This window comes from Reyranella sp., assembly GCF_017305915.1.
Taxonomy (GTDB): domain Bacteria; phylum Pseudomonadota; class Alphaproteobacteria; order Reyranellales; family Reyranellaceae; genus Reyranella.
In genome coordinates this window covers 1-56,545 of sequence record NZ_JAFKJN010000013.1, presented here as the reverse complement: position 1 = coordinate 56,545, position 56,545 = coordinate 1, and the positions used below count along the sequence as shown (strand labels likewise).

General features: G+C 68.3%; 54 protein-coding genes (1 of these 54 cut by a window edge). 35 read left to right on the top strand and 19 right to left on the bottom strand.

The genetic code is table 11. From position 1 onward, the window contains the following. The 3 genes in view from J0J01_RS11605 to J0J01_RS11595 are tightly spaced (each overlapping or abutting the next) and all read left to right on the top strand, a layout consistent with a single transcriptional unit that may run on beyond the window. On the top strand, nt 1–447 hold the 3' portion of the coding sequence (locus J0J01_RS11605) for a gamma carbonic anhydrase family protein (RefSeq protein WP_296380666.1). The gene continues 78 nt to the left of window position 1, outside the view; 447 of the gene's 525 nt are visible here — the last part of the coding sequence; the start codon falls outside the window, past its left edge; the stop codon is at nt 445–447. Further along, nucleotides 447–1,187: a VOC family protein gene (locus tag J0J01_RS11600; protein ID WP_296380665.1), complete on the top strand. Its 741-nt coding sequence runs from the start codon at nt 447–449 to the stop codon at nt 1,185–1,187. Before J0J01_RS11605 ends, J0J01_RS11600 begins: the two co-directional genes overlap by 1 nt. Next, a complete protein-coding gene (locus J0J01_RS11595; protein WP_296380663.1) occupies nt 1,184–2,182 on the top strand; it encodes a 3',5'-cyclic-nucleotide phosphodiesterase in 999 nt (332 codons plus the stop codon). Before J0J01_RS11600 ends, J0J01_RS11595 begins: the two co-directional genes overlap by 4 nt. On the opposite strand, the gene J0J01_RS11590 is transcribed toward J0J01_RS11595, so the two are convergent. Then, complete coding sequence (locus J0J01_RS11590; protein WP_296380661.1) at nt 2,145–2,831, bottom strand: HAD family phosphatase; 687 nt, start codon at nt 2,829–2,831, stop codon at nt 2,145–2,147. The two genes, J0J01_RS11595 and J0J01_RS11590, sit on opposite strands and share 38 nt — an antisense overlap. Further along, the gene (locus J0J01_RS11585) at nt 2,828–3,223 is read right to left on the bottom strand and encodes an NUDIX domain-containing protein (protein ID WP_296380660.1); all 396 of its coding nucleotides are present in this window, start codon (nt 3,221–3,223) and stop codon (nt 2,828–2,830) included. Before J0J01_RS11585 ends, J0J01_RS11590 begins: the two co-directional genes overlap by 4 nt. 73 nt (nt 3,224–3,296) lie before the next feature. Between J0J01_RS11585 and J0J01_RS11580 the strand changes: the two genes are divergently transcribed. From J0J01_RS11580 to J0J01_RS11565, 4 genes are read left to right on the top strand one after another with little or no spacing between them, the layout of a single operon-like run. After that, entirely contained in the window at nt 3,297–4,040 is a 744-nt protein-coding gene (locus J0J01_RS11580; protein ID WP_296380658.1) for a DUF2272 domain-containing protein, read from the top strand. Between the two features lie 8 nt (nt 4,041–4,048). Then, nucleotides 4,049–5,647 (top strand): choline dehydrogenase, encoded by a 1,599-nt coding sequence (locus J0J01_RS11575; protein WP_296380657.1) that lies wholly within the window; start codon nt 4,049–4,051, stop codon nt 5,645–5,647. Beyond that, nucleotides 5,644–6,183: a helix-turn-helix transcriptional regulator gene (locus tag J0J01_RS11570; RefSeq protein WP_296380655.1), complete on the top strand. Its 540-nt coding sequence runs from the start codon at nt 5,644–5,646 to the stop codon at nt 6,181–6,183. Before J0J01_RS11575 ends, J0J01_RS11570 begins: the two co-directional genes overlap by 4 nt. Before the next feature lie 51 nt (nt 6,184–6,234). After that, nucleotides 6,235–7,374, top strand: a complete 1,140-nt coding sequence (locus J0J01_RS11565) for an MFS transporter (RefSeq protein WP_296380653.1) — start codon at nt 6,235–6,237, stop codon at nt 7,372–7,374. 147 nt (nt 7,375–7,521) lie between these two features. Here the strand turns inward: J0J01_RS11565 and J0J01_RS11560 are convergent, their stop codons facing one another. Beyond that, on the bottom strand, nt 7,522–8,196 hold the full coding sequence (locus J0J01_RS11560; protein WP_296380649.1) for a DUF2272 domain-containing protein: 675 nt from the start codon (nt 8,194–8,196) through the stop codon (nt 7,522–7,524). A gap of 402 nt (nt 8,197–8,598) precedes the next feature. Here J0J01_RS11560 and J0J01_RS11555 point away from each other — a divergent pair, with 402 nt between their 5' ends. From J0J01_RS11555 to J0J01_RS11530, 6 genes are read left to right on the top strand one after another with little or no spacing between them, the layout of a single operon-like run. Beyond that, nucleotides 8,599–9,132, top strand: a complete 534-nt coding sequence (locus tag J0J01_RS11555; RefSeq protein WP_296380647.1) for a GNAT family N-acetyltransferase — start codon at nt 8,599–8,601, stop codon at nt 9,130–9,132. A 25-nt stretch (nt 9,133–9,157) separates the two neighbouring features. Then, nucleotides 9,158–10,879, top strand: a complete 1,722-nt coding sequence (locus J0J01_RS11550; RefSeq protein WP_296380646.1) for a long-chain fatty acid--CoA ligase — start codon at nt 9,158–9,160, stop codon at nt 10,877–10,879. 6 nt (nt 10,880–10,885) lie between these two features. Beyond that, nucleotides 10,886–11,548, top strand: a complete 663-nt coding sequence (locus tag J0J01_RS11545; RefSeq protein WP_296380645.1) for a leucine-rich repeat domain-containing protein — start codon at nt 10,886–10,888, stop codon at nt 11,546–11,548. Nucleotides 11,549–11,555: 7 nt separating this feature from the next. Then, nucleotides 11,556–12,140 (top strand): hypothetical protein, encoded by a 585-nt coding sequence (locus J0J01_RS11540; protein ID WP_296380643.1) that lies wholly within the window; start codon nt 11,556–11,558, stop codon nt 12,138–12,140. A 14-nt stretch (nt 12,141–12,154) separates the two neighbouring features. Beyond that, on the top strand, nt 12,155–13,753 hold the full coding sequence (gene ggt, locus J0J01_RS11535; RefSeq protein ID WP_296380641.1) for a gamma-glutamyltransferase: 1,599 nt from the start codon (nt 12,155–12,157) through the stop codon (nt 13,751–13,753). 3 nt (nt 13,754–13,756) lie between these two features. Continuing rightward, the gene (locus tag J0J01_RS11530; protein ID WP_296380640.1) at nt 13,757–14,797 is read left to right on the top strand and encodes a hypothetical protein; all 1,041 of its coding nucleotides are present in this window, start codon (nt 13,757–13,759) and stop codon (nt 14,795–14,797) included. Here the strand turns inward: J0J01_RS11530 and J0J01_RS11525 are convergent. Then, on the bottom strand, nt 14,794–15,186 hold the full coding sequence (locus J0J01_RS11525) for a GFA family protein (RefSeq protein WP_296380638.1): 393 nt from the start codon (nt 15,184–15,186) through the stop codon (nt 14,794–14,796). The two genes, J0J01_RS11530 and J0J01_RS11525, sit on opposite strands and share 4 nt — an antisense overlap. 15 nt (nt 15,187–15,201) lie before the next feature. Beyond that, a complete protein-coding gene (locus tag J0J01_RS11520) occupies nt 15,202–15,573 on the bottom strand; it encodes a VOC family protein (protein WP_296380636.1) in 372 nt (123 codons plus the stop codon). A gap of 91 nt (nt 15,574–15,664) precedes the next feature. Here J0J01_RS11520 and J0J01_RS11515 point away from each other — a divergent pair, with 91 nt between their 5' ends. From J0J01_RS11515 to J0J01_RS11505, 3 genes are read left to right on the top strand one after another with little or no spacing between them, the layout of a single operon-like run. Further along, on the top strand, nt 15,665–16,204 hold the full coding sequence (locus tag J0J01_RS11515) for an ABATE domain-containing protein (protein ID WP_296380634.1): 540 nt from the start codon (nt 15,665–15,667) through the stop codon (nt 16,202–16,204). A 42-nt stretch (nt 16,205–16,246) separates the two neighbouring features. Beyond that, a complete protein-coding gene (locus tag J0J01_RS11510) occupies nt 16,247–16,897 on the top strand; it encodes an isoprenylcysteine carboxylmethyltransferase family protein (protein ID WP_296380632.1) in 651 nt (216 codons plus the stop codon). Nucleotides 16,898–16,929: 32 nt separating this feature from the next. Beyond that, on the top strand, nt 16,930–18,285 hold the full coding sequence (locus J0J01_RS11505; RefSeq protein ID WP_296380630.1) for a hypothetical protein: 1,356 nt from the start codon (nt 16,930–16,932) through the stop codon (nt 18,283–18,285). Here the strand turns inward: J0J01_RS11505 and J0J01_RS11500 are convergent. Further along, complete coding sequence (locus tag J0J01_RS11500; protein ID WP_296380628.1) at nt 18,282–18,578, bottom strand: SCP2 sterol-binding domain-containing protein; 297 nt, start codon at nt 18,576–18,578, stop codon at nt 18,282–18,284. The two genes, J0J01_RS11505 and J0J01_RS11500, sit on opposite strands and share 4 nt — an antisense overlap. Before the next feature lie 98 nt (nt 18,579–18,676). On the opposite strand from J0J01_RS11500, the gene J0J01_RS11495 reads away from it, so the two are divergent. From J0J01_RS11495 to J0J01_RS11450, 10 genes are all read left to right on the top strand, one after another. Continuing rightward, complete coding sequence (locus J0J01_RS11495; protein WP_296380625.1) at nt 18,677–19,540, top strand: SDR family oxidoreductase; 864 nt, start codon at nt 18,677–18,679, stop codon at nt 19,538–19,540. Between the two features lie 3 nt (nt 19,541–19,543). Then, complete coding sequence (locus J0J01_RS11490; protein WP_296380623.1) at nt 19,544–21,160, top strand: carboxyl transferase domain-containing protein; 1,617 nt, start codon at nt 19,544–19,546, stop codon at nt 21,158–21,160. 3 nt (nt 21,161–21,163) lie between these two features. Further along, entirely contained in the window at nt 21,164–22,324 is a 1,161-nt protein-coding gene (locus tag J0J01_RS11485; protein WP_296380621.1) for an acyl-CoA dehydrogenase family protein, read from the top strand. Between the two features lies 1 nt (nt 22,325). Continuing rightward, nucleotides 22,326–23,486, top strand: coding sequence for an acyl-CoA dehydrogenase family protein (locus J0J01_RS11480; protein ID WP_296380619.1), 1,161 nt, complete (start codon nt 22,326–22,328; stop codon nt 23,484–23,486). Nucleotides 23,487–23,646: 160 nt separating this feature from the next. Beyond that, entirely contained in the window at nt 23,647–24,465 is an 819-nt protein-coding gene (locus J0J01_RS11475; RefSeq protein ID WP_296380617.1) for an enoyl-CoA hydratase-related protein, read from the top strand. A 2-nt stretch (nt 24,466–24,467) separates the two neighbouring features. Further along, nucleotides 24,468–24,926, top strand: coding sequence for a cupin domain-containing protein (locus tag J0J01_RS11470; protein WP_296380615.1), 459 nt, complete (start codon nt 24,468–24,470; stop codon nt 24,924–24,926). After that, nucleotides 24,923–26,788, top strand: coding sequence for an acetyl-CoA carboxylase biotin carboxylase subunit (locus J0J01_RS11465; RefSeq protein WP_296380613.1), 1,866 nt, complete (start codon nt 24,923–24,925; stop codon nt 26,786–26,788). Before J0J01_RS11470 ends, J0J01_RS11465 begins: the two co-directional genes overlap by 4 nt. Then, complete coding sequence (locus J0J01_RS11460) at nt 26,772–27,542, top strand: ABC transporter ATP-binding protein (RefSeq protein ID WP_296380611.1); 771 nt, start codon at nt 26,772–26,774, stop codon at nt 27,540–27,542. The genes J0J01_RS11465 and J0J01_RS11460 overlap by 17 nt, the downstream gene beginning before the upstream one ends. Continuing rightward, complete coding sequence (locus J0J01_RS11455) at nt 27,535–28,323, top strand: ABC transporter permease (protein ID WP_296380609.1); 789 nt, start codon at nt 27,535–27,537, stop codon at nt 28,321–28,323. Before J0J01_RS11460 ends, J0J01_RS11455 begins: the two co-directional genes overlap by 8 nt. Before the next feature lie 20 nt (nt 28,324–28,343). Then, a complete protein-coding gene (locus tag J0J01_RS11450; RefSeq protein WP_296380607.1) occupies nt 28,344–29,315 on the top strand; it encodes a tripartite tricarboxylate transporter substrate-binding protein in 972 nt (323 codons plus the stop codon). Between the two features lie 123 nt (nt 29,316–29,438). On the opposite strand, the gene J0J01_RS11445 is transcribed toward J0J01_RS11450, so the two are convergent. Beyond that, a complete protein-coding gene (locus J0J01_RS11445) occupies nt 29,439–30,884 on the bottom strand; it encodes an amidase (protein WP_296380605.1) in 1,446 nt (481 codons plus the stop codon). A gap of 81 nt (nt 30,885–30,965) precedes the next feature. Here J0J01_RS11445 and J0J01_RS11440 point away from each other — a divergent pair, with 81 nt between their 5' ends. Genes J0J01_RS11440 through J0J01_RS11430 form a run of 3 tightly spaced genes read left to right on the top strand, consistent with a single transcriptional unit; the run spans nt 30,966 to nt 33,864 of the window. Then, nucleotides 30,966–31,817 carry an NAD(P)-dependent oxidoreductase gene (locus J0J01_RS11440; RefSeq protein ID WP_296380604.1) on the top strand — a complete coding sequence of 284 codons (852 nt, stop codon included), beginning with the start codon at nt 30,966–30,968 and terminating at the stop codon, nt 31,815–31,817. 4 nt (nt 31,818–31,821) lie between these two features. Then, a complete protein-coding gene (locus tag J0J01_RS11435) occupies nt 31,822–32,541 on the top strand; it encodes an alpha/beta fold hydrolase (RefSeq protein WP_296380602.1) in 720 nt (239 codons plus the stop codon). Nucleotides 32,542–32,580: 39 nt separating this feature from the next. Then, nucleotides 32,581–33,864, top strand: coding sequence for a cystathionine gamma-synthase family protein (locus J0J01_RS11430; protein WP_296380601.1), 1,284 nt, complete (start codon nt 32,581–32,583; stop codon nt 33,862–33,864). 85 nt (nt 33,865–33,949) lie between these two features. On the opposite strand, the gene J0J01_RS11425 is transcribed toward J0J01_RS11430, so the two are convergent. Further along, nucleotides 33,950–34,804, bottom strand: a complete 855-nt coding sequence (locus J0J01_RS11425; protein WP_296380599.1) for a CmcJ/NvfI family oxidoreductase — start codon at nt 34,802–34,804, stop codon at nt 33,950–33,952. A gap of 92 nt (nt 34,805–34,896) precedes the next feature. Beyond that, on the bottom strand, nt 34,897–36,072 hold the full coding sequence (locus J0J01_RS11420) for an iron-containing alcohol dehydrogenase (protein ID WP_296380597.1): 1,176 nt from the start codon (nt 36,070–36,072) through the stop codon (nt 34,897–34,899). Nucleotides 36,073–36,129: 57 nt separating this feature from the next. On the opposite strand from J0J01_RS11420, the gene J0J01_RS11415 reads away from it, so the two are divergent. Beyond that, nucleotides 36,130–37,323 carry a CaiB/BaiF CoA-transferase family protein gene (locus tag J0J01_RS11415; RefSeq protein WP_296380595.1) on the top strand — a complete coding sequence of 398 codons (1,194 nt, stop codon included), beginning with the start codon at nt 36,130–36,132 and terminating at the stop codon, nt 37,321–37,323. After that, nucleotides 37,323–38,177 carry an SDR family oxidoreductase gene (locus J0J01_RS11410; RefSeq protein WP_296380593.1) on the top strand — a complete coding sequence of 285 codons (855 nt, stop codon included), beginning with the start codon at nt 37,323–37,325 and terminating at the stop codon, nt 38,175–38,177. Before J0J01_RS11415 ends, J0J01_RS11410 begins: the two co-directional genes overlap by 1 nt. A 19-nt stretch (nt 38,178–38,196) precedes the next feature. Here J0J01_RS11410 and J0J01_RS11405 read toward each other — a convergent pair whose 3' ends face one another. The 5 genes from J0J01_RS11405 to J0J01_RS11385 are packed head-to-tail and all read right to left on the bottom strand — an operon-like array spanning nt 38,197 to nt 45,661. Beyond that, the gene (locus J0J01_RS11405) at nt 38,197–39,840 is read right to left on the bottom strand and encodes a hypothetical protein (protein WP_296380591.1); all 1,644 of its coding nucleotides are present in this window, start codon (nt 39,838–39,840) and stop codon (nt 38,197–38,199) included. Further along, the gene (locus J0J01_RS11400) at nt 39,837–40,616 is read right to left on the bottom strand and encodes a PP2C family serine/threonine-protein phosphatase (protein WP_296380589.1); all 780 of its coding nucleotides are present in this window, start codon (nt 40,614–40,616) and stop codon (nt 39,837–39,839) included. The genes J0J01_RS11405 and J0J01_RS11400 overlap by 4 nt, the downstream gene beginning before the upstream one ends. Continuing rightward, nucleotides 40,616–41,266, bottom strand: a complete 651-nt coding sequence (locus J0J01_RS11395) for a VWA domain-containing protein (protein WP_296380587.1) — start codon at nt 41,264–41,266, stop codon at nt 40,616–40,618. Before J0J01_RS11395 ends, J0J01_RS11400 begins: the two co-directional genes overlap by 1 nt. 47 nt (nt 41,267–41,313) lie before the next feature. Then, the gene (locus tag J0J01_RS11390; protein WP_296380585.1) at nt 41,314–42,483 is read right to left on the bottom strand and encodes an efflux RND transporter periplasmic adaptor subunit; all 1,170 of its coding nucleotides are present in this window, start codon (nt 42,481–42,483) and stop codon (nt 41,314–41,316) included. Then, entirely contained in the window at nt 42,473–45,661 is a 3,189-nt protein-coding gene (locus J0J01_RS11385) for an efflux RND transporter permease subunit (RefSeq protein WP_296380583.1), read from the bottom strand. Before J0J01_RS11385 ends, J0J01_RS11390 begins: the two co-directional genes overlap by 11 nt. A gap of 168 nt (nt 45,662–45,829) precedes the next feature. Between J0J01_RS11385 and J0J01_RS11380 the strand changes: the two genes are divergently transcribed. Both J0J01_RS11380 and J0J01_RS11375 read left to right on the top strand, forming a co-directional pair. After that, complete coding sequence (locus J0J01_RS11380) at nt 45,830–47,425, top strand: GMC family oxidoreductase N-terminal domain-containing protein (RefSeq protein ID WP_296380581.1); 1,596 nt, start codon at nt 45,830–45,832, stop codon at nt 47,423–47,425. A 77-nt stretch (nt 47,426–47,502) separates the two neighbouring features. Further along, on the top strand, nt 47,503–48,342 hold the full coding sequence (locus tag J0J01_RS11375) for an FkbM family methyltransferase (protein WP_296380578.1): 840 nt from the start codon (nt 47,503–47,505) through the stop codon (nt 48,340–48,342). Here the strand turns inward: J0J01_RS11375 and J0J01_RS11370 are convergent. Beyond that, nucleotides 48,266–49,537, bottom strand: a complete 1,272-nt coding sequence (locus J0J01_RS11370; RefSeq protein ID WP_296380577.1) for a glycosyltransferase — start codon at nt 49,535–49,537, stop codon at nt 48,266–48,268. The two genes, J0J01_RS11375 and J0J01_RS11370, sit on opposite strands and share 77 nt — an antisense overlap. Nucleotides 49,538–49,735: 198 nt before the next feature. Here J0J01_RS11370 and J0J01_RS11365 point away from each other — a divergent pair, with 198 nt between their 5' ends. Both J0J01_RS11365 and J0J01_RS11360 read left to right on the top strand, forming a co-directional pair. Beyond that, nucleotides 49,736–51,178 carry a DegT/DnrJ/EryC1/StrS family aminotransferase gene (locus J0J01_RS11365; protein WP_296380575.1) on the top strand — a complete coding sequence of 481 codons (1,443 nt, stop codon included), beginning with the start codon at nt 49,736–49,738 and terminating at the stop codon, nt 51,176–51,178. 31 nt (nt 51,179–51,209) lie between these two features. After that, nucleotides 51,210–52,502 (top strand): hypothetical protein, encoded by a 1,293-nt coding sequence (locus J0J01_RS11360; RefSeq protein WP_296380573.1) that lies wholly within the window; start codon nt 51,210–51,212, stop codon nt 52,500–52,502. A gap of 273 nt (nt 52,503–52,775) precedes the next feature. Here J0J01_RS11360 and J0J01_RS11355 read toward each other — a convergent pair whose 3' ends face one another. The 4 genes from J0J01_RS11355 to J0J01_RS11340 all read right to left on the bottom strand — a co-directional run bounded on the left by J0J01_RS11355 (nt 52,776) and on the right by J0J01_RS11340 (nt 56,266). Next, nucleotides 52,776–53,939, bottom strand: a complete 1,164-nt coding sequence (locus tag J0J01_RS11355) for a cobalamin-independent methionine synthase II family protein (protein WP_296380571.1) — start codon at nt 53,937–53,939, stop codon at nt 52,776–52,778. Nucleotides 53,940–54,001: 62 nt separating this feature from the next. After that, complete coding sequence (locus J0J01_RS11350; protein WP_296380569.1) at nt 54,002–54,421, bottom strand: acyl-CoA thioesterase; 420 nt, start codon at nt 54,419–54,421, stop codon at nt 54,002–54,004. A 1-nt stretch (nt 54,422) separates the two neighbouring features. Beyond that, complete coding sequence (locus tag J0J01_RS11345; protein WP_296380567.1) at nt 54,423–54,836, bottom strand: hotdog fold thioesterase; 414 nt, start codon at nt 54,834–54,836, stop codon at nt 54,423–54,425. Beyond that, a complete protein-coding gene (locus J0J01_RS11340; protein ID WP_296380563.1) occupies nt 54,833–56,266 on the bottom strand; it encodes an indolepyruvate oxidoreductase subunit beta family protein in 1,434 nt (477 codons plus the stop codon). Before J0J01_RS11340 ends, J0J01_RS11345 begins: the two co-directional genes overlap by 4 nt. Nucleotides 56,267–56,545: the final 279 nt, after the last annotated feature.

Here is a 56,545-nt window from a genome sequence, read left to right as displayed (position 1 = left end):
GGCGACGTGACGCTCGGCGAGCGGGTCAGCGTCCTGTTCGGCGCCGTGATTCGCGGCGACAACGATCCGGTCACCATCGGCGACGACAGCAACGTCCAGGACAACTGCGTGCTGCACAGCGACCCCGGCCTGCCGCTCACGATCGGCAAGGGCGTGACCATCGGCCACCAGGCGATGCTGCATGGCTGCACGGTCGGCGACGGCTCGATGATCGGCATCGCCGCGGTGGTGCTGAACGCCACGGTCATCGGCAACCAGTGCCTGGTCGGCGCCGGCGCCGTCGTCACCGAGCGCAAGAGCTTCCCCGACCGCTCGGTGATCTTCGGCTCGCCGGCCAAGGTGGCGCGCGAGGCGACCCCGGACAACGTCGAGCGCATCAAGGGGGACACGCTGAGCTACGTGCATCGCGGCGCCTTCTACAAGGCGAACCTCAAGCGGATTGGCTAGTGATCGACGCGCTCGACCACCTGACGCTGCGCGCCTCGTTTCGCGAGGGCGCGGTCGGCGCGTATGAAGCGCTGCTCGGTCGGCAGGCCGTCGACGGGCGGATCCGGGTCGGCAATGTCGGGCTGACGATCGAGGACCACGCCTCGACGGCGCAGCTTTCGTCGATGGTGTTCGCGACGGCGTCGCTGGAGAAGGCCGCACGCCTGCTCGAGCGGCGCGCGCTACCGGGCGAGCGCAAAGGCGATCGGCTCGTGCTGTCTCCTGAGGCGACGCATGGCGTGCCGATCGCGCTGATCGAGCGGACGGAAGCGCCCGCGCCCTCGCCCTTGCTGAGGAGCAGCGAGGCGGCGGCGATCGACTCGCTCGACCATGTCGTCATCCGCTCGCCGAACCCCGAGCGGGCGATCGCGCTCTATGCCGGCCGCCTCGGCCTCGACCTCCGGCTCGACCGCAGCAATCCCGACTGGGGCTCGCGGCTCCTGTTCTTCCGCTGCGGCGACCTCGTGGTCGAGATCGCGCACGATCTCAAGGCGGGCGTGTCGGACGCGCCCGATCGGCTCTGGGGCCTGTCATGGCGCGCGCCCGACATCGCCAAAGCCAACGAGCGACTGAAGACGGCGGGCGTCGAGGTCTCCGCCCCGCGCGCCGGTCGCCGGCCGGGCACGCATGTCTTCACGGTGCAAAGCCACACCGCCAATGTACCGACCATCGTCATCGGCGGACTGGAGCATTGGTCATGACAGCACGAACCTTCCTTGCCGCCGCGCTCGCGGTCGGCCTGTCGATCGCGGGCCCGGCGCGGGCCGCCGACGGCTTCGACGTCGTGGCGCTGGGCGCCCTCGGCGGCATCCAGGACGGCAACCTCAGCGCCTGGTTGATCCATCCGCACGACGACACGCGTGCCGTGACCTTCGACGCCGGCACGCTGGTCAACGGCCTGCGGGCGGCCGAGGAAAAGGGCACCCTCGATTCGCTCAAGGTGCCGACCGATACGCCTCTCAGCCGCGCCGGCTACGTCCTCACCGACCGCATCAAGGGCTATCTCGTCAGCCACGCCCATCTCGACCATGTCGCGGGGCTGGTGATCGCCTCGCCCGACGACGGCAAGAAGCCGATCTACGTGCTGCCCTCGGTCGGCGCGGCGCTGGCCGAGACCTACTTCAACTGGACCGCCTGGCCGAACTTCACCGATCGCGGCAAGGCCCCGCAGCTCAAGAAGTACCCGATCGTCGAGCTCGCGCCCGGCGCCGCCCTACCGCTGCAGGACACCAAGATGACGGTGACTGCCTTCCCGCTCGCCCATGGCGGCGTCGAATCGACGGCGTTCCTGGTCGAATGCGACGGCGACGCGATCCTGTATTTCGGCGACACCGGCCCCGACCCGGTCGAGAAGACCACGAAGATGCACGAGGTCTGGAAGGCCGTCGCCGACAAGGCCAGGCAGCGCAAGCTGAAGGCAATCCTGATCGAATCGTCCTACACCAGCGACCGGCCCGACGCGCAGCTGTTCGGCCATCTCACGCCGAAATGGATCATGCAGTCGCTGCACGAGCTCGACGCGCTCGCCGGCGGCAACAGCGTCCTCAAGGACCTGCCGGTGGTGATCACCCACATCAAGTACGCGCTGACCCGCGAGCAGCCGCAGGCGAAGATGCGCGACGAGCTCACCGCCGCCAACGACCTCGGCGTGCGCTTCCTCATCCCCCAGCAGGGAATGCGCTGGCACTTCCGATGAGCAGGCGCCGGACCTCGTGCAGGTCCGGCATGACATGCAGGCAGAGCGCGCAGATCTCGTCGGTCGCCGGCAGGAGATCGGGCACCATCACCGTCATCATCCCGGCAGACGACGCCGAGCGCACGCCATGGTGCGAATCCTCGACCGCGAGGCAGTCCTGCGGCGCGACGCCGAGCAACTCGGCGGCCTTGAGGAACGGATCGGGATGCGGCTTGTGGTGCTCGTAGTCACCTTGCGCAGCGATGCCGTGGAACCGGTCGGCGAGCCCATGCTTGTGCAGATGGCGCTCGACGGTCGGCCGCACCGAGCTGGTCGCGACCGCCCGCGGCAAGCCGAGCTCGTCGAGCAGGTCGAGCAGCTCGCGGACACCTGGCTTCAGGATTTCCTGCGTCTCCGTCAGCTCACCGAAAATGCGGCGCGAGATTTCCCACAGCTTGTCGACGGGAACGTCCGGCCCGTAATGCGCGACGACCTGCGCCCGCACCACCGGCGACGGTGAACCGACGGTACTGCGGAAGAATTCGGAGGTCATGGGAATGCCGACCTCGCGCGCGGCGCCGAGTGCCGATTTCTCGTAAAGCGTCTCGGTGTCGAACAGCACGCCGTCCATGTCGAACACGACGGCGGCAACGCGGCGCGGCAGGCTCATGCGTTGCTCGCCAGCCCGGCGAACAGCGGGCGGTAGGACTCGAGCGCCAGGCCGGGCATCCGGACGGCGGCGTCGAGATCGACCCAGGCGAGCTCGCTGTGCTCGTCGTCGAGGATGCGCGGCTCGCCCTGCCACGCCGTGACCGCGAACGGGTGATAGGTGACGTTCGGCGCATGCGGGTCCGGCAGTGTCGCGAGAGCGCGGTAGCGCATCGGCACGACGCCGATCTCCTCGCCCAGCTCGCGATGCAAGGCGCGATCGAGGTCCTCGCCCTGCTCCACGTGTCCGCCGGGAAAGCTCCAGAGACCCGGATAGCTGCGGCGCTCGGCGCTGCGCTTCACGAGAAGCACGCGGCGCTCGCGCAGCATGACGGCATTGACGATGTCGGGCACGCTCCCCTCCTCGGCGCGAAGTGTGCCGACTATCGCGCTCGCCGCAAGCCTCGCATTGTCGTAGAAGCCCGGCATGCGCCGCCTCGTTCCGACGTTGCTGATGCTGTTCGCGGCCGCCTGCGCGCCCAAGCCAGCGCCGAAGACTGCAGCCTCCCTGAGGCCGCTGGGTCCCTGCCCCACCTCGACGTGGACGCCCGAGGCACCGCCGCCGACCGCGTCGGCCAAGATCTCGATGGTGCTGCTGGCGGTGCAGGAATGGGCGCGCTACGGCAAGCAGGTCATCGCCTACCCGGCCGACGGCAAGCCGCGCACCGAGCAGCTCGGCATCAAGGAGCGCGAGGCGCCCGAGCGCATCAACGACTACTGGAAGAGCGTCGACCGGCCCAACCTGAGCGGCCTCGACAGCGAAGTGCCGTGGTCGGCCGCCTTCATCTCCTGGGACATCGAGAGCGCCGGCGTCTCCCGCGACCTGTTCTGCCCCAGTGCGCGCCACACCATCTATGTCGAGCGCATGGCCGAGCGCGCCCGCCGCGCGGGCGCCGCCTTCATCCCGCTGCACCTCGCCGAGCGGGCGCCGCAGGTCGGCGACCTGATCTGCGCCTCGCGCGACAATGGCGACACCACCCTGGAAAACCTGAATCGCGGACCGGGACATTGCGACATCGTGGTCGAGGTCCGGTCGGGCGAAGTCCACGCCATTGGCGGAAACGTGGGCGACTCCGTCACGCGCAGCGTATTTCCACTGGACGCGTCGGGCTTTTTGTCGCCCATATCCGCCCGGCGGTTCTTCACCGTGATCGAGAACAGACTGCCCTAGGACAGCATATGCGGCTTTACGACTCCTACGACTACGTCATCATCGGCGCCGGCTCGGCGGGCAGCACCATCGCCAACCGCCTGGCCGAGGATTATGTGCTGCGCATCCTGATCCTCGAGGCCGGCCCGGCCGACAGCTCGATGCTGCTCAAAATGCCGGCGGGCTTCGCCAGCCTCGGCGAGACGTCGCCCTACAACTGGCGCTACGAGACCGTGCCGCAGGTCCATTGCAACAACCGCCGCATGTACTGGCCGCGCGGCAAGACGCTGGGCGGCTCGTCGTCGATCAATGCCATGCTCTACGTGCGTGGCCACGCCTCCGACTACGACCACTGGCGCCAGCTCGGCAATTCGGGCTGGAGCTACGAGGACGTGCTGCCCTTCTTCAAGAAGGCCGAGAGCAACGAGCGCGGCAGCGATGCCTATCACGGCAGCGGCGGCCCGCTGAACGTCGCCGACCAGACCGATCCGGCGAAGATCAGCGAGGCGTTCGTGAAGGCCGCCGAGCAGGCCGGCCACAAGCGCACTGCCGACTTCAACGGCGCCGAGCAGCAGGGCGTCGGCTTCTACCAGGTGACGCAGAAGAACCAGGAGCGCTGGAGCACTGCCAGCGCCTACCTGCGGCCCGCCGTCGAGCGCAACAAGGCCAATGTGCACGTCGTCACCGGCGCGCTGGTCGAGCGCATCATCCTCGACAAGAACCATGCGATGGGCGTGCGCTACCGCGTCGACGGCCGCGACGAGGTCGCCCGCGCCGAGCGCGAGATCGTGCTGTGCGGCGGCGCGGTGAACTCGCCGCAGCTCCTGCTGCTGTCGGGGATGGGCCCGGCCGATCACCTGAAGTCGGTCGGCATCAAGCCGCTGTTCGACATCCCGGGCGTCGGCGGCAACCTGCAGGACCATCTCGACGCGGCGATCCTGCAGGAATGCAGGACGCGCGACACCTACGACAAGGCCAACAAGCTGTGGACGCTGCTGCAATACAAGATGAGCAGGAAGGGCCCCGGCACCTCGCCGATCGCCGAGACCGGCGGCTTCATCAGCACGCAGGGCGGGCTGGCGGCGCCCGACGTGCAGTTGCACTTCCTGCCGGCGCTGGTGGTCGATCACGGCCGCACGCGGCTGAAGAAGAACGGCTACACGCTCCATGTCTGTACGCTGCGCCCCGAGAGCACCGGCACGATCCGGCTCAAGAGCACGAGCCCCAACGAGCATCCGCTGATCGATGCCAACTATCTCGCTGCCGCCAAGGACCTCGAGACCCTGAAGGCCGGCGTGAAGATGGGCCGCGACATCCTCGCCCAGTCGGGCATGGATCCCTACCGCGCCGGCGAGATGGAACCCGGCCCGGCGGCGAAGAGCGACGCCGAGCTGGAGCAATGGATCCGCGCGCGCTGCGAGACGATCTATCACCCGGTCGGCACCTGCAAGATGGGCCCGGACAACGATCCGATGGCCGTGGTCGACCACGAGTGCAAGGTGCGCGGCATCACCGGCCTGCGCGTGGTCGACGCCTCGGTGATGCCGAGCCTGGTCGGCGGCAACACCAATGCGCCGACCATCATGATCGCCGAGCGCGTGGCGTCCTACATGCAGGGCAAGGGGTGAACGAGTTCGGCCGTGCGCTCAGCCGGTGGCGCCGCCTGCGCGGTGTCAAGCAGAGTCACGCGGCCGAGCTGTTCGGCGTCACCCAGGCGACGCTGTCGCGCTGGGAGCGTGGCTATCACCGCGTACCCGATGCGGCTGCGCGCAAGCTCACGGCACTGCTCGCCGCGCCGCTCGACTCGGCGAGCGATGCCGGCCTGCGCCGGCTGGTCGAGAGCTCGGCGCTGCCGGTCCATCTGATCTGCGATTTGACCCATCGCCTGCTCGCGGCCTCGCCGTCACGCTTCGCACAATGGACGGCCGATGCCGCCGATCTGCGCGGCACCTCGCTGTGGCGCTTCGCCACCGACGAGATCCACCTGGCCGAGAGCCGGCTGGGCGAGCTCGGCTGGTACGACGACGGCACGACGGAGATGCGTTTCTGGACCGGCGCCAACCACGATCCGCTGGTGCCGATCGAGCCCGGCGTGCTGGTGTGGGAACGCCTGGCCTTGAGCGACGGCACGCTCGCCCGCAGGGTGACCTCGGTCGCGCACTGACGAATAACTTATTCGTGGGCCGGCGGGCGCCGGCTTCCTAGAGTCGGCCGCGTGACAGAGTGGCCGCGTGTCCTGCTCGTCTACGGGATCGGTGTGCTCGCCGCGGGGCAGCTCGGCATCGTGCCGCCGCTGGTGCCGGCGTTGCAGGGCGAGCTCGGCCTGTCGCTGGCGACGGCGGGTGCGGTGGTCTCGCTCATGACCCTGGTCGGCGGGCTGCTCGGCCTGCCGGCCGGCGCCTTCGCCGAGCGCATCGGCCACGGCCGCGCCTTCTGCCTCGGCCTGTTGGTGATGGCGCTCGCCGCCGGCCTGTGCGCGATGGCGCAGGATGCGGCCGTGCTGCTCGCCGGCCGCGCGCTGGCCGGCGCCGGCTATCTGCTCGTGGTCGTGGCCGGCCCGTCGCTGCTGGCGACGCTGGCGCAGCCGCGGCATCAGCCGATCGCGCTGTCGCTGTGGGGCACGTTCGTGCCGGTCGGCATCGCCATCGCCGGAATCGCGACGGCAGGCTTCGCCGAGTCGGGATGGCGCACCATTTTCACCGTCGACGCCGCGCTGCTGGCCGCCGCCCTGGTGGTCGCGGCGCCCATACTGCGTGCGCCTTCGATACCGCACGACGCCGATTGGCGCATGCCGCCGGGCGCCCTGCGTGCCGCGCTGCCGCTCGCTGTCTCGTTCTTCTGCTTTGCTCTGCTGTTCCTCGCGCTCGCCGGGATGCTGCCGGCCTACCTCGTCGAGCGGCGCGACATGACGCCGGCGACCGCCGGACGGATCGTCGCCGTGGCGACCGCGCTGGGCATCGCCGGCAGCGTCGCGGCGGCGTGGCTGATGCACCACGGCATGACGCCCCGCCGCCTGATCGCCGTCGGGCTCGCGGCATCGACGGTCGCAGCGATCCTCGCCTTCCGGCCTGAGTTCGGGGTCCCCGTGTCGATCACGGGCCTTGCGGTGTCGTTTGCGATCGGCGGCCTGGTGCCGGCCGCTTCCTTCGCCTCGGTGCCGCGGCTGGCCCCGGGTCCGCGGGCGATCGGACCGATCAACGGGGTGCTGGCGCAGGCGGGCAGCCTGGGATCGCTCGCCGGGCCGCCGGTGCTGGCGCTGTGGGTCCAGCTCACGAGCTGGGCCTGGGCGCCGGCGCTGCTGCTGGGCGTGGCGGCGGTCGGCGCGATCGCCATCAACGCTCCTCAGAAGCGCTAAAGCCGTTCCGATCGGATTGTTGCAGTCTCACGTCCGGCGCGTCCGCCGTGTCCGGACGTGTCCGGCCTGGGGGATGGCGCCGGATTCTCGGCTAAAATCCCTATGGAATCGGCATCGGATGTGTCCGGCCACCGGCCGGATTCGCCGCTAGGTGGCCCGGTTCTCGACGACCATCATCCAGATCTTGCCCGGTGCCGGCGCCAGCCGGCCGCGCGAATCGACGGGATAGAGGCTCATCGTGACGCTGTTCTTCACGTTGCCGCCAATCGCCTGGACATGGCCACCGCGCACGGCCGTGACGACGTCGCAATGGCTCGCCGTGTTGTCGATGCGCCGCCGCGCGGTGCGCGAATCGGCGTAGCGCCAGGTCGGGCCGGCGGTCCCGGTGCAGACCAGGTCGCCCGGCTTGGGCGCGTATTCGTTCGGCGCATGCAGCGCGAAGCTGGCATGGCCGCTGCGCTGGTGATCGTAGAGCGCGGCGAGATACTGGCCGTGCCGGCCGGCGCGCGGGAACGATGCGGCGCTGACGCCCGAATGTGCCATCACCCAGGACACGAACGCGCCCGACCATGGGCGGCCCGAGGTGCGGCCGTTCCATTCGGGATGGCCACAGCTGCCCCAGTAGTCGCCGACCCGACTGTTGAGCGGCTCGCTGTGCTCGTTCACGCCAGCGCGATTGATGTAGCCGCCGGCCGATCCGCCATAGACGACGGTCGAGCGGCCGAAGCGCGTCCATTCCTGCCAGGCGACGTAGGCGGTACGGTTGCTGGGCGGCTTGTCGCTGTAGCCATGGCTTCGGTCGGCGCTGCCGCAGCCGGCCAAGCCCAACGCGATCAGGGCGAAAAGGAGAAGGGCTGGCAGCCAGGGACCGATCGTATGGGAGGAGCAACGATGGGGTGGCTGCCAGCTAACACGAACATCGACGAAGGGGCGGTCGATGAGGTTCATGGAATACTTGCAGAAAACTCAACAACCGATTGTTATTATTGACTTAACTTTTAGCATAATCCTTGAGCAATGTCACCCCTCGATGATATCTGCACCCTCGAAAAGCGGGCGCTCCGAGCTTGGCCTGCCCTCGAGAGCCGGGCGGCCCAAGGCTGGGTCCAGCGCCTGTCCGGCGGCTACACAAAAAGAGCCAATTCCATCAATGCGTTAGAGGTCAACAGTCCTCTGACACTTGAGATGAAGGACGCCCTCGAAACCCCTTATCGGGCAGCAGACTTGCCCCCGGTCTGGCGCCTGACCCCGCTGGCGCCGGCCGGGACCGACGAGCTGTTGGCCGAGGCGGGCTACCGCCGGATCGAGGAAAGCCGGGTTCAGCGGGCGGCCATCGACGGCCACTTCGTCGCCGATCCCGAGGTCCGGATCGCCCCCTCGCCGTCCGACGACTGGCTGGCCGGCTTCGCGGCCCTGAGCCCGGTCGCGCCGCAGCATCGCGAGACCATGGCGCGCATGCTGCGCTCGATCGCGGCGCCGGTCGGCTTCGCCCGGGTCGAGGACAACGGCCAGCTCGTCGCTTTCGCGCTCGGCGTGGTCGACGGCGATCATGTCGGGCTGTTCGACGTGCTGGTGGCACCGCAAGCCCGCCGGCGCGGCTTGGCGCGACGGCTGACCCTGAGCATCGGCGCCTGGGGCCGCGATCACGGCGCGCACTTTGCCTATCTGCAGGTTGTGGCGACGAACACGGCGGCGTTGCCGCTTTATGCCAGCCTCGGCTTCGAGACGGTCTACAGCTACGGCTATCGCGTGTCATAGTGTGTGCACAGGGAGGCCAGGAAAAATGTCGAACTACGTTTGGGAAAAGAGCTACCCGCCAGGCGTGAAGTGGGAGCTCGAGGTGCCGCGCAAGACCATCCATCAGATCTTCGAGGAGAGCTGCGCGCAGTACGCCGACCGGCCGTTCACCGACTTCCTCGACAAGGTGATGAGCTTCCGCGACTACAAGGAAGCGTCGGACCATGCCGCCGCCGGCTTCCAGAAGCTGGGCGTCGGGCCGGGCGTCAATGTCGGCCTATACCTGCCCAACACGCCGCACTACCTCATCGCCTTCTTCGGCGTGCTCAAGGCCGGCGGCCGGGTGGTCAACTACAGCCCGCTCGACGCCGCAAGGGAACTCGAGTTCAAAATAGGCGACAGCGAGACCGACATCCTGGTCACGCTCGACGTCGCCGCGCTCTATCCGAAGATGGCGGCGATGCGCGGCAAGACGCGGCTCAGAAAGCTGATCGTCGGCTCGATCGCCGACTACCTGCCGTGGCCGAAGAACTGGCTCTATCCGATCGCCAAGAAGAAGGAGATCTCGAGCTGGCCGCGCGACGACTGGCACATGTCGTTCGCCGACTTGCTGAAGAACAACGGCAAGTACAGGTCGCACCCGGCGCCAGACAATCTGTGGGACGAGGTCGCGCTGCTGCAATACACCGGCGGCACCACGGGCCTGCCGAAGGCGGCGATGCTGACCCACGGTTGCGTCGTCTCGGCGATGGCCCAGGGCCAGGCCTGGACGATCCCCTACACCACACCCGGCCAGGAGAAGGTCGTGTGCGTGCTGCCGCTGTTCCACATCTATGCGCTGTCGGGAATCATGCTGGGCGCGGTGCGCAACGGCAACCAGCTGATCCTCTATCCGCGGCCCGACATCGACATGATCGTGAACGATCTGGCGAAGAAGAAGCCGACCTTCCTGCCCGGCGTGCCGACGCTCTACACTGCGATCAACAAGCATCCCAGGGCGCAGGGGCTCGACCTCAAGGCGCTCAAGATCTGCATGTCGGGCGGCGCGCCGCTGCCGGTCGAGGTCCAGCAGAGCTTCGAGAAGCTGACCGGCGCCACCCTGATCGAGGGCTACGGCCTGACCGAGACCTCGCCGACCGGCGCGATCTGCCCGGTCGACAAGAGCGTGCGCAAGGCGGGCTCGTGCGGCGTGCCGATGCCCGGCACCGTCATCGAGATCCGCGACATGGAGGACCGCGACAAGATCCTGCCGGCCGGCAAGGAGCATGTCGGCGAGGTCTGCATCATCGGCCCGCAGGTCATGAAGGGCTATTGGAAGAAGACCGACGAGACCGACCACGTGCTGTTCAGCCATCCGTCGAGCAACTGGAAGGGCCTGCGCACCGGCGACATGGGCTACATGGATGCCGACGGCTGGCTGTTCCTGGTCGACCGCTCCAAGGACCTGATCATCTCGTCGGGCTACAACGTCTATCCGCGCATGATCGAGGAGGCGGTGTACGAGCATCCGGCGGTCGACGAATGCATCGTGATCGGCATCCCCGACCCGTACCGCCAGGAAGCGCCCAAGGTGTTCGTCAAGCTGAAGCCCGGCGCGTCGCTCACTTTCGACGAGCTGAAGAATCATCTCGACGGCAAGATCGGCAAGCACGAGATGCCGGTCGCGCTCGAGATCCGGCCCGAGCTGCCCAAGACTCCGGTCGGCAAGCTGTCCAAGAAAGAGCTGAAGGAAGAGGAGCGCGCCAAGGCGCAGCCGAAGGCGGCGTGAGGGCGCGTGGCGGGTAGCTCGGGACCGCACCTCTCGCTCTGGAGACAGCGGCTCGGCGTCGTGCCGGACGAGGTGTGGCGACGGACTGACCTCGAGACCCTCGTCCTCGCCGAGAACGAGCTGACCGAGGTGTCGGAGCGCATCGGCGACCTGAGCAACCTCAGGATGCTCGACCTCGGCCACAACAAACTCCGCGAGCTGCCGGAGAGCCTGGGCCGCCTCGATCGTCTGCGCGACTTCCTGTACCTTCACGACAATGAGCTGACGGCATTGCCGTCGACGTTGGCCCGCCTCGAACGCCTGCGCTACCTGAACATCAGCGAGAACGCGCTCGAGATCCTGCCCGAGGCCGTCACGGCGATGCAGGGCCTGATCGAGCTTCGCGCCACCGACAATCGTCTGACCGAGCTCCCGGCCTCGATCGCGCGGCTGACCCGCCTGCGCGAGCTGCACGTGCGCAACAACCGGCTGACGACCCTGCCCGACGCCGTCGGCGCCCTGAGCGAGCTGCGCCTGATCGATCTCCGGGGAAATCCCGTCACACACTTGCCCGAGTGCCTTGCCAGGCTGCCGCGCCTCGACAAGCTCGACCTGCGCTGGGTGACCACCCTGGAGTCGCCGAGCTGGTTCACGGGACTGGAAGCCCGGGGCTGCGCCATCTACCTATGATGGGAAGATGATTCGTCGCTCGCTCCTGGTCGGCGGTTTCGGCCTCACCCTCACCGGCTGCTTCGACCGGCCGTGGTACGAGGAGAATCCCAGGCAGAAGGCGTTCCTCGACGGGCTGCAGTCGCTGGCCAAGCTGGCGCTTGCCTCCAACAACCCACTCAAGCTCGAGGAGGCGGTGAAGCAAAGTCTTGCACTGGCCGCGCAGGCCGGCGCCTTCACCGAGTGGCAGGGCATCCTGCGCACCATCGAGGGCAATGAGCAGAAGATGGCCATTTCCATCGAAATAGGTCCGCAAGTTTCGCTCTACGCGTTCAACGACTGGACTTTGGCCATGGCCGGGGCCGTGGCCGAGCTGTTCTCCACGCGGGAGGCCGCGCCGCCGGGCCTTTCCGAACAAGCCGTGGCGGCGCTAAAAACCTTCCGGCTCGGCGAACGGATCGTTCTGTCGGGCCGGATGGGCGAGATCGCAGGGTCGGGCCTGTTCGACCTCTCCATGCTGTTCGGCAAGAGCGCTGCCGACAACCGCCAGTTCCTGCAGGTGCCGCGCTTCGTGGCGCGCGTCGATGTGCTGGCGGCTGCCAAGAAGAAATAGAAAGGGTCTTTGGGGTGCCGTCCTTCAACTACGATTTCCCGTACGCGTCCAAGAAGCTGCCGGTCTTCGCCTCCAACGTCGTCGCCTCCTCGCAGCATCTCGCTGCGACCGCGGGCCTGCGCATGATGGCCAAGGGCGGCAACGCGGTGGACGCGGCGATCGCCTCGGCGATCGCCATCACCGTCGTCGAGCCGACGATGAACGGCATCGGCTCCGACGCCTTCTGCATCCTGTGGGACGGCACCAAGCTGGTCGGCATGAACGCCTCGGGTCATTCGCCCGAGCTGATGACGCCGGACAAGTACGAGGGCCAGGCCAAGATCGCCGACACCGGCTGGGGCTGCGTCAGCACGCCGGGCGCGGTGTCGCTGTGGATGGCGCTGCATGCGCGCTACGGCAAGCTGCCCTTCGCCGACCTGTTCGAGCCGGCGATCAAGTACGCCCACGACGGCTTCCGCGTCTCCTACATGGTCGCCCGCCAGTGGGATGCGGCGATCGCGCGGCTCAAGGGCCAGGACGACTGGGTGAAGGCGTTCCTGCCGCACGGCCGCGCGCCGCTGCCGGGCGAGGTCTGGAAGTTCCCCGACCAGGCGAAGACCCTGACCAAGATCGCCGAGAGCAAGGGCGAGGCCTTCTATCGCGGCGAGATCGCCGAGGCGATGGACAAGCACGCCAAGACGACCGGCGGCGCGCTGCGCCGCAACGACCTCGAGAGCCACAAGGCCGACTGGGTCGATCCGATCGGCCTCACCTATCGCGGCACGACGCTGCACGAGATCCCGCCGAACGGCCAGGGCATCGCCGCCTGCATGGCGCTCGGCATCCTCGAGAACTTCGAGGTCGCCGGCCGCGACCCGGACAGCGCCGAGATGGCGCATCTGCGCATCGAGGCGATGAAGCTCGCCTTCGCTGACATCTGGCGCTACGTCGCCGATCCGCGCTTCATGGAAGTGACGCCGGCCCAGATGCTCGACAAGCACTACCTCAAGGGCCGGGCCAAGCTGATCGATCCGAAGAAGGCGCAGGACTTCGGTCCCGGCGTGCCCAAGGACGGCGGCACGATCTATCTCGGCACCGCCGACGAGTCCGGCATGATGGTGTCGCTGATCCAGTCGAACTACACCGGCTTCGGCTCGGGCATCGTGGTGCCCGGCACCGGCATCGCCCTGCACAACCGCGCCTCGGGCTTCGTCACCACCAAGGGCCATCCCAACCAGGTCGGGCCGAAGAAGCGGCCATTTCATACGATTATCCCCGCGTTCATCACCAAGGACGGCAAGCCGGTCGCGACGTTCGGCCTGATGGGTGGCGCCATGCAGCCGCAGGGCCACATGCAGGTCTTCAGCCGCATCGTCGACTACGGCCAGAACCCGCAAGCCGCGATCGACGCGCCGCGCTGGCGCGTCCATGAGCTCGACAAGACGGTGTGGCTCGAGGAGCACACGCCGGCCGACACCGCCGACGGCCTCGAGGCGCGCGGCCACAAGGTGACGCGCACCCAGTGGCCGAGCTTCGCCTTCGGCTCGAGCCAGATCATCTGGCGCTACCCCGACGGCGTGCCCTATCTCGGCGCTTCGGAGAGCCGGCGCGACGGCGCAGCCGTCGGTTTCTAAGGGGTGGCTTCTAAAGTCACCCTCTCGGACGGCGCGTTCCACATCGACGGAACGCCGACCTACGCCGGCCGGAGCTGGCGCGGCCATCGCATCGAGGGCCGGCTGTTCGACAGCCGCATGGCCAACGCCATCGCCGACGACGAGAACCCGGAGACGCGCGGCGCCTGGGCCTATGCCGACGGCCCGTGGGACGCCCAGCGCAGCACCGCCGAGTTCATCGCCGCCCTCCCCGCCTACCGCGCGCACGGCCTGCTGGCGGTCTGCATCAACCTCTCGGGCGGCAGCCCGCAGGGCTATTCGTGGAACCAGCCGTGGAAGATCTGCGGCTTCACGCCGGACGGCACGATCAAGCACGCCTGGGCGGAGCGCCTTGAGGCGGTGATCGCGGCCTGCGACCGGCTGGGCATGGTCGTGATCCTGGGCCTGTTCTACGGCAAACAGAGCGGGACCTTCAAAGACGAAAGCGCAGTGAAGGCCGCCGTCACCAACACCGTCGACTGGCTGTCGGCCAAGGGTGCGACCAACGTGCTGCTCGAGATCGGCAACGAGGTCGACCTCGAGAATGTGTGGACACACCCGATCATCGCCGCCGAACGCTGCCACGAGCTGATCGAGCTGGCGCAGCGGCGCAGCGGCGGCCGGCTGCTGGTCAGCACCAGCCTGATCGGCATCGACGCGCCGCCGGAGCCGATCGTCGCCGCCGCCGACTTCCTGCTGCCGCACGGCAATCGCGTCCACGGCCCCGACGGGCACTACCAGCCCTCTCCGCATGGCATCCGCCTGCAGCTCGCGCGCTGGCGAGCCTCGCCCGCCTATCGCGGTCAGCCGATCGTCTACAACGAGGACGACCACTTCGAGTTCGACAAGCCGGACAACCATTTCGTCGCCGCCGTCGAGTGCGGCGCGAGCTGGGGTTATTTCGACTACCGCATGAGCCGCGAGCGGTTCGAGGACGGCTTCCAGTCGCTGCCGGTCGACTGGACGATCTCGTCGAAGCGCAAGCGCGCCTTCTTCGGCCTGCTCAAGGAAATCACCGGCGCCTAAGTCCGCGTGTCGGGATAGACCGGCAGGCCGTCGGCGAGCTTCACCCAGGAAAGCCTGGTCGCGGCGCGCGTGTGATCGCGCGGCGGCACCTGCTCGGGATCGTCCAGCGAGCAGATCGTGACGTCGGTCTCGTCGGGAAAACGCGTCGATTCGAACGTGAGCGGCGTGCCGCAGCCGCCGCAGAAGGTGCGCACCGCCTGCGGCGATGACCGGTAGCTGGCCGGCGTGCCGGACACCACACGATAGGTGCCGCGTGGCACGGTGAACCAGCCGACCATCGGCGCGCCGGCCGCCCGGCGGCACATGGTGCAATGACAGACGCATTCGAGCGTCGGCGGCGCTGCCGTCTCGTATTGGACAGCGCCGCACAGGCAATGGCCTTTGAGCATTGGCTCCTCCGCGGGTTACTTCCCGCAGTATGCCTCGATACGGTAGCCGTCCGGGTCGACGACGAACGCCGCGTAGTACTTCGGATTGTAGTCGGCGCGCACGCCGGGCTTGCCGTTGTCCTTGCCGCCCAACTTGAGCGCCGCGGCGTGGAAGGCATCGACCGCGGCGCGGCTCTTGGCCTGGAAGCAGAAATGCAGGCCCGACTCCATGTCGGGCTTCGGCGGCGTGCCGACCGCCAGCAGCCACAGCCCCGCGCTCTTCTCGCCGTAGCCCAGCGAGGTGTCGCCGTCCGACAGCCGCGTGACGTCGAGCGGCTTCAGGACGGCATCGTAAAATTTGCCCGCCCGCTTGATGTCGCTGACGCCGATAGAAACGTGGTCGAACATCGTGTCCTCCTGAATAACTAGGTAACTGGTTATATGGTTAGTGCGGGCGACAATGGTTGTCAACCGGACAACCGGTTACTATTTCCGGACGATGACGCGTCCGGACCTGTGCCTCGATTTTGCCAATACGCGGTATTGGCGCGGCCAGGCGGCGCCGACCGAGACGCTGAACGAGCCGGCCGATCTCTCGACCTGGGCGAAGGTGCCCAGGCTCCCCTCGACCAGGGAGTTCGACCAGGCGATCGCGCTGCGCGAGATGCTCTACCGGCTGTTCGACGCCCAGGCGCAGGGCAAGCCGGCGCCGCCGCGCGATCTCGAGGCGCTCAACCAGGCGCTGGCGCATGCGCCCGGCCGCAAGACACTGAAGCGCGGCCGCACCGGCTACGAATGGGAGGTCGACGCGAAGTCGGGCACGGCGCTCGCCCTGCTGGCGCCGGTGCTGTGGTCGGCAGGCGACCTGCTGGCCGGGGCACGGCTCGACCGGGTGCGGCGCTGCGCCAATCCCGAATGCGGCTGGCTGTTCCTCGACGACAGCCGTGCGGGCAAGCGCCGCTGGTGCTCGATGTCGGCCTGCGGCAACCGCGCCAAGGCCCGGCGGCATTATCACAAGAGCAAGGAAGAGGACGCCTGACCGGGTGAAGCCATGACGATGTCGCTAGCGACCAGATCCTTGGTGTCTGCAGCCGGCCTGTTCGCCGTCATGGCGATCCTGCTGTTCGCGCCGCCCTGGACGCTCGACTGGTGGCAGGCCTGGCTGTTCCTGGTCGTCTATTTCGGCAGCTCAACTGTGCTGATGCTCACCCTCGCGAAGCGCGATCCGGCGCTGCTCGAGCGGCGCATGAAGGGCGGGCCGTGGGCCGAGGAGCGGCTGTCGCAGAAGATCATCATGACCTTCGCCTCGCTGGGCTTCGTCGCCCTGCTGGTGATCCCCGCGCTCGATCGCCGCTTCGGCTGGTCGCACGCCTCTCCGCTCGTCGCACTGGCCGGCAATGCGCTCGTGATGATCGGTGGCTACGGCGTCTGGCGCGTCTTCCGCGAGAACAGCTTCACCTCGGCGCGCATCGAGCTCGCCTCGGACCAGCGCGTGATCTCGACCGGGCCCTATGCCCGGGTGCGCCATCCGATGTATGCGACGGCGCTGGCGATGATGGCCGGCATTCCGATCGCGCTGGGATCGTGGTGGGGACTCCTGGCGCTCGCCGCGATGATGCCGGCGATGATCTGGCGCATGTTCGACGAGGAGAAGTTCCTCGCCGCCGGCCTGCCGGGCTACGCCGAGTACAAACAGAAAGTGCGGTATCGCCTGATCCCCCGCCTCTGGTGACCGAATGGGCAACCGCGTAAGCTGCCGTCGCCTTGAGCTTCTGGAAGAGACACCAATCGAAAATCGCGTTCGCTGCGATCGCGATTTGCATCCTGGCGATCGGCATCCCCGAAATCCGTCTGGCGTTGGACAAGGCTGAGCGTTACCGCAGCGCGACCGCCGCCGAATGGGGCGCGACGACTGTCTGGCTGAAAAGCGCGGCATGCGCCCGCCAGACCGGCGCCTGGCTCGCTTTGTGCGAAAACGGCAAGCTGCTGCCGATCTCCGACGAGGCGATCGCCGACGATCCCGGCCACGCGTTCCTGCTCGGCCTGTGGGCGCGCTTCGCCGGCCGCGATGCCACCCTGCTCGACACCGCGCGCCTGAACATCGGCATCGACGTCTTGGGTCTCGCGATGCTGGCAGCGATCCTGGCGGCCATGGGCGCCTACTGGGCCGCCATCGTGCTCCTGGTATTCGGACCCGTCGTGTTCGTCGGATGGATGACGACGGCGCCCCACTGGTCCTTCATCGGCGTTGCCGGCCTGCAGGCCGTCCTGCCGCTGACACCGGCCGGCGCCGCCTCCGGCCACCTCTCGCGCCGATCCGCGACGATCTTCACGGCCATCGGGCTGCTCGGGGTCTGCCTCGGCGCCTTGATTCGCCACCACATCGCGACGATGGGCCTGCTCGTCACGTTGCTGACCGTCGCCGCGATCGCATATGGCCGCTTCCGCCACCGCCGCGTCCTGCGCGATCTTCTTCTGGTCGCGGTGCTGGCGGTGATGGCCGCGGGCGCGCCGAAATGGGTCCTGATGGCGCGCGACGCCCTGTTCACCATCGAGGCCGAACGCCTGATCCCCGAGCACGGCACGTCGCACACGCTCTATATCGGATTGGGCGCCGTCGAGAACCGCTGGGGCCTGCGCTACGACGACAAGCTGGGCGTCGAAGCCGCCGCGAACGCGGCGCCGGATGTGGAGGCCTACTCGCCGGCCTATTACCGGCTCATGTGGCGCCTCTATTTCGACCGTCTCAGGGAAGACCCGGGCGAGGTCGCGCGCATCTACTACGAGAAGGCGAAGGCCTTGCTGAGCGATCGCATCCTGGACTCAGGGCCACCGCTCTGGATTTCACTGTTGATCGCTCTCGGCGCCCAGATCCTGGCGAGCCGCGAGACGCCGCGCGCGCAGCACCTGGCCGATCGGCAGCTCGCGATCAACCTGATCTCGTTCGCCTTCATCGGCCTGTTCGTGCTGCAGGGAATCCTGGCGCACCACATGCGGATCTATGCGGCGCCGATCGGAGCCTTCCTGCTGTTGCTGCTGGCCACAACGACGACGAACGCCACAACCTGGATGGCGCGGCGTTCGCTCCGCCTGATGAAGCCGCGTATGAACGCGCCTTAGCGCAGGATGCTCTGCAGCTTCATGGCGACGCCCATGTCGCCTTCGATCTTGAGCTTGCCCGTCATGAAAGCGGTCATGCCGTCGAGCTTGCCGTTGATCATGTCGTCGAAATCGCTGAACGCCATCTTGAGCGTGCAGTCGGCCGCGGTGTCGTCGTTGCTGACGGCCGGCGGATTGGCGTTGCCGTCGATGAACACGACGCCCTGATCGGTGGCGAACTTCACGGTGTTGCCGAAGGACGACTTCTTCGCCGCGCCTTCCTTCATTTTCGCGGTGATTTCCTGCAAGGTCATGGCGAGTTCCTCCAGCCGATAGTGCTGAGGGGGCTTACTTGACCTTTACGTAAACGTCAAATACAGGCCGATGAACAGCCGTTCAGGCGGGAGGAAGGATGTCATATCGCTCGGTCTTCAAGCCGGGGTTGTTTGACGGCCAGACCGTGATCGTGACCGGCGGCGGCAGCGGCATCGGCCGCTGCACCGCGCACGAGATCGCGGCACTGGGCGCCCACGTCGCGATCGCCGGCCGCAAGCCCGAGAAGCTCGCGACCGTGAAGGCCGAGATCGAGGCCGCCGGCGGCTCCTGCGAGATCCATGCCTTCGACATCCGCGAGGAGGCCCAGGTCAAGGAGGCGATCGCCACTATCGTCGCCAGGAACGGCCGCATCCACGGCCTGTTCAACAATGCCGGCGGCCAGTTCCCCGCTCCCGCGGCGGCGATGAGCGCCAAGGGCTTCGACGTGGTCGTGCGCAACAACCTCACCGGCGGCTTCATCGTCAGCCGCGAGGTCTATACGCAATCGATGCAGCATCACGGCGGCTCGATCGTCAACATGACCGCCGACTATCGCAACGGCTTCCCCAACATGGTGCATACCGGTGCCGCGCGCGCCGGCATGGCCAACCTCACCATGACCCTGGCCTACGAATGGGCCGTATCGGGCGTGCGCGTGAACTCGGTGGCGCCGGGCTGGATCGCCTCGTCGGGCATGGACACCTATACCGGCGAGTTCAAGGACAACATTCCCAAGCTCAAGAACCATTGCCCGCTCGGCCGCCTCGGCACCGAAAGCGAAGTGTCGGCGGCGGTGGTATTCCTGTTGAGCGACGCCTCGGCCTATATCACCGGCACCGAAATCCGCATCGACGGCGGCGTGCCGCTCGCCAATCGCTCCGTCGATCTGCCCGGGACCGACCGGTCCAAGGCCTTCAACGGCTTCCACCTCGCCGTGACGCCCAAAGTGCTGGGCGGCTGAGCGATGCCCATCATCGAGTCCCAGGTCGATCGCAACAGCGACGAGTTCAAGCGCAATCGCGAGCGCATGCTCGCCGCCATCCAGGAGTTCCGCGACGCCGAGGCCAGCGTGCAGGCCGCCTCGGAGAAATCGCGCGAGCGCTTCCGCAAGCGCAAGCAGCTGATGCCGCGCGAGCGCATCGCGCTGCTGCTCGACCGGGGCGCGCCGTTCCTCGAGTTGATGCCGCTCGCCGGCTACCGCATGCACGACGACAAGGACGGCTCGAGCGCGGGCGGCGGCTCGGTCGCAGGCATCGGCTATGTCGAGGGCGTGCGCTGCGTCGTGACGGCGTCGAACTCGGCGATCAAGGGCGGCACGGTCGCGCCGTCCGGCCAGCGCAAGGGCCAGCGCGTGCAGCAGATCGTGCTGGAGAACAAGCTGCCGGTCGTGAACCTCGTGGAATCGGGCGGCGCCAACCTGCTCTACCAGGCCGAGATCTTCGTGCCGGGCGGCCGCGGCTTCGCCAACCAGGCGCGCATGTCGGCGCGAGGCATCCCGCAGGTCACGGTGGTGCACGGCTCCTCGACGGCGGGCGGCGCCTACCTGCCCGGCCTCAGCGACTACGTCATCATGGTGCGTGGTCAGGCCAAGGTGTTCCTCGCCGGCCCGCCCTTGCTCAAGGCCGCGACCGGCGAGATCGCAACCGACGAGGAGCTGGGCGGCGCCGAGATGCACGCCACCGTCTCGGGCGTCGCCGAATGGATGGCCGAGAACGACGCCGACGGCATCCGCATGGCACGCGATGTGATCGCCCGCTGGCACTGGAACGACAAGCTGCCGCCGAAGACGGCGCGGCCATTCAAGGAGCCGCTGTACGCCATCGACGATCTCTGCGGAGTCGTGCCGCCGTCGCACAAGGACCCGTACGACGTGCGCGAGGTGATCGCCCGCCTGGTCGACGGTTCGGACTTCCTCGAGTTCAAGGGCCTGTACGACCAGCAGACGATCTGCGGCTGGGCCGAGATCGAAGGCGAGCCGGTCGCCTTCATCGGCAACAACGGGCCGATCACGACCAAGGGCTCGGTCAAGGCGGCGCAGTTCATCCAGCTCTGCTGCCAGCAGGGCACGCCGATCCTCTACCTGCAGAACACCACCGGCTACATGGTCGGCACCGAGGCCGAGCGCGGCGGCATCGTCAAGCACGGCTCGAAGATGATCCAGGCGGTGGCCAACGCCACGGTGCCGCAGATCACCATCGTGATCGGCGGCAGCTTCGGTGCCGGCAACTACGGCATGTGCGGCCGCGCCTACGATCCGCGCTTCATCTTCGCCTGGCCCAACAGCCGAACCGCGGTGATGGGCGGCGAGCAGGCGGCCGGGGTAATGAAGACCGTCACCGAGGCCAAGTTCATCCGCGAGGGCAAGGAGCCGCCCAAGGAACAGATCGACAAGATGTACAAGGCGATCGTCGACCAGTTCGACAAGGAGTCGACGGCGCTCTACGGCACCGCGCACCTGTGGGATGACGGCATCATCGATCCGCGCGACACCCGCCGCGTCCTCGCCTTCACTTTGTCGATTGCCCGCGAATCGATCGTGCGGCCGCTCAACGCAATCACCTTCGGCGTCGCCAGGATGTAGACGATGAAATTCACCCCCGAACACGAGGCCTTGCGCCAGACCTGGAAGACGCTGATCGACCGGGAGATCAATCCGTATGTCGACGAGTGGGAAAAGGAAGGCCAGTTCCCCGCCCACGAGCTGTTCAAGAAGATGGGCAATGCGGGCCTTCTGGGCGTCGACAAGCCAGTCGAGTTCGGCGGCTCCGGCCTCGATTTCTCCTATGCCATGGTCTGCTCGGAATCGCTGGGCTGGGTGAATGGCGGCTCGGTGCCGATGGGCACCGGCGTGCAGATCTCGATGGCGACGCCGGCGCTGGCCCGCTACGGCAGCGACGAGCTGCGCCAGGAATTCCTCGCCCCGTCGATCAGCGGCGACTATGTCGCCTGCCTGGGCGTGTCCGAGACCGGCGCAGGCTCCGACGTCGCCTCGATCAAGACCACCGCCCGCCGCGTCGGCGGCGACTGGGTGATCAACGGCGGCAAGATGTGGACGACCAACGGCGCGCAGGCCGACTGGATGTGCCTGTTGGCCAACACCGGCGAGGGCCAGGTCCACAAGAACAAGTCGCTGATCGTGGTGCCGATGAAGGCCAAAGGCCTTTCGATCGTGAAGAAGCTCAACAAGCTCGGCATGCGCGCCTCGGACACGGTGCAGACCTTCTTCGACGAGGTGAAGGTGCCGGTGCGCTACACCATCGGCCAGCCGGGCCAGGGCTTCATCTACCAGATGCAGCAGTTCCAGGAAGAGCGGCTGTGGGCCGGCGCCGGCACGCTGATGGGCTGCGATCGTATCATCAACGCCACCATCGACTACACGCGCGAGCGCCAGGTGTTCGGCAAGCCATTGCTCGACAACCAGGTCGTCCATTTCCGCCTCGCCGAGCTCAAGAGCGAGGTCGAGGCGCTGCGCTCGCTGGTTTATCGCGCCTGCGAGGACTATCTCGCCGGCAAGGACGTCACCATGCTGGCCTCGATGGCCAAGCTGAAGGCCGGCCGCCTGCGCCGCGAGGTGTCCGACGCCTGCCTGCAATACTGGGGCGGCGCCGGCTACCTCTGGGACAGCCCGGTCGCGCGCGCCTATCGCGACGGCCGGCTGGGCTCGATCGGCGGCGGCGCCGACGAGGTCATGCTGCAGATCATCGCCAAGCTCATGGGCAACATGCCGCGTCTCGGGAATCGCTGACATGCAGTTCACGCAAGAACACGCCGAGATCCGCCGCACCCTGCGGGCGATCATCGACAAGGACATCAATCCGCATGTCGACCAGTGGGAGGAGGACGGCATCTTCCCCGCCCACACGGTGTTCAAGAAGCTGGGCGAGGCCGGCCTGCTCGGCATCAACAAGCCCGTCGAGTTCGGCGGCATGGGGCTCGACTATTCCTACGCCATGGTGATGGCGGAGGAGCTGGGCCACATCCACTGCGGCTCGGTGCCGATGGCGATCGGCGTGCAGACCGACATGGCGACCCCTGCGCTAGCCCGCTACGGCAGCGACGAGCTGCGCCGCGAGTTCCTGGCGCCGTCGATCGCCGGCGATTATGTCGCCTGCCTCGGCGTGTCGGAGGTCGGCGCCGGATCGGACGTCGCCTCGCTCAAGACCAGCGCGCGTCGGGTCGGCGGCGACTATGTCGTCAACGGCGGCAAGATGTGGACGACCAACGGCACCCAGGCCGACTGGATGTGCCTGCTGGCCAACACGGGCGAAGGGCCGGCGCACAAGAACAAGTCGCTGATCTGCCTGCCGATGAAGACCAAGGGCGTGCAGGTCGTGAAGAAGCTCGACAAGCTCGGCATGCGCTCGTCGGACACCGCGCAGATCTTCTTCGATGAGGTCAGGGTGCCGGTGCGCAACCTGATCGGCCAGGAGGGCATGGGCTTCGTCTACCAGATGCAGCAGTTCCAGGAGGAACGGCTGTGGGGCGCGATCTCCGCCGTGGTCGGCATGGAGCGGCTGATCGCCGAGACCGCCGAGTACACCCGCGAGCGCAAGGTGTTCGGCCGGCCCTTGCTCGACAACCAGATCATCCACTTCAAGCTCGCCGAGCTCAGCACCGAGATCGAGCTGGTCCGCTCGCTCTGCTATCGCGCCTGCGAGGAATATCTCGACGGCAAGGACGTCGTCATGCTGGCTTCGATGGCCAAGCTGAAGGCCGGCCGCATGCTGCGGCTGGTCACCGACGGCTGCCTGCAATACTGGGGCGGCGCCGGCTACCTCTGGGAATCGCCGACCGCCCGCGCCTTCCGCGATTCGCGGCTGGCCTCGATCGGCGGCGGCGCCGACGAGGTCATGCTGCAGATCATCTCCAAGGGAATGGGCACGTTGCCTAGGCCGGAGAGAAACTAGCCTTCCTCCCCTTGGCGGATTCCGCCAAGGGGAGGTGCCCTCGTCTTACGAGGGCGGAGGGGTCATGAGCGCCGATCCTGCGGCCCATGACCCCTCCGTCGCCGTAAGACGGCGACATCTCCCCTTGCTACGCAAGGGGAGGAAGCTGAACGGAGTGAAGATGGCTGAGCTCAAGGACAAGTACGAAACGCTGCTGGTGCGCCGCGAACGCTCGCGGCTCCACGTCACGCTCAATCGCCCCGAGGTGAAGAATGCGCTCAACCCGACGCTGATCGGCGAGCTGAAGCAGGTCTTCGCCGCCCTGCGCGACCGGCGCGACATCAAGGTCGTGATCCTGCGCGGCGCCGGCGGCACCTTCTGCGCCGGCGCCGACCTCAAGAACATGGAGCAAAGCTTCACCGAATCCCCCAAGTCCGGTGAGCGCGACCCGATCGCGATCAACAACCGCGAATACGGCACCTTCCTCGAAGCCGTGAACACCACGCCGCAGGTGGTGGTCGCGGCGGTCGAGGGCTACGCCATCGCCGGCGGCTTCGGCCTGCTCTGCGTCTCGGACGTCGCGATCTGCACCGAGGACGCGGGCTTCGCCATGAGCGAGACGGCGATCGGCATCGTACCGGCCCAGATCGCGCCCTTCGTCGCCGCCCGCATCGGCGTGCCCAACACGCGCCATCTCGCCCTGACGGCGGCGCGCTTCAAGGGACCCGACGCGCTGCGCTACGGCATCGTCCACCACCTGGTGAAGGACACCGCGGCCCTCGACGCCAAGCTCGAGGAGGTCCTGAAGCAGATCGACCGCTGCGCGCCGCTGGCCAACGCGCTCACCAAGGCCGTGGTGATGAAGGTCGGCAGCGAGCCCTTGTCCTCCGTGCTCGACTTCGCCGCCGATAAGTTCGCCGAGGCCCGCCGCAGCCCGGAAGCTGCCGAGGGCCTGCGCGCCTTCGCCGAGAAGCGTCCGCCGAAATGGGCCGGGGAGTGACCATGCCGACCAAGCCAGCGCTGCATATCGATGAAGTGACGCCGGGAACCGGCACCGACTATCCGCCGCCGCACGACGGGCCTTGCCGGCAGCGCCGGCGCCGCCGGCTGAGCGATGTCTTCGGGCTCGACCAGTTCGGCGTCAACCTGGTGGAGCTGGCGCCCGGTACCTGGTCCTCGCAGCGGCACTGGCACGAGCGCCAGGACGAGTTCGTCTACGTGGTCGAGGGCGAGGTCTCGCTGGTGACCGATGCCGGCGAGACTCTGCTGCGCGCCGGGATGTTCGCGGGCTTCCGCGCCGGCGAGCCCAACGGCCATCACCTGGTCAACCGCTCCCAGGTCGCGGCCCGTGTGCTCGAGGTCGGCACGCGCACCGCCGAGGAGACCGCGCACTATTCCGACATCGACATGATCTACCGCGAAGGCTCGGGGTACATCGCGCGCGACGGACGGCCGTTGTGAGCTTCCGGACAGTCCTGGTCGCCAACCGCGGCGAGATCGCCTGGCGCGTCATGCGCACCGCCAAAGCCATGGGATACCGCACCGTTGCCGTCTATTCCGACGCCGACAAGAATGCGCCGCACGTCGCCTTCGCCGACCAGGCGGTACGCATCGGCCCGCCGCCGGTCGGCGAGAGCTATCTCAGCATCGACCGCATCCTCGAAGCCGCACACAAGTCCGGCGCCGACGCCATCCATCCGGGCTACGGCTTCCTGTCGGAGAATGCCGAGTTCGCGTCAGCCTGCGAGAAGGCGGGCCTCGTCTTCATCGGCCCGCCGCCGGCCGCCATCGCGGCGATGGGCAACAAGGCCGCTGCCAAGCGTCGCATGATCGAGGCCGGCGTGCCGTGCGTGCCGGGCTACCAGGGCGCCGACCAAAGCGACGCCAACCTCGCGACGGAGGCCCGCAGGATCGGCCTGCCGGTCATGGTCAAGGCGGCGGCCGGCGGCGGCGGGCGCGGCATGCGCCTGGTCACCCTGGACGGCGACCTGCTCGAGGCGATCCGCACCGCGCGCACCGAGGCCGAGAGCGCCTTCGGCTCGGGCGAGCTGATCCTCGAGAAGGCCGTAGTCGATGCGCGCCACGTCGAGATCCAGGTGTTCGCCGACGGCCATGGCAACGTGCTTCATCTCGGCGAGCGCGACTGCTCGGTGCAGCGCCGCCATCAGAAGGTGATCGAGGAGGCGCCCTCGCCCGCCGTCAATGCCGACCTGCGCGAGCGCATGGGCGCGGCCGCGGTCGCCGCGGCCAAAACGATCGGCTATCGCGGCGCCGGCACGGTCGAGTTCCTGCTCGGCGCCGACGGTGCGTTCTATTTCCTCGAGATGAACACCCGCCTGCAGGTCGAGCATCCGGTCACCGAGGCGATCACCGGCCTCGACCTGGTCGAATGGCAGCTGCGGGTCGCGCGCGGCGAGGCGCTGCCTCTTGCCCAGAAGCAGCTACGCCTGCACGGCCACGCCATCGAGGTGCGCCTGTACGCCGAGGACGCCTATGGCGGGTTCCTGCCCCAGACCGGCCGCATCGACGTCTGGCGGCCGGCCAGCGGCCCCGGCGTGCGCATCGATCACGGCATGACGGACGGCCTCGCGATCTCGCCCTTCTACGATCCGATGATCGCCAAGGTGATCGCGTCGGGCGCCACGCGCGAGGAAGCGCGGCGGCGGCTGATCAAGGCGCTGCATGACACCGTCGTGCTGGGACCGACGACCAACCGGCATTTCCTGATCCGGCTGCTTGAGCATCCCGAGTTCGCGGCCGGCAAGGCGACGACGGCATTCCTCGGCGAGCACAGCTTCGCGGCGCCGGAGCTGATGGACGACCACTGGAAGGCTGCCGCATCGCTGCTCTGGCAGCGGTCGGCGGCGCGCTATCCCGTCAATCTGCGCGGCTGGCGCAACTCCAATCCCGAGCCGACGCCGTTCCGCCTCGCCGTCGGCGACAAGGAGCGCACGCTCGACCTCGCCGAGGCGGTGGCGACGTCGGCGCCGCACGTCATCGACGGCAGCGACATCGTGGTCGATTTCGACGGCTTCACCGTGCGGTTCCAGGACCGCACCTGGTTGCCGCCGGCCTCGGCGGCGGCGGGCGGCGACGGCAAGCTGCGGGCACCGATGGACGGCCGCATCGTCGCGATCAAGGTCGCGACCGGCGACACGGTGGCGCGCGGCCAGACGCTGATCGTGCTGGAGGCGATGAAGATCCAGCACCAGCTGAAGGCACCGGCCGACGCGAAAATCGAATCGATCGCGGTGCAGGAAGGCCAGCAGGTCGCCAACCGCAGCGTGCTGGTTACAATGGCGGGCGATGCCGCTGCACGTTGAACGCGTCTCGCATAAATACGGTCCCGTAGCGGCGCTCGAGGCGATCGATCTCGACATCGCCGACGGCGAGACGGTCGCGCTGATCGGCCCGTCGGGCTGCGGCAAGAGCACCCTGCTCGGCATCCTGGGCGGCCTGCTGCAGCCGAGCGAAGGGCGGGTCACCCTGTCGGGCACTCTGCCGACCGATTCGCTCAATCCCTTCACCTACATCTTCCAGGACTTCGCCCTGCTGCCCTGGCGCACCGTCGAGGCCAACGTGGCGCTGGCCCTCGAGCACCGGCTGGGCGCGGCCGAGCGGCGCGAGCGCGTGGCGGCGGCGCTGGCCCTGACCGGCCTGTCGGAGTTCGCCGCGGCCTATCCCAAGCAGCTCTCGGGCGGCATGCGCCAGCGGGTCGGCGTCGCCCGCGCCCTGGTGGTGCGGCCGGCCGTGCTGCTGCTCGACGAGCCGCTGTCGGCCCTCGACGCCCAGACGCGCGAGCTGCTGATGGAGGACCTGCTGCGGATCTGGACGCGCGAGAGGAGCACCCGCGTCTACGTCACCCACAATCTCGAGGAGGCGGCGCGGCTCGCCGACCGGGTGGTGGTGCTGTCGCGCCGACCGGGCCGCATCCGCGAGATCGTGCGCATCGAGGTGCCGGTCGCCGAGCGTGGCCGGCCCGAACATGCCAGCCTGCTGTTCGAGATGCATCGAAGGCTATGGGCGCTGATCCGCGACGAGGCGGCGACCGCCGACCGCGAGGTGCAGGGTGTCTGAGCGCCAGCCCGTCCCGTTCCGCGGCGGCGGCTTCAATCCGGCGCCGCGCCGGCTGCTACCGTGGATCGTATTCGCCGTCCTGATCGCGCTGTGGCAGGCGGCGTCCGACAGCGGCCTGCTGCCGCCGCTCTTCATGCCGAGCCCGCTCGCGGTCGTGAAGGCACTGGTCGCGCTGTGGCACGACGGCACCCTGGTCGACCACGTGACGGCCTCGCTCGAGCGCATCGTGCCCGGCTGGCTGATCGGCACCGCGGCGGGACTGGCCGTCGGGCTCGCCATGGGCATCTTCTCGGCGGCGCGTGCCGCCGGCATCCCGATCGTCTCGGCGCTGTTCCCGATCCCCAAGATCGCCCTGCTGCCGCTCCTGATCCTGTGGTTCGGCATCGGCGAGCCGTCGAAGATCGCCACGATCGCGCTGGGCGTGTTCTTTCCGACCACCATCTCCGCCTACACCGCCTGCGATTCGGTCCCGCGCAACCTGATCCGCATGGGCCAGAGCTTCGGCCTGCCGGCCCGCGACGTCGTCGCCAAGATCCTGCTGCCCGGCGCCATGCCCGGCATCCTGGCGGGCTTCCGCATCTCCGCCTCGGTGGCGCTGCTGCTGGTGGTGGCGGCCGAGATGATCGGCGCGCAGCAGGGCATCGGCGCCTTCGTGCTGACCGCCGGCAGCCTGATGCAGACCGACCAGCTGCTGGCAGGCGTGGTGATGCTGTCGGCCCTCGGCCTCCTGATCGCCTGGGGCCTTGGCATGCTCGAACGCGCGATGCTCAAATGGCGCTGAGTGATGGGAGGAAGAACGAGATGCGGCGGAGAACCGTCCTAGCCGGCCTGTCGGCGAGCCTTGCGGCCGGCCGCGCCTCGGCGCAGGCCTGGCCGAGCAAGCCGATCACCATCGTCGTGCCATTCGCCGCCGGCGGGCCGACCGACCTGATGGCGCGCATCGTGGGCGAGCGCATGGCCAGGGAGCTCGGCCAGCAGTTCATCATCGACAACACCACGGGCGCCGCCGGCACCATCGCCGTCGGCAAGGCGGTGCGCAGCGCGCCCGACGGCTACACCATCAGCATCGGCCATGTCGGCACCCATGTCGCCAACGGCACGATCTACAAGAACCTGAACTACAACCTGCTGACCGACCTGGCGCCGATCGCGCGGCTGCCACAGAACCCGCTGCTGGTCGTCGCGTCCAACCAGCTGTCGGTCAAGAGTCTCAAGGAGCTGGTCGAGTACCTGAAGGTGAACGGCGACAAGGTGCCGGGCGGCACCGCCGGCATGGGCTCGGGCTCGCATCTCGGTGCGCTGGCCTTCTTCGCGGCGACCGGGACCAAGTACCAGCTCGTGCCCTATCGCGGCACCGGACCGGCGATGCAGGATCTGGTCGCCAACCAGATCCAGGTGATGGTCGACCAGTCGTCGAACTCGCTGCCGCAGGTCCGCGCCGGCAAGATCAAGGCTTTCGCCGTCACGGCCAAGGCCCGCTCGGCCGCAGCGCCGGAGATCCCGACCGCGGCCGAGGCCGGCTATCCGATGGAGGTCTCGATCTGGCACGGCCTGTGGGCGCCCAGGGGCACGCCGCCGGAGATCATTGCCAAGCTCAATGCCGCCGCGATCGCCACCCTGCAGGATCCGGACATCCGCCGCCGCCTGGAGGATCTCGGCCAGGACCTGCCGACGCCGGCCGAGATGGCGCCGGCCGCCTTCGCCGCCTTCCACAAGGAAGAGTATGCGCGCTGGGAGAAGATCCTCGTCGCCGCCAACGTCAAGATCGAGTGAGCTTCACGGTATCCTAACACCCTGGGGGAGGGGGTGTGTGCCAGCAGGATTCCCGGAAAGCCCCCGCGCCATCGGCATCGGAGGCTTCCCACGGAAGTGGGAAACCGGGGGGTCCGTTCCAGTCTAGGCAGCGAAGGCCGGCGGCACCGGGCAGGGCGGCAGCAGCTTCTCGAGCACCTTGGCGACGCCCAGCAGCTTGGCCTCGCCCCAGCGCTTGCCGGTGAGCTGCAAGCCGATCGGCAGGCCCTGCTTCGAGAAACCGCAGGGCAGCACGATCGACGGCTGGCCGCTCAGGTTGGCGAGGAAGTTGTAGGACGTGCCGGCGAAGAAGTACGGGTACGGCTTGCCGTCGATCAGCAGCGGCTCCTTCTGGCTCTGGCGGATGAAGGCCGCATCCGGCATCACCGGCATCAACCAGGCGTCGTAGTCGTCGAGGAACTCCTCGCACCGCCGGATGACGCCGTCGCGCCGGTCGAGCACGGCGAAGAACGCGCCGATGTCGAGGCGCGAACCACGCGCCGCGGAGCGCGCTGACGGATCGTCCGAATTGATCATCGGGAAGAAGCGCTCGCGCTCGCCGAGCGGCTTCAGCGCGTTCACCAGGTACTGGAAGAGATCGCACCAATCCTCCCAGCCCTTGGTCCAGTCGAGGCCCGCCGGTTCGGCGCGCTTCACCTTGGCGCCGGCCTTGGACAGCAGCTTCGCGGTCGCCTGCACCGCCTTCGCGGTGTCCTGCGACACCGCCACCAAGGGGTTGGACTCGAGCACCGCGATCCTGAGATCGGACGCCTCGAGCTTGGGCGTCGGGCCGATCGGCACCGGCGGCGCTTCGGCCTCGTAGCCGTCGGGCCCGGCGACGATGCGCAGCGCCAGCTCGAGATCGTCGACCGAGCGTGCCAGCGGTCCGAACACGCCCATGTAACGGGTGACCCGGGTCACGCCCGGCAGGTCGGGCACGTGGCCGCGGCCGGGCACCCGCCATTCGCTGGGCTTGAGCGAGAAGATGCCGTTGTAGTGCGCCGGGTTGCGCACCGAGCCGCCGATGTCGCTGCCAAGCTCGAGCGGCGACAGCCGGGCCGCCACGGCAACCGCCCCACCGCCGGTCGAGCCGCCCGCCGTGCGCTGCTGGTCCCAGGCATTCTTCGCGGTGCCGAACAGCGGGCTGTCGGTCTGAAAATCGGCGCACAGCTCGGGCACATTGGTCTTGCCCAGGATCACCGCGCCTGCCGCGCGCAGCCGCGCCACCAGCGACCCATCGGCCTTGGCGACATTGTCCTTGAGCGGCGGATGGCTCGACGTCGTCGCCAAGCCGGCCACGTCGAAGGCCTCCTTGATGGTGATCGGCACGCCGTGCAGCGGCCCGAGCTTGGCGCCCTTCTTCGCCGCGGCCCTGTCGGCCGCGCGCGCGGCCTTCAGGGCGCCCTCGCGGTCGACCACGACCATCGCATTGACGGACCCGTTCAGCCGATCGATGCGCTCGAGGTGCGCCTCGGTCGCTTCACGCGAGGTGATCTTCTTGTTTCGTATGGCGCGCGCAAGCGACGTCGCGGTCTCGAAACACGGGTTCATGCATGCCTCCCCTGCAGTACGCCAAGGCTAGCCGCCTCGGCAGCGGGCGGCTATAGACGCTGGGGCCGATCAGAGGGGGGCATGAGCCTCGCGAACAAGACGCTTTTCATCACCGGGGCGAGTCGCGGCATCGGCTTGGCTATTGCCCTGCGCGCGGCCCGCGACGGCGCCAACATCGCCATCGCCGCCAAGACGGTGAAGCCCGATCCGCGGCTGCCCGGCACCATCTTCACCGCCGCTGAGATGATCGAGAAAAACGGCGGAAAGGCCCTCCCTTTGCCCTGTGACATCCGCGACGAGCAGAGCGTCGAGAGGTCGGTGGCCGAGACCGTGGCCCGCTTCGGCGGCATCGATATCCTGGTGAACAACGCCAGCGCCATCAGCCTGACCGGCACCCTGCAGACGCCGATCAAGCGCTACGACCTGATGACCCAGATCAACGCGCGCGGCACTTTCCTGGTCTCGCAGAAGTGCATCCCGCACCTGCTGAAGGCCGACAACCCGCACGTGCTGAACCTGTCGCCGCCGCTCGACTTCGACGTGAAGTGGTTCGCCAACCATCCCGCTTACACGCTGGCCAAATACTCGATGTCGGTTTACGCGTGGGCGATGGCGGAAGAGTTCAAGGGCAAGATCGCTTTCAACGGCCTGTGGCCGCGCACCGGCATCGCGACGGCCGCGATCCAGAACATGCTGGGCGGCGAGGACGGCATGAAGCGCTGCCGCAAGCCCGAGATCATGGCCGACGCGGCGCACGTGATCCTCAACAAGCCGGCGAAGGAATGCTCCGGCAACTTCTTCATCGACGACGAGGTGCTGGCCGCCGCGGGCGTCACCGACTTCGACCAGTATGCCGTCTCGCCCGGCACGCCCTTGATGCCGGACTTCTTCGTGCCGGCGCCCGGGGCGCGCACCGTCGTCGGGCGGAGCTGAGATCTTGGCGACATTCATTCTGATCCATGGCGCGTGCCACGGCGGCTGGTGCTGGGAGAAGGTCCAGCCGATCCTCGAAGGCCACGGCCACAAGGTCTGCGCTCCCGACCTGCCCGGCCTCGGCAAGGACCATACGCCACCGGCCAACGTCACGCTCGCCGACAATGTCGAGAAGATCTCGCGCCTGCTCGACAAGATGGAGGAGCCGGTGGTGCTGGTCGGCCATGCGCTGGGCGGCGTCACCGTCAGCCAGACCGCCGAGGCGCGGCGCCGCAAGCTCAAGGCGCTGGTCTATGTCTGCGGGCTGATGCCGCCCTCAGGCAAGGCGAGCCGTGAGATGACGGCCGGCGATCCCGAGATCCTGTTCCGCCGCTCGCGCGAGCTCAGCCCCGACGGCCTTACCTACACCTTCGCGCGCTCGCAGATGGCGGCGCTGTTCTACGAGGACGTCTCGCCCGAAGACCGCTACCGCGCCATGGAGCGGCTGCGGCCGCAGCCGATCTCGATCTCGACCACGCCGGTCACGCTGACCGAGGACCGCTACGGCTCGGTGCCGCGCTGGTACATCGAGTGCACCCACGACAACGCCATCCGCATCGGCCGCCAGCGGGCGATGGTGAAGACCCTGCCCTGCAAAGTCATCACCATGGAATGCGGTCACAGCCCGTTCTACAGCAACCCCGAGGAATTGGCCGAGCATCTGGAGGTCATCGCCCGGTCATAAGCGTTATCCTGTCACCCCACCCGTGACAGGAGATCCGCCATGGCCGCGCCGCGCCCCTCCAAGACCCGCATCGGCAACCATGTCCTGAAGCCCGAGACCCTGATGCTGGGCTACGGCTACGATCCCGCCCTGTCGGAGGGCGCGGTCAAGCCGCCGGTGTTCCTCACCTCCACCTTCGTGTTCCGCACCGCCGAGGAAGGGCGCGACTTCTTCGACTACACCTCGGGGCGCAAGCAGCCGCCGGCCGGCAGCGCCGCCGGGCTCGTCTATTCGCGCTTCAACCATCCCAACAGCGAGATCGTCGAGGACCGGCTTGCGGTCTACGAGGGCGCGGAGTCCTGCGGCGTGTTCGCCTCAGGCATGGCGGCGATCTCCACGACGATCCTTGCCATCGCCCGCCCCGGCGACGTCATCCTGCATTCCCAGCCGCTCTACGGTGGAACGGAGACGCTGCTCGCGAACACCATGGCGAACTTCGGCATCGGCGCGGTCGGTTTCGTCGACGGCGTCGACGAGCCGGCCATCCGCGACGCCGCCCGGGCGGCGCGCGCCAAGGGCCGGGTCTCGATGATCCTGATCGAGACACCCGCCAATCCGACCAACACGATGGTCGACATCGCGCTGCTGCGGCGGATCGCCGACGAGATCGGCGCGGCCCAGGGCTTCCGGCCCATCCTGGCCTGCGACAACACCCTGCTGGGCCCGGTGTTCCAGCATCCGCTGGCGCACGGCGCGGACGTCTCGCTCTATTCCCTCACCAAGTATGTCGGCGGCCATTCCGACCTGATCGCCGGCGCCGCCCTCGGGACCAGGGAGACCATGCGGCCGATCAAGGCGCTGCGCGGCAGCCTCGGCACGCAACTCGACCCGCACTCCTGCTGGATGCTCGGCCGCTCGCTCGAGACGCTCGCGATCCGCATGGAGCGGGCCAACACCAATGCCCGGGTGGTCGCCGAATACCTCCGCGACCATCCCAAGGTCGACAAGGTCCACTATCTCGAATTCCTGGAGGAAGGCTCGGCGGCGCACGCCGTCTACGACCGGCAATGCACCGGCGCCGGCTCGACCTTCTCCTTCGACATCAAGGGCGGCCAGAAGGAGGCGTTCGCCTTCCTCAATGCTTTGCAGGTCTTCAAGCTGGCGGTCAGCCTCGGCGGCACGGAATCACTGGCGAGTCACCCCGCCGCGATGACGCACTCAGGCGTGCCGGCGGAAGTCCGTGCCCGGATCGGCGTGCTCGACACCACGATCCGCATGTCGGTCGGCATCGAGCATCCCGACGACCTGATCGCCGACTTGACGCAGGCCTTGGCGAGCGCATGAAATTCTTGTCTGTTCTGCACGGTGCGGGCTCTCGCGCCTCAGAAGGCGCTGCCGCCCGCCGGCGCCCTCGCTTCGCTGCGGACGCCTAATCCCAGAACGCCAAAGTCCGGACTTCGACGCTCTGCCGCGGCTTGGCGTTGGCGGGCGAGGTCGGGTCCTCGAAGGCTGAATGCAGCGAGAAGCGCGCGCGGCCGTCCTTCTCCGAGTCGTAGCACTTGATCAGGATCGCCTCGTCCCGGGTCATTGCCGGGAAGTAGTGCCACTGGTGATCGGCGTTGTAGACGCCCTGGTAAATCTCGCCGACGCGGTCCGAGTAGACCAGATTGCAGATCGCGAGATCGCGCGGCGCGATGCTCTCGGCATCGACGAAACCGAGCGGATACGCCTCGATCGGATCGTGCGCGATATTGCGCCAGACGTTGTACTCGGCGAAGCGCTTCTTCAGCCGCGCCGCGGCCTCGTCGGGCGGCAGCAGGTCACGCACGCGCTGCGGGCCGGATTTCTCGGTGTAGTCGTTGTGGACGCTGATCACCGGCTGGCGGTAACCACGCTCGACGGCGCGCTCACCCGTGCGCACGGTGTGGTCGAACACCACGACCTTGGAGGCGCCGGTCTCGCGCTTCACCAGCTCCTCGACCTCGCGGTAATAGGCCGACTTCAGCTCGGCCTCGTCGTGGAAGTCGCGCACTTGGGTGTCGTGGTGCGCCAGGATGAAGGCCTGCTTGTCGAGCGACAGGTCCTTGGCGTAGGGCCGCGCATTGTGCATGCGCACCTTGAAGAACCTGTAGTTGCCGTCGCGGCGTGGCACCCCGGTCCCCGGCGGCGGGTTGTAGGTCACTGGCGGGATGCTGAGATCGGCGAGATAGTTCACATCAGCGTCGACGTAGGTCATGCCGATCCTCGGATTGGCCACGAATTCGGGAAGGCGGACGTCCGGCATGGCTGCCAACTCCTTGGAACAACGTCGCCTCGGAAGTCGGGTGTCAGTGTAGTTCCGGAAAGACCCTACCCTCACGAGAAGAATTCATGGGCTCATGCCGCGAGTTCCAGGATCTCCATGACCTCGGCCGGACCCTTGATCGGCCGCGGATTGTTGAGCACGGCGCGGTCGTGCATCGACTTCTCGGCGATCTCTCGGAAGCGGTCGCGGCCCACGCCGACCTCGCTCAACCGCCGCGGCAGGCCGAGGGTGGCGACCAGGTTCGCCACGAGGTCGGCCGCCGGCTCGGCCGGCTTGCCGAACGCCTCGCTGACCCGCTTCTGGCGCTCGGCGTTGACGGCCAGGTTCCAGCGCAGCACCGACGGCAGCATCACGCACGAGGTATGGCCGTGCGGCACGTGGCAGGCCGCGCCCAGCACGTGGCCGATGCCATGGCTCGCGCCGACGCCGACGCCCGAGGTGCCGGCGCCGATCGACAGCCACATGCCGAACTGCAGGTTCAGTCGCGCCTCCATGTCGTCCGGATGCGCCTTGTGCGCCGGCAACGCCCGAGTCAGCAGACGCAGCGCTTCGGTCGAGGTGCCTATTGCAAAGGGATTGGCCTGCTGCGAGCACAGCCGCTCGACCGCATGATCGACCGCCTTCAGGCCGGTCGACAGCATCAGGTCCATCGGCGTCGCCAGCGTCGCGGCAGGATCGAGCACGATCACCCGTGGCACGATCAGGCGATGGCCGAAGCTCTCCTTGATGCCGTGGCGCGGATCGCTGATGCCGGCATAGGCATTGAACTCGGCGGCCGACAAGGTGGTCGGCACGGCGATCATGCGGATCGCATCGGCCGGCGGCTTGATCGCCTCCGACGGCGGCGCAGCGCCCTCCCGCGGCCGGCCAGCGCGATAGGGATCGAGCGCCTCGATCGTCGCCACGTTCTGCCACAGCGCGATCAGCATCACCTTGGTGGCGTCGATCGCCGAGCCGCCGCCGACGGTGACGATCAGGTCGGCCTTGGCCTCGCGCGCCCTTTGTGCACCCTCCACGACACAAGGCCGCGGCGAGTGCGCGGTGATGCCGGCATAGATGCCCGCATAGCGGTCGCCGAGCTCCTTGATGACATCGGCCAGCAGCGCGCTCTGCGCCACCGACTTGGTCGTCGTCACGAACACGCGTTTGGCGCCCAGCCGCTCGGCCTCGGCCCGCACAGCGGCTCCTGCCGGGCGGCCGTACACGACCCGCTCGATGTCCTGATGTCCGTGAATGCCGTTCAGCATGGTCGTGTCCTCCGGGCGTGGCTATAACCGGCGCTTGGTCGTTGGGAGTGAAGCGAAATGCCGGGCGCCTTGGAAGGCCTAAAAGTCGTCGATCTGTCGCGCGTCCTGGGCGGCCCCTATTGCGCCCAGATGCTGGCCGACCACGGCGCTGACGTGATCAAGATCGAGCCGCCGCAGGGCGACGAGACGCGGCTGTGGGGTCCTCCGTTCGACCAGGACGGCATCTCCGCCTATTACGCCGGCATCAACCGCAACAAGCGCACGGTGGCGCTCGATCTCGCCAAGCCCGACGGCCGCACGGTGCTGCTGAAGCTGCTCGAAGGCGCCGACGTGCTGATCGAGAACTTCAAGACCGGCACGATGGAGAAATGGGGCCTGGGCTACGACACGCTCGCGCAGAGGTATCCGACGCTGGTGCATGCCCGCGTCTCGGGCTTCGGCGCCGACGGCCCGCTCGGCGGCTACCCGGGTTACGACGCGATGGTGCAGGCCTCGGCCGGCCTCGTCTCGGTGAACGGCGCGCCCGAAGCCGGGCCGGTGCGCATCGGCGTGCCGGTGGTCGATCTGTCGACCGGCATGAATGCCTGCATCGGCATCCTGATGGCGCTGTTCGAGCGCTCCAAGTCGGGCAAGGGCCAGTTCGTCGACGCGACGCTGTACGACAGCGCGATCGCGCTGCACCAGCCGCACGCGCCCAACTACTTCATGGCCGGGCTGAAGCCCAAGCTCTACGGCAACAGCCACGGTAACCTGGCGCCCTATGCCAACTTCCCGACCAAGGGCCGCAACATCGTGATCGGCGCCGGCAACGACGGCCAGTTCCGCAAGCTCTGCGCGATGCTGGGCAAGCCGGAGATGGCCGACGATCCGCGCTTCAAGACCAACAAGGACCGCCTCGCCAACAAGGCGGCGATGGAAGAGCAGCTTGCCGCGCTCACCAAGGACCGCGACGGCGAGGCCTTCGCCAACGAGCTGATGATGAACGGCGTACCCTCCGGCGCCGTGCAGGAAGTGCCCGACGTGATGGAGCACCCGCATACGAAGCACCGCAACATGGTCTGGGAGAAGGACGGCTATCGCAACGTCGGCAACCCGGTGAAGCTCTCGCGCACCCCGCCCCGCGTGCGCAGCAAGCCGCGCAAGTACGGCATCGACACCCGCGCGGTGCTGGCCGAGCACGGCTTCTCCGACAACGAGATCGACAAGCTGATCGCATCAGGCGTGGCGCTCACCGAGATCCGGAAAGCCTGATGTTCCAGCCCGACCTGCTGAAGGGAAAGCGCATCCTCGTCACCGGCGGCGGCACCGGCCTCGGCCGCTCCATCGCGCACCGCTACCTCGAGCTCGGCGCCAATGTCGTGATCTGCGGCCGGCGCGAAGAGGTGCTGAAGCAGACCGCCGGGGAGCTCGCCAGGGAGACCGGCGGCGAGATCGAGACCGTCGGCTGCGACGTCCGCGTGCCCGACGCCGTCGAGGCGATGATGGACACGATCTGGGCGAAGCGGCCACTCGACATCCTGGTCAACAACGCCGCCGGCCAGATCCTGGCGCAGACCCACAAGATGTCCCATCGCGCGATCGATGCGGTGCTGGGCATCGTGCTGCACGGCTCGGCCTATTGCACGGTCGCCGCCGGCCGCCGCTGGATCGATGCCGGCAAGCGCAACAAGGTGGTGATGTCGATCCTCACCATCTCCTCGCTGACCGGCGCGCCGTTCACCGTGCCCTCGGCGATGGCCAAGGCGGGTGTGCTGGCGATGACCAAGAGCCTCGCCGTCGAATGGGGCCCCAAGGGCATTCGCACCTGCGCGATCGTGCCCGGCCCCTTCCCGACCGAAGGTGCGTGGAGTCGGCTGATGCCCAAGGAGCGCGGCAGCCAGGCGGACGTCGCCAAGGTGATCCCGCTGCGCCGCGTCGGTGAGCATATCGAGCTCGCCAACCTCGCCGCCTTCCTGGTGAGCGACGGCGCAGCCTACATCAACGGCGATGCGATCGTGATCGACGGCGGCAAGTCGCTGCAGTCGGGCGGCGGCGGCGCCAACACCGCGGCGATGCTCGACTGGACCGACGAGCAATGGGACGCGATCCGACCGAAGAAGAAGTAGGTTTCGTCGGACGACGGCTCTACCGCTTCTTGCTCACCGTCTTCAGGTCGAACTGCATCTGCTGCAACACCTCCTGGACCTCTTCGGCGTTCTGGCGCAGCGCGCTGCGGGCGACCTGGATCTGGTTGGCGATCTGCTGCAGCTCCTCGAAGGCGCGGCGGATCGCCGATTCGATACGGAGGCGCTGCTGCGGCTGACCGGCCGCCTCGGTCCACCAGGCCCGGAGCTTGTCGAGCTCGGCGCGCTTATCGTCGAAGCGGCGCGGGCCGGCCTCGGCCTCCCATTCCGCCAAGGTCGTCTGCCACAGCTTGCGCGCCTCGTGCTCGCGCACCATGAAGGTCGTGACGTCGAGCGAGCCGCGCAGCGCCCAGCGCACCAAAAAGAAGATGAACGCCGCGGCCAGCAGGAACAACCCGCGCGCGATCAGCGGCAGCTCGACCCCGAAAGCCATGCCCGCCGGGACGACCGCCACCAGCAGCGCTGCCGGCCCTTGCCAGGCCCGCCGCCACGGCGCCCGGCGGGCGACCGACGACAGCTTGGGCTTAGTGGCGGGCGCCGGGATCTCCGGTGCCGGTCCGGGATGCTCCAGCGCATCGATCTGCTGCCAGAAGCTGCCGAAATCAAACAGGCTGGCCGTGGCCTCCGAGACCACCGGCGCGAACAGCGGCACGCCGGTCGCCGCCTCCAGCGGACACCACGGACACTCGTGCAAGCCCGGCGCATGCCAATGGGCGATGCCGACCGGGCACTGCACCAGCGTCGCTTCGAGCGTGGCCAGCGCCGCCACCCATTCGGCTGCCGTCGGCCGGCCGCCGAGCATCGCCTCCGGCTCGAAGGCGCGCTCGAACAGCTCGGCGATCTCCGGCGAGACGATCTCCAGCGGCGGCGTCGCGGGCGGCTGCTCCATCGCGAAGGCGGCGCGGCGAGCGCCGTAGGCGAAGCGGTGCTCCACGATCGCCCGCTCGATCGGCATCTCGTCGTCGCCGAGATAGCGGCCGGCATAGGGGTGACGGCCCATGAACAGGACCAGGAAGATCATCACCGCCAGGCCGAACGCGTCGTGGTTCGGCGTGCGCATCACGCCGGTCAACGGCTGATCCTGCAGCTCGGGCGGCGTGAAGACCGGCACGCCGACATCGCAGGGATAGCAGACGCCGTCGATCGTGACCTGGAAGCTGTCGCAATCGATCAGCTTCACCCGCGCGTCGGCGCTGACGAGGATGCTGCTGTGGTTGACGTCGGCGATGACGTGGCCCTCGGCCTGCACCGTCGCGAAGGCGCGCGCCACGTTGGCGGCGACCCTCACGAGGGTCCGCCAGTCCGCCTCCGGGAAGACCATGCGTCGGCTGCGCGGGCTGTAGAGCTGGTGGATGTCGCGATGGCCCTCGATCCGCGGCATGGCAAGGCCGATCGGCTCGCCGGTCGGCGCCATCAAGAGGCCGGTCGGCCAGGCGGTCAGGCGGTCGAGCGCCGGCGAGCGCGCCCTCGCCATGGCGCGGATCTTGTCGGCGCGCGTGCGTGTGAGCGGCTGATGGAAGATCTTGCCGACCAGGCCGGGCCGGCCTTCCAGCTCGTAGACCGCGCCCTCGCCGCCCTGCCCGATCTTCGGCCCGAGGCGGCCGCGCCGGCCGTCCTGCTCGAGGATCTCCGCGCCGACGCTCATGCGCGCTTCCGCGAGGCCAGGATCAGCGTCTTGTCGTCGTCGGTCCGCTCGTTGATGCGCGGGCTCGACAGGTAGTCGCCGAGCGCCCGCGACAGCGGGTCATCGACGCCCGATGCCGCCGACTTGCGCACCGACGCGAACATGCTGTCGAAGAACGGCCCGTGCACGCTCCGCGTGGCCTTGTGCAGCACCAGGCTTTCGAGGCCGTCGGTGAACAGGGCGATCTCGTCGACCGGCGCGCGGTGAGCCTCGAAGTCCATCGCCTGCGCGGCACGGTCGGAGGTGATGAAGGTAGTGGTGTTGGCGAACTCGCCGTGCTGCGGCCAGAAGACGTGCCGCCAGCCGTTATCGGCAATCACCATGGCGCCGTCGCCGATCTGCAGGAACGCCGCGCCCTTCGCGCCGACCACGGCCGCCAGCAGGGTGCAGGCATAGTCGCGCAGCGCCGCACGGGTCTGCCGCGTCTGCAGCTCCAGGCGATAGAGGATGCCGGCGATCCAGCGCTCCGCCAGCGGCCGGCCGATTCCCTCGACCGTGCCGCCCTCCTCGAGATAAGCCGCCACCAGGCGCACGAAGGTATCGCAGGCCAGGATCGCGCCGACCTCGGCCCGCTCCGCCGAGCCCGCGCCGTCGGACGCCGACAGCACGAGGACGGGCTGTCCCTCTGCGTCGACGGTCGCGAGATGCCTGTGCGCGTCCTGACAGGGCTGGGCCGCCGCGAGATGCGCCGTGCCGACCGACGATGCCATGGCAATGCGCCAGGGCGATTCAGCCATCAGATGTAGTTCCAGTCGGTCGGCGCGAGCGGCGGCGGCCGGCTCGGGCTCGAGCGCGACAGGTTGCTGAGCGACGACGACAGCCAGGCGAACAGGTCACCGAAACGCAGGCCGTCGAGCTTGAGCGGCGGGCGCACCGCGATCTTGCCGAGCACGCCCATGTCGGCTTCGGCGACGCCGACGGCGAAGAAGGAGAAGCTCTTGACATCCTCTCCCGCTTTCACCGCTTCGGCGGCGCGATCCCACGCGTCGGTCGGCGTACCATCGGTGATCAGGAAGACCCAGGGCCGGTAATACGAAATGCCGTTGGCCCTGTAGGCCTCCTTGCGCTGGCGCACCATCTCCAGCCCGGCCAGGATCGCCGCCCCCATCGGCGTGTCGCCCGCAGCCGCGAGCGGCGGCGGCTGGAAGCGGTCGGGGGTGTGGAAGTCGGCCACCACCTTGACCGGCCCGAACGAGACGATCGCCACCTCGACCCGCTTCATCGCCAGGGCGTCGAGTGCCAGCTCGTGCTTGAAGGCGGCAAGGCCCTTCGCCAGCTCGGCGATCGCCGGGCCGTCCATCGACGCCGAGGTGTCGAGCAGCAACAGGCAGGGGCAGCGCGGCTCCGGGTTGTCGGCAAATTCACTCGCCCCGAATGCCTGGTCCATGAAGGAGTTATGGGTGATGCCGCCGGCCGTTTCAACGCCCGCGCATTTCACTTCCTGTTGGCAGGTGTGACGACCCGGACGGGATCGCCGTCCGACAGGCCGTCCGGCGGGCTTTCGATCAGGCGGTCGTCGCGTGTCAGCCCGGTGCCGATCTCGACCACCTGGCCGAGGTCGCGCGAGATCGTGATGGTCTTGAGCAGCACCTTGTCGTTGGCATCGAGTGTCGCCACCCGCAGCCCGTCCTTGCCGAAGATCAGCGAGCCCGCCGGGATCGCGATCGCCTGGGCGTTCTCCGGCAGCTGGATGCGGGTATTGGCAAAGGCCCCGGGCATCAGCTCGCCTGCGACGTTGTCGACCACGACCTGCATGCGGGTAGTGCCCGAGGCCGGATCGACGGCGCGCGCCGAGGCCTCGACGCGGCCGGCATAGACCTTGCCGGGGTACTCCGGGACGGCGATCTCGACCTTGGTGTCGAGCTTCACCGCCGGCACGAAATTCTGCGGCACGCTGACGGTGAGGCGCAGCTTCTGGGTGTCGGAGACCACGAACAGCGCCAGGCCCGCGCTGGAATCGGCGTTGATCAGCGCGCCGACGTCGGTGTTGCGGGTCGTGACGATGCCGTCGAACGGCGCGGTCACGCGCTTGAAATCGGACAGCACGACCAGGCGGTCGACGTTGGCCTGGGCGGCCTTGGTGAGCGCCTGCTTGACCGTGAGATCGCCGACCTTCTCGTCGACCGTCTGCTTGGAGACGGCATTGCTGCCGCCCAGCGTCCGCCAGCGCTCGGCGGTGACGATGGCAAGGGTCTCGGCCGCCTGCGCCGAGGCGAGCGCCGCCTTGGCCTGCAGCAACTGCTGGTCCAGATCGGGTGCCTCGATCTCGGCCAGCAGCTGGCCCGTCTTCACCGACGTGCCGATGTCGACATACCAGGCCTTCAGGAAGCCACTGACGCGGGCATAGATCGGCGCCCGCGAATAGGCCTCGAGGCGGCCCGGCAGCTCGAGCGACGACTTGTTGCCGCCGACGCTCGGCGCGATGACCGCGACGGTCGCGACCGACTGGGTGGCGGTCATTTCCTTGAGCCGCGCTTCGCTGGCGTTGCGGCTGCCGACCCCGTTCACGACGACGAATGCCGCCGCCAGGGCGACGATCAGGCCGACGATCATGAGGCTTCGACGCGAGACCTTGCCGCTGGGCGAGGGCGACTCAGGCTGCATGGGCGGCTCCGGGGTCATCGACGGGTGCGGCCTTGCCATGGTTGCGGTGGATGACGCTGAACACGACCGGGACGAAGATCAGGGTGGCGATCGTAGCGAAGATCAGGCCGCCGATCACAGCGCGGCCGAGTGGCGCATTCTGCTCGCCGCCCTCGCCCAGGCCGAGCGCCATCGGGGTCATACCGATGATCATGGCGAGCGCCGTCATCAGTACCGGGCGGAAGCGGACGAAGCCCGCGTCGAGCGCCGCCGCGATGGCGTCGTCCAGCTCGGCCAGCCGCTCGCGCGCGAAGCTGATCACCAGCACCGAGTTGGCAGTGGCGACGCCCATGCACATGATCGCGCCGGTCAGCGCCGGCACCGAGAGCGTAGTGTTGGTGGTGAACAGCATCCAGACGATGCCGGCTAGCGCCGCCGGCAGCGCGGTGATGATGACGAAGGGGTCGCTCCACGACTGGAAGTTCACAACGATCAGCAGGTAGATCAGCACGATCGCGCCGGCGAGGCCGAACAGCAGGCCGGAGAAGGCACTCTCCATGGTCTTGACCTGGCCCTGGACCTTGACGGCGCGGATCTTGGGGCCGGCCTGCGGCGCCAGCTCGGCCACCACCCTGCGCACGTCGGCGGCAACGGCACCGAGATCGCGGCCCTGCACCGAGGCATAGACCTGCACCACGCCCTGCAGGTCGTATTGCGACACCACGGCATTGGCAACGTCGCGGCGAATGTCGGCGAAGCCGCCCAGCACCTGCAGCGAGGTCGCGGCCGGCGCCATGATCGGCAGGTTGCTGAGCGCCGTCAGCGAATCGAGCCGGTACTGCGGCGTCTGCATGACGATGTTGTAGGTGATGCCGGTACTCTGGTTGAGCCAGTAGGTCGGCGCGACCTGACCCGAGCCCGCGAGGTTGACCACCAGCGAGTTGGTGACGTCGCGGGTGGTGAGGCCGACATACTGCGCGCGGGTGCGGTCGATATCGACGGCGAACACCGGCGCGGTGCGCGCCTGCTGGATGCGGGCATCGACGACGCCAGGGATCGTCCGGATGCGCGCCAGCAGCCGGTTGGCGTGCTCGAAGCCCTGTCCCAGGTCGGAGGTCCGTACCTGGACGTCGATCGGCGACGGCGCGCCGAAGTTCAGGATCTGGCTGATGATGTCGGCCGGCAGGAAGGAGAAGGTGAAGCCGGGAAAGCTCTCGGGCAGCCGGCGGCGCAGCTCGGCGACGTACTTGTCGGTCGGGCCGTGGCCCTCGACCAGCTTGATCTGGATGTCGCCGTCCTGCGGGCCGATCACCCCGGTGTTGTTGTAGGTGAGGTTGATGCCGCTCACCGGCATGCCGAGATTGTCGACCATCGTGGCGATCTCGCCCGACGGGATGATCTCGCGAATCGCCTTCTGGATGGCGGCGAACTGGTTGGCCGTCTCCTCGACCCGGGTGCCGACCGGGGCGCGGGCGTGCATCAGGATCTGACCGGCATCGACCGACGGGAAGAAGTTGCGGCCGAGCATCGGCGCCAGCGCGAACGAGGCCAGCACGATCGCCATGAAGCCCGCGATGAACACGCCGCGCCGGCCGAGCGCCATCGCCAGCAGGCCGCGATAGACGGCGCGGAAGCGCTCGAAGCGCGTCTCGAAGCCGCGCTGGAACAGCACCAGCGGATTGCGTGTCGCCGGCTTGTCGCCGTGCGCGTGCGCGACGTGCGGCTTCAGCAGGAAGTTCGCCATCGTCGGCACCAGGGTGCGTGACAGGATGAACGAGCAGACCATGGCGAACATCACCGCCTCGGCCATCGGCACGAACAGGAAGCGGGCGACGCCCTCGAGGAAGAACATCGGCACGAAGACAATGCAGATGCAGAGCAGCGACACGAAGGCCGGCGTCACGATCTGCCGCGCGCCGTCCATGATCGCCGTCTCGACGCCCTTGCCCTGCTCGAGATGCCAGTTGATGTTCTCGATGGTGACGGTGGCGTCGTCGACCAGGATGCCGACCGCCAGCGCCAGCCCGCCCAGGGTCATGATGTTCAGCGTCTCGCCGAACGCCGCCAGCAGCGCGATCGAGCCCAGGATGGCGAGCGGGATCGACGTCGCGATGATGACGGTCGAACGCCAGCTGCCGAGAAACAGCAGGATCATCAGGCTGGTCAGCACCGCGGCGATCACCGCCTCGATGGCGACGCCGGACACCGCGTTCTCGACGAACAGCGACTGATCGCCCAGCAGGGCGATGCCGAGGTTCTCCGGCACCGACTTGCGCAGTTCCGCGACCCTGTCCTTGATGCCCTCGATGATGGCGAGCGTCGAGGTCGCGCCGTTCTTCAGCACCGCCAGCAGCACCGAGCGGCCGCCGTCGACATGGACGATGCTCTGCTGCGGCGGGTTGCCGTCGCGCACCTGGGCCACGTCGCGCAGATAGACGACGGCGCCGTCCTTGGCGAAGACCGGCAGGTCGGCCAGCGCCTCGAAGTCCCTGGGCGTGTTGTTGAGCTTGATGGCGTATTCCAAGCCGCCGATCTTCTGCGAGCCGGCCGGCGTCAGCAGGTTCTGCGCGGCCAGCGCGTTGGCGACGTCGTTGGCCGACAGGCCGCGTGCCTGCATCGCCGCGGGATCGAGGTCGATCTGGATCTGGCGGAACTTGCCGCCGTACGGGAACGGGATCGCGGCCCCCGGCACGGTGACCAGCGGCGTGCGCACGGTGTTGATCGCGAGATCGAACACCGCCTGCTCGGACATGCCCTTGCCCGCCAGCGCGATCTGGATGATCGGCACGGTCGAGGCGTTGAAATTCAGGATCAGCGGCGGCGTGATGTTCGGCGGCATCTGCTTCAGCACGGTCTGCGAGATCGCCGTGACCTGCGCATTGGCCGTGTTGATGTCGGTGCCGGGTTGGAAGAAGACCTTGACGATGCCGACGCCGGTATAGGACGTGCCCTCGATGTGCTCGATGTCGTTGACGGTGGTGGTGAGCGAGCGCTGGAAGTTCAGCATCACCCGGCCCGACATCTCGTCGGGCGGCAGGCCGGTGTAGCTCCAGACCACGGCGATCACCGGGATGCGGATCTCGGGGAAGATGTCGACCGGCGTGCGCAGCGCCGCCAGCGGCCCGACGATCAGGATCAGCACCGCAAGCACCACGAACGTATAGGGCTTGGTCAGCGCAATACGAACGAGATGCAGCATTTCGACTGGAAATCCGCGTTACCGGGAGCCGACCCCCCACGGATCGGACGCGTCCGGCATCCGACCATGCCAAATTCCGTGTGTCGAGAAATTATATCCCCTTCTCCTTGCATGGCTCTGCGCTACGCTTGCATAGGGCGAAACGGTGCTCCGGGAGGAACCAGGCGAATGGCCGACTATGACTACATCATCGTGGGCGCGGGCTCGGCCGGCGGCGCCCTGGCCGCGCGGCTCACGGAAAATTCAGGCACGAAGGTGCTGCTTCTCGAAGCCGGGAGCGCCAGCCACCCCTATTCCCGCATGCCGCTCAGCTTCGGCCTGCTGATCGACAACCCGGCCGCCAACTGGCTCTACCAGTCCGAGCCGGAGCCCGGGACCAACAACCGGCAAATCCCGGTGCCGCGCGGTAAATTGCTCGGCGGATCGAGCTCGATCAACGGCCTGGTCTGGGTGCGCGGCCAGCCGCTCGACTACGACACCTGGGCCCAGATGGGCTGCCGCGGCTGGAGCTGGCGCGACGTGGCGCCGGTCTTCACCCGGATCGAGAACTTCGTCGATGGCGACGGCAGCAACGGCCGCGGCACCGACGGGCCGCTCAAGGTCTCGACCGTGCCCGACCAGAACCCGCTCTACGACACCCTGTTCGAGGCGGCCAAGGCGGCCGGCTACAAGCTCAACCCCGACTACAACAGCGAGGACCAAGAAGGCGTCGTGAAGACGCAGACCTCGATCTACAAAGGCCGGCGCATGAGCGTCGCCCATTGCTACATCGAGCCGGCGATGAAGCGCTCGCCCAACCTGCATGTCGTGACCAACGCGCATACGCTGCGCGTGCTGCTCGACGGCAAGCGCTGCGTCGGCGTCGAGTACGAGAAGGACGGCAAGGCGGTGCAGGCGCGCGCGAAGGAGACCATCCTCTCCGCCGGCGGGGTCGCTTCCCCGCAGATCCTGGAGCTCTCCGGCATCGGCCAGCCGGAGCTGCTGAAGCAGCACGGCATCGAGGTCAAGCACGAGCTGCCGGCGGTCGGCGAGAATTTCCGCGACCACATCAACGCCCGCATCGTCTGGCGCGTGAAGGACCCGAAGGTCTCCTACAATCACATGGCGCGCGGCTTGGGCGCGGTGACCCAGATGATGAAGTATCTCGCGACCGGCGGCGGCTTCATGAGCCTGCCCTCGGCGCCCTTGCTCGCCTTTCTGCGGACGCGGCCGGAACTGGCAACGCCCGACGTGCAGATGCACATCGTGCCCTACTCGATCAAGGACCCGAAGACCCGCAAGCTGCAGGACTTCCCGTCGATGACCGTCTCGGTCTACCAGCTGCGGCCCGAGAGCCTGGGTTCGATCCACATCCGCTCGAAGGACCCCAAGGCGCAGCCGGCGATCCGCTTCAACTTCCTCGCCGACCCGATCGACCAGGCCGCGATGTCCGAAGGCTTCCGCATGATCCGCCGGATCGTCGACGCGCCGCCGATGGACGTCTATCGCGGCGAGGAATACTCGCCCGGGCCCTCGGTCCGGAGCGACGACGAGATCCTGACCTGGATTCGCCACAACTCGCAGACCGCCTATCACCCGATCGGCACCTGCCGCATGGGCCCGGCAGGCCAGCGGACCGTGGTCGACGACAAGCTCAAGGTGCACGGCCTCGACGGGCTGCGGGTGGCCGACGCCTCGATCTTCCCGACCATGCCCTCGGGCAACACCAACGCGCCGTCGATCATGGTCGGCGAGAAGATGGCGGATATCCTGAAAGCGGCGTGATCACGCGCTGGTCACGCGATAATCGCAGGTCCGGTGCCTAGATTTGGCTTCCCGTCGGCGCAAAGGGAGGCCCCGTCATGCCCGGCCGTTCGTACGGTGATGCGCGGCAGGCCCTTCGGGCGCTCTGCCCGCAACCGCTGCTGAACTGGCGCGAGGCGCGCTTCTACGGCCGCTACGGCGAGGTCGAGCTGCACCTGCTGGAGTTCCTGTGCCGCCCCGATGTCGATGCCATCGACATCGGTGCCAACGACGGCTCCTACGTCCACTACATGCGCCGCCATGCCCGCCATGTCGTCGCCTTCGAGCCGATGCCGCCGCTGGCGCGGGCGTTGCGCCGGAAATTCCGAAGCGGCGTGACCGTCGAGCCGATCGCGCTGTCGGACCGGACCGGCTCGATCGAGCTGCGCACGCCGGTGGTCGACGGCGTGGTGGTGACGGGCTGCTCGACGGTGTCGGACGACGCCTCGGCCACCTACGCCGACTACCAGGGCATCCAGGTGCCGATGGAACGGCTCGACGACGTCTATTCGGGCCGCTGCGGCTTCATCAAGATCGACGTCGAGGGCCATCAGCAGGCGGTGCTCGAGGGCGCGGTCGAGACCATCGAGCGCTGCCAGCCACGCCTGCTGGTCGAGGTCGAGGACCGGCTGTCGCCCGGCGGCCTGGCGCCGGCCCGCGCCTATTTCGACCGGCTCGGCTATCGCGGCCTGTTCGTGCACGACGGGCAGCTGAAGCCGATCGACCAGTTCTCCGTCACGGCCATGCAGAATCCGGCCAACCTGCCGGATCTCACCGCGTCGCTGACCGAGCGGCAGCGCTTCGGCCGCTACATCTACAACTTCATCTTCCTGCCGCCGGGGGAACCGGAATCGACGGCGTCGAAGATGGCCCGGCGGCTGCGCGAGCTCGCCCACTAGCGCGCTGGCGGGGCCGCTCGAGGCTGCGGATCGTATCCACCAGATGCCGGCCGATGCGCGACCAGTCGAAGCGCATCGCGCAGGCGTCGTAGGCCTCGCGCTGGCGTCGGTTGAGCGTCACGAAATCGTCGATCAAGGCGACCACGCCCGCGGCCAGCGCGCGATGGCTGTCGAACAGCCCGACGCTCAGCCCGTCCTCCAGCGGCATGCCCGGCAGCGCCACGCGCATGGCCAGGATGGGCAGGCGGTTGAAGACGTAGTCCAAGCCCTTGAGCTTGAAGCCGCCCAGCTCGTCCGGCACCAGCGCCAGACGCGCCTTGGCGAGATAGGGCCATACGTCGTCGACCCGCCCCTCGGAGCGCACCGCCGGGAAGCGCTGGCGCAGCGACGCCAGATAGGCGGGCTCGGTCTCGCCCACCAGCTGCAGCTCGATGCCCGCCGCCGTCAGGACCGGCACCGCCTCGGCGAGGAAGCGCTCGAGGCTGATGCGCTTGGGCGGCCAGTCGAAGCTGCCGGCGATGATGGCGCGGCGCGGCACCGAGCCGTCGATCGTGCGCTCGGCCACGCGATGGCCGCCATGGCCCGGCGGCAGCAGGATCACCGGCGTCGGCGCCGCCTCGGCCGCGAAGGTGCGGGTGTCGTCGGGCGTGTTCGAGGTGACGAGATCGCAGCGCGCCATCAGCCGCCGCTCGAGGCGCACCAGCCTCAGCATGTCCCAGGCGCGATAGAGCCGCCGCGCGCCGCGGGCGACGCTGGCGATGCGGCGCGCGACGGTAGTCTCATGGTTGTGGGAGAGGTAGACGAGGCGCGCCGACGGATTCCTCTTCGCTTGGTAATGCAGTACCGCGGGCAGCGCCCACGCCGCGCAGATGCTGTCGAACACGATCGCGTCCCAGGCCCGCTCGTCGAGCGCCGCGGCGAGCGTCCGGTCCATCGCCGGCGAGATGCCGCGCTGCGCCACCTCGGGCATCGCGCGCAGCGCCCGCCGCCATGCCGGCCAGCGCGTCTCGCCGGCCAGCCGCCACGCCAGACCGGGCTGATCGCCCGGCGGATGGGGTTTTTCGGTACGGACGAGGCCGACCACGGTCAGCGCCGCGCCGGCCTCGCGCGCCGCCCGGATCAGGCCCTCGGAATAGATCAGCTGCCCGTTCGTTGCCGGTTGGGGATCGGCCAAAGTGATCCACAGACAGTCCATATGACGCTCCGCCCTAGCGAGGCCGCAAAGGATGTCGGCGGCGTCGCAGCCCGGCGAGTGACCAAGCTGGGACCATGCAACCAACCTTAGAAGCCGGGCCACAAAGTGACCACTGGCTCGGACCGGGGCGCGCCCGTTTCATTGATATTGCCGATCGTGAAGGGTGAGACGGTCGCCATAGCAGGAAGGGAGGGGTCGATGTCTTTGACAATGCCGGCAGTGCCTGCGGGTGGCGACGACTGGGCGCTGGCAGGGGACGAAGACCTCGTCTGCGATGCCTCCGACAGCCCCATGGCCGCGATCGAGAAGTGCCTCGACAATGGCGTGGGCGCCTGCCTGGTGGTCGACGGCCCGCGCTATCTCGGCCGGGTCACCCTCGGCGAGCTCGGCCACACCGCCCTCGACGGCGCGCTGCTGGCGCCGACCCTGCGGCAGCACCTGGACACCTTCGGCCGCCGCCTGGCCAACGATCCGGCCAGCACCGAGGGGCTGCAGCCCGAACTCGATGCCGGGGGCAACCTGATCGGAGTCGCGATCGACCGCAGCGCCCAGCGCATCCAGATCGCGCGGCCCGACATGTCGCATCTCGAGTTCCGTGCGCTGCTCGATGCGTTCCTCTCCTCGTGGATCTCGAGCAAGGGCCCGTACGTCGAGCGGTTCGAGACCGACTTCAGCGGCTTCGTCGGCGTCCGCCACGGCATCGCCGTCTCCAACGGCACCGTCGCGCTGCACCTCGCGCTGATGGCGCTGGGCATCGGCCCCGGCGACGAGGTGATCGTGCCCGACCTCACCTTCGCGGCGACCATCAACGCGGTGCTCTACTGCGGCGCGACGCCGGTAATCGCCGATGTCGACGCGCACACCTGGTGCCTGTCGCTCGCCACCGTCGAGCGCGCCTGCACGCCGCGCACCAAGGCGATCATCCCGGTCCATCTCTACGGCCGGCCGGCCGAGATGGGCCCGATCGCAGCCTTCGCCGCGCGCCACGGCATCGCCATCGTCGAGGACTGCGCCGAGGCGCACGGCGCGCGCTACGCCGGCCGGCCGGTCGGCGGGTTCGGCGACGTTGCCTGCTTCTCCTTCTTCGCCAACAAGATCGTGACCAGCGGCGAAGGCGGCATGTGCCTCACCAATTCCGCCGATCTCGCCGGCACGATGCGCGTGCTGCGCGACCACGGCATGACGCCCGGCCGCTCCTACTGGCACGAGCGGGTCGGCTTCAACTACCGCATCACCAACCTGCAGGCCGCGGTCGGCCACGCCCAGCTCGGGCGCGTGCGCCAGACCCTGCGGCGCAACGCCGACATCGTCGAGATGTACCGCGTCGCGCTCGGCGGCATCCCGGGCGTGCGCTTCCCGCCCGACATGGACGCCATCTACTCGCCCGTGGTGTGGCTCGCGTCGGTGCTGGTGCCGGCCGAACGGCGCGTCGCGCTGTTCGAGGCGGCGGCCCGCGCCGACATCGAGCTGCGGCCGTTCTTCCATTCGCTGTCGACCCTGCCGCCCTACCAGCCGTGGGCGCGGCCTTGCCCGGTCAGCCTGGCGCTCAGCGCCAGCGGCGTGAACTTGCCGACGTCGCGGCTGGTCGACGCCGACGCCGTCGATCGCGTAGCCGAGGTGTTCCGTAATGTCCTGGCCTGATCCCGTGCGTCATGCGTCCATCCTGTCGACAGTGATCATCGGCGGCGGCCCGGGCGGGCTGGGGCCGTTGCTCTGGGCGGCCCAGAACGACCGCCTGCCCGGCTGGCTCGAGAAGGGCGTGATCCTGCTCGAGCGCGGCGGCCGGCTCGGCGGCAGCCTCGGCCGCTACGGCATCAACTCCGATTCGCTGGGCGGCTCCTACCTCGAATGCCTGGCGCCCGACGTCATCCCCGACCCGATGCGCCGCCTGCGCGACGACGGGGTGACCGCCGACATGGCGCTCTACCGCGACGCCTATCCGCCGCTGCCGCTGGTCGACCGCTACATGGGCCGCATCGGCCAGGCGATCACGGAGATCGTCGCCCGCCATCCCGCGTCGGAGATCCGCCTGCGCACCGAGGCGCGCTCGGTGCATCTGCGGCCCGACGGGCTGGTGGCGGTGGTCGCCAGCAGCCGCGACGGCCCGGCCCACACGCTGATCGCCCGCGCCGCGGTGGTCGCGGTTGGCGGCCGCCAGACCTGGCGCGACCAGACCCTGGCGCCCGGCTTTCCCATCGCCGACTGCCGGGCGCGGCTGATGCCGTCGAACGAGCTGTTGAGCCATGAGGGGCTCGCCGAAGCCAACGAGATCCTGCGCACCGCCGGCGACCGCCGCGTCGTCATCGTCGGCGGCTCGCACAGCGCCTACGCCGTGGCCTGGGCGCTGCTCGAGCTGCGCGGTGCCCGGCAGCTCGGCGACGGCCAGCTCGTCATCCTGCAGCGCCGGCCGCCGCGCGTCTTCTATCCCGACAAGGCGGCTGCCGAGGTCGACGATTACCCGGTCGATCCTGGCGACATCTGCCCGCGCACCGGTAGGGTCAATCGCATGGGCGGCCTGCGCGGCCACGGTCGCGACATCTGGCGGCGCATCATGGCCCGCCCCGGCGTCACAGCCGAGACGCGCATCGCCATCCTCGACATGGCCGACTTGGGCGACGCCGACTTGCGTACGCTGATCGACGAGGCGGCGTTGGTGGCGCCCTGCCTCGGCTATCGCTCGGCGACGATCCCGATCATCGACGAGCACGGCCGGCGGCTGGCGCTGCGCGCCGACGCCGACGGCGACTCGGTGGGCGACGACTGCCGGCTGGTGCTGGCCGACGGCACTGCTCTGCCCAACGTCTACGGCATCGGCCTGGGCACCGGCTTCCGGCCGACCCTGGCGATGGGCTGCGAGCCCAACTTCAGCGGCCAGGCCAATAGTTTGTGGCTCTACCAGAACGACATCGGCGGCACGATCTACCGCGGCATCCACGAGAAGAAGGCGGCGCTGGCCGCTGCCTAGTCGTCCGCCTGCGAATCCGCGTACTCCCGGACGCCTCCGATGCCGATGCCATAAGGGTTTTCGGCGAGAATCCGGGAATCCGGCCCCACCCCCCAGGCCGGACACGTCCGGACGCATGCGGACGCCGCGGACGCCAGGCTGCAAATTGTTCTAGAGCATATTCCGTTCGGCTGGAATCAGCCGAACGGAATATGCCTGCTGCAACAACAACGCCCGTGCGCGCATTTCCGGGCAGATGGAACCGCGAGCGGTTCCATCTGCCCGGAAATCGCTCTAGGCGCGGCCCCACAGCCGGCGGGTGGCGATGTCGGCGCCTTCGCGGGCCGCCTTGAGCTTGGCCCACACCACGTCGGAGGCGACCAGCTCGTAGCCGGCGAAGGTGCCGAAGCCGCAGTCGCTGGAAGCGATCACCCGCTCGCGGTCGCCGACCGCGTCGACCGCCTCGCAGATCCGGTTGGCCACCACCTCGGGATGCTCGACGAAGTTGGTCGTGGTGTCGATCACGCCCGGGATCAGCATGAACTCGGCCGGCAGCTTGTGCTTCTTGAGCGCGGCGTATTCGTGCTGGTGGCGCGGATTGGCGAACTCGATCGACAGCGCGCCGACCTTGGCCGAGTAGAGCACCGGCAGGACCTCGCGCATCGGGATGTCGTGCACGTGCGGGCCCTCGTTGTTGCCCCAGCAGCAGTGCAGCCGCACCCGTTCGCGCGGGATGCCGGCCAGCGCCTCGTTGAGCGCCGCGACGTGCATCTCGGCGATCGCCACGAACTCGGCGTTGGTCTTGTCCTGGAACAGCACGGTGCGCTCCAGCGCGAGGTCGGGCGCATCGATCTGCAGGATGAAGTCGCGGGCGATCAGCTCGTATTCCTTCCTCATCTGGCGAGCGAGTGCGAAGACATAGGCCTCGTGCGTGTCGTAATGCGCGTTGAGCATGGTGGTGGCGATGATACCGGGCGCCGCCGCGGTCATGAACGTCTCGACCGGCGGTGCGCTGAGCTCCTTCAACGACGCCTTGAACAGCCGGATCTCCTCCTCGGCCGGCCCGAGGTCCTCGTAGACCACGTCGGCCACCGCCTGCGGGGCGTTGGTCACCTTGCTGCGCCGGGGCATGCGCGTTGCCATGAACTCGGCGTAGCCCGGGAAGTCGGTCCAGTCGCGCGAGCGGGGGCGCTTGGACTCGCCGCCGAAGCCCTTCATGCGCTGCGGCACGTAGGTCTGGAAGCCGACCCGCGGCTGCTCGCCGTCATTGATCACGTCGACGCCGCAGGCCATCTGCTGCTTCACCACCTGCCGCACCGCCCGCTCACCGAGCCGCTTGAGCTCGGCCTGGTCGACTTTCTCGCCGGCCTCGTCGCGAATCAGCAGGTCCGACAGCACGGGATCGCGCGGCAGGCTGCCGACGTGGGTGGTGAGTATCCGATCCTCGCTGCGACGCATGACTGTCCTCCGTATTCGACCTCCTCCCTATTCATATGGGGAGGAATGCAACGGCACCTACTCTATCCTCCCAAACGGCGTTTGAAGTCTTCCGGGATGGCGACCGGCTTGAGCGAGCGGGCGTCGCCTTCCTTCTTCGCCCAGATGCGGGTCTCGCTGCCCTCGGCCGCGATCTCGCCCGCCGCGTTGCGGAAGACGTGGCGGATGGTGAAGGAGCTGCGGCCGAACCGCTCGACGTGGCTTTCGACCACCAGCGTCTCGCCGTGCTGCGAGGCGCGCTTGAAGGCGCATTCGGCGGCGACCAGGGGCGTGCCTTCCTTCCACTGGCCGCTGCTCACGTCGTCGCGCTTCAGGCCGGCGGCGAGGAACAGCCGGTAGGTCGCCTGGTCGCACCAGCGGAAATACGACGGGTAGTAGACGATCCCGGCGGGATCGCAGTCGCCCCATTCGACGGTCACCTCGTGGCGGCTGGCGAGCGGCATGTCAGACCTCGAGCGGCGTGCCGTTGGCGAAAGCGGTGCCGGTCAGCCCGGCCACCAACTTGCCGTCGCCGCGCACCACGTCGACGCGATAGTGCGCCAGCTTCGACGAGCGCGAGATCTCTACCGCCGTCGCCGTCAGCACCTCGCCTGCCTTCACCGCGCGATTGTAGATCATGTGCGAATCGATGCTGAACGCCGCCACCCCGCGCGAGTTCGAGGCGAAGCCGAACGCGGCATCGGCCAGCGTGAAGGTGAGGCCGCCGTGGCAGGCACCGAGGAAGTTGAGATGGCGCTCGGCCACCTTCACCTGCGTCACCGCGCGGCCGATCGAGGACTCGACCAGCTCGATGCCGAGATCGGCGCAGAAGGCATCGCGGCGGGCGAGCGCCACCAGGTCGATCTCGGCCTCGGTCATGCCGCGATCGCCGCCAGGGTGCGGTCGAGCGCACCGCCGTCGGGATCGGCCAGCGCCGCCACGCGCGCATTGGCCACCGCGTCGGCGGCCTTCGCGGCCGGCATGCGACCGGCCAGCGCCGGCGCGATGATCTCGTCGGCGATGCGCCGGTAGTTGCCCAGCCCGCGCTTGTGGGTGTCACCGTAGCCCTTGATCAGCCGCGCCGACTCGGCGATCTCGCGCGCCAACTCGAGGCTGAGCGCCTGCGCATCGCGGACCTGGCCGAGCCAGCGCTCGATCTCGGCCTGCTCCTCGGCATAACGCCAGGTGTGCGGCCGCCACCAGCGCAGGCCGGCCAGCAGGCGCAGCCGAAGGAAGCCCCAGACCGTCGTGCTGCGCACGTGCATCGAGAAGTGGAACGGCTTCCGCGCCAGCAGCCAGCGCGCCAGCACCGGCGGCAGCATCGCGGCGATCTCCTCGTTGCCCGGCTTGAAATGCTCGGTGATCTCGACCGGCTCGTGCGGCTTGGCCCGCACTTCGGCGCGCACCCGCTCCAGCCGCTCGCGCGAGGTCTTGGCCTGGGCGACGCGGATCACGTCCTCGTAGGACATGCGCACGGCGAGATGGCGCGCCACCTCGCGCACGATCGCGGCGTCGATGCCGGCGAGCCGGTCGAGGAACAGCGCGGCGTAGCGGCGGTCTTGATAGCTGGCGAGCCGTCGAATGCCCTCCTCCACCACGTCGAGGCTCGCAGCCGGAAAGCTCTGGCGTGCGCGCTCGATCAGGTCCTCGACGCCCTGCGCCGCGGTCTGGCGCTTGCGATGCTCGCGCACCGCCTGATCGAGCTCGCCTCGGGCGTGGCCGCGGCCGAAAGCGAAGGCGGCGAGGTTCGTATCGACCGCCTTGCCGCCCTCGCGGATCGCCAGATCGAAGGCTGAATCGGCGATCGGCAGCTTGCCCGAGCCCGCAAGTGCGCCCAGCAGCACGGCGTTGATCACGCCGCCGCTCTCCTCCGCCGCCTGGTCCATGTCGAACAGGATCTGCGACTGGCTGCGTTCCTTCACGGCGCGCAGCAGGCGGCCGACATCGAAGCTGCCGTCGCCCATCGCCGCGCGCTCGGCGATCGCCAGCACGCGATGGGTCGAAGCGATCAAGGTCGTGCGGTCGGGCGTCACGAAGCCGTTGAAGATCATGCGGCCGGCTTCGAGCAGCTCGGTCGCCAGCGCCACGTCGACCTCGCCGATTGCCGGATTGAGCGCCAGGACCGAATCGCGCGGGCCCTTGGTCACTTCGAGATAGTAGGTCGTGGCACCGGTACGCTGCGCGACGCCCGGAATCTGCGTCGCCTGCACGCCCAGCCCCTGGCTGTGCGCGGCCGCGATGATCCAGTCGCACAGCACGCCGCCGCCGTCGCCGCCCAGCGCGCCGACCAGGATGGTGATGGGTTTCATGCGCTGATCTTTATTCCTCCCCATTCATATGGGGAGGTGTCGGCGTCATACGCCGACGGAGGGGTCATGAGTCGCAGCGAGTTGCTGCTCATGACCCCTCCGCCCGCGGAGACGCGGGCACCTCCCCATATGAATGGCTGTCGCATTCACACATCTTTGTTGCGGGGTGTTGTGAAGCTCGATTCTCTGTCTGGAGGGTAGCAGGCGGAGAGGTCGATGAGCGGTATGGAATACGGGCTGGGCGGGTTTGGCGACCGGCGCCTGGAAAAAGGGGGGCCT

Coding starts and splice junctions, on each gene's coding strand:
- J0J01_RS11595 (WP_296380663.1), top strand. CDS start 1,184: ATGACAGCACGAACCTTCCTTGCCGCCGCGCTCGCGGTCGGCCTGTCG.
- J0J01_RS11590 (WP_296380661.1), bottom strand. CDS start 2,831: ATGAGCCTGCCGCGCCGCGTTGCCGCCGTCGTGTTCGACATGGACGGC.
- J0J01_RS11580 (WP_296380658.1), top strand. CDS start 3,297: ATGCGCCGCCTCGTTCCGACGTTGCTGATGCTGTTCGCGGCCGCCTGC.
- J0J01_RS11575 (WP_296380657.1), top strand. CDS start 4,049: ATGCGGCTTTACGACTCCTACGACTACGTCATCATCGGCGCCGGCTCG.
- J0J01_RS11550 (WP_296380646.1), top strand. CDS start 9,158: ATGTCGAACTACGTTTGGGAAAAGAGCTACCCGCCAGGCGTGAAGTGG.
- J0J01_RS11540 (WP_296380643.1), top strand. CDS start 11,556: ATGATTCGTCGCTCGCTCCTGGTCGGCGGTTTCGGCCTCACCCTCACC.
- J0J01_RS11525 (WP_296380638.1), bottom strand. CDS start 15,186: ATGCTCAAAGGCCATTGCCTGTGCGGCGCTGTCCAATACGAGACGGCA.
- J0J01_RS11520 (WP_296380636.1), bottom strand. CDS start 15,573: ATGTTCGACCACGTTTCTATCGGCGTCAGCGACATCAAGCGGGCGGGC.
- J0J01_RS11515 (WP_296380634.1), top strand. CDS start 15,665: ATGACGCGTCCGGACCTGTGCCTCGATTTTGCCAATACGCGGTATTGG.
- J0J01_RS11500 (WP_296380628.1), bottom strand. CDS start 18,578: ATGACCTTGCAGGAAATCACCGCGAAAATGAAGGAAGGCGCGGCGAAG.
- J0J01_RS11495 (WP_296380625.1), top strand. CDS start 18,677: ATGTCATATCGCTCGGTCTTCAAGCCGGGGTTGTTTGACGGCCAGACC.
- J0J01_RS11490 (WP_296380623.1), top strand. CDS start 19,544: ATGCCCATCATCGAGTCCCAGGTCGATCGCAACAGCGACGAGTTCAAG.
- J0J01_RS11485 (WP_296380621.1), top strand. CDS start 21,164: ATGAAATTCACCCCCGAACACGAGGCCTTGCGCCAGACCTGGAAGACG.
- J0J01_RS11480 (WP_296380619.1), top strand. CDS start 22,326: ATGCAGTTCACGCAAGAACACGCCGAGATCCGCCGCACCCTGCGGGCG.
- J0J01_RS11475 (WP_296380617.1), top strand. CDS start 23,647: ATGGCTGAGCTCAAGGACAAGTACGAAACGCTGCTGGTGCGCCGCGAA.
- J0J01_RS11470 (WP_296380615.1), top strand. CDS start 24,468: ATGCCGACCAAGCCAGCGCTGCATATCGATGAAGTGACGCCGGGAACC.
- J0J01_RS11460 (WP_296380611.1), top strand. CDS start 26,772: ATGCCGCTGCACGTTGAACGCGTCTCGCATAAATACGGTCCCGTAGCG.
- J0J01_RS11450 (WP_296380607.1), top strand. CDS start 28,344: ATGCGGCGGAGAACCGTCCTAGCCGGCCTGTCGGCGAGCCTTGCGGCC.
- J0J01_RS11445 (WP_296380605.1), bottom strand. CDS start 30,884: ATGAACCCGTGTTTCGAGACCGCGACGTCGCTTGCGCGCGCCATACGA.
- J0J01_RS11440 (WP_296380604.1), top strand. CDS start 30,966: ATGAGCCTCGCGAACAAGACGCTTTTCATCACCGGGGCGAGTCGCGGC.
- J0J01_RS11430 (WP_296380601.1), top strand. CDS start 32,581: ATGGCCGCGCCGCGCCCCTCCAAGACCCGCATCGGCAACCATGTCCTG.
- J0J01_RS11425 (WP_296380599.1), bottom strand. CDS start 34,804: ATGCCGGACGTCCGCCTTCCCGAATTCGTGGCCAATCCGAGGATCGGC.
- J0J01_RS11420 (WP_296380597.1), bottom strand. CDS start 36,072: ATGCTGAACGGCATTCACGGACATCAGGACATCGAGCGGGTCGTGTAC.
- J0J01_RS11415 (WP_296380595.1), top strand. CDS start 36,130: ATGCCGGGCGCCTTGGAAGGCCTAAAAGTCGTCGATCTGTCGCGCGTC.
- J0J01_RS11410 (WP_296380593.1), top strand. CDS start 37,323: ATGTTCCAGCCCGACCTGCTGAAGGGAAAGCGCATCCTCGTCACCGGC.
- J0J01_RS11405 (WP_296380591.1), bottom strand. CDS start 39,840: ATGAGCGTCGGCGCGGAGATCCTCGAGCAGGACGGCCGGCGCGGCCGC.
- J0J01_RS11400 (WP_296380589.1), bottom strand. CDS start 40,616: ATGGCTGAATCGCCCTGGCGCATTGCCATGGCATCGTCGGTCGGCACG.
- J0J01_RS11395 (WP_296380587.1), bottom strand. CDS start 41,266: ATGGACCAGGCATTCGGGGCGAGTGAATTTGCCGACAACCCGGAGCCG.
- J0J01_RS11390 (WP_296380585.1), bottom strand. CDS start 42,483: ATGCAGCCTGAGTCGCCCTCGCCCAGCGGCAAGGTCTCGCGTCGAAGC.
- J0J01_RS11385 (WP_296380583.1), bottom strand. CDS start 45,661: ATGCTGCATCTCGTTCGTATTGCGCTGACCAAGCCCTATACGTTCGTG.
- J0J01_RS11380 (WP_296380581.1), top strand. CDS start 45,830: ATGGCCGACTATGACTACATCATCGTGGGCGCGGGCTCGGCCGGCGGC.
- J0J01_RS11375 (WP_296380578.1), top strand. CDS start 47,503: ATGCCCGGCCGTTCGTACGGTGATGCGCGGCAGGCCCTTCGGGCGCTC.
- J0J01_RS11370 (WP_296380577.1), bottom strand. CDS start 49,537: ATGGACTGTCTGTGGATCACTTTGGCCGATCCCCAACCGGCAACGAAC.
- J0J01_RS11365 (WP_296380575.1), top strand. CDS start 49,736: ATGTCTTTGACAATGCCGGCAGTGCCTGCGGGTGGCGACGACTGGGCG.
- J0J01_RS11355 (WP_296380571.1), bottom strand. CDS start 53,939: ATGCGTCGCAGCGAGGATCGGATACTCACCACCCACGTCGGCAGCCTG.
- J0J01_RS11350 (WP_296380569.1), bottom strand. CDS start 54,421: ATGCCGCTCGCCAGCCGCCACGAGGTGACCGTCGAATGGGGCGACTGC.
- J0J01_RS11345 (WP_296380567.1), bottom strand. CDS start 54,836: ATGACCGAGGCCGAGATCGACCTGGTGGCGCTCGCCCGCCGCGATGCC.
- J0J01_RS11340 (WP_296380563.1), bottom strand. CDS start 56,266: ATGAAACCCATCACCATCCTGGTCGGCGCGCTGGGCGGCGACGGCGGC.